Annotated in this window: 51 protein-coding genes and 1 tRNA gene (2 of these 52 cut by a window edge); 4 read left to right on the plus strand and 48 right to left on the minus strand. The window is 57.4% G+C overall.

The annotated features are described in order from the left end of the window. A protein-coding gene (locus tag F599_RS0102855) for a methyl-accepting chemotaxis protein (protein ID WP_019542023.1) crosses the window boundary here: on the plus strand, window positions 1-1,496 show its 3' portion. 562 nt of this gene lie to the left of the window's left edge; 1,496 of the gene's 2,058 nt are visible here — the last part of the coding sequence; its start codon lies off the left edge, out of view; it ends in the stop codon at window positions 1,494-1,496. A gap of 124 nt (window positions 1,497-1,620) precedes the next feature. Here F599_RS0102855 and F599_RS0102860 read toward each other — a convergent pair whose 3' ends face one another. The 13 genes from F599_RS0102860 to thrC all read right to left on the minus strand — a co-directional run bounded on the left by F599_RS0102860 (window position 1,621) and on the right by thrC (window position 19,843). Next, the gene (locus F599_RS0102860; protein WP_019542024.1) at window positions 1,621-2,400 is read right to left on the minus strand and encodes an ABC transporter ATP-binding protein; all 780 of its coding nucleotides are present in this window, start codon (window positions 2,398-2,400) and stop codon (window positions 1,621-1,623) included. Window position 2,401: 1 nt separating this feature from the next. Then, entirely contained in the window at window positions 2,402-3,385 is a 984-nt protein-coding gene (locus tag F599_RS0102865) for a FecCD family ABC transporter permease (RefSeq protein WP_019542025.1), read from the minus strand. Further along, window positions 3,382-4,332 (minus strand): ABC transporter substrate-binding protein, encoded by a 951-nt coding sequence (locus tag F599_RS0102870; protein WP_019542026.1) that lies wholly within the window; start codon window positions 4,330-4,332, stop codon window positions 3,382-3,384. Before F599_RS0102870 ends, F599_RS0102865 begins: the two co-directional genes overlap by 4 nt. Window positions 4,333-4,348: 16 nt before the next feature. Next, window positions 4,349-5,047: a precorrin-2 C(20)-methyltransferase gene (gene cobI, locus F599_RS0102875; RefSeq protein ID WP_019542027.1), complete on the minus strand. Its 699-nt coding sequence runs from the start codon at window positions 5,045-5,047 to the stop codon at window positions 4,349-4,351. 110 nt (window positions 5,048-5,157) lie between these two features. Beyond that, window positions 5,158-7,518 (minus strand): endonuclease MutS2, encoded by a 2,361-nt coding sequence (locus tag F599_RS0102880; protein ID WP_019542028.1) that lies wholly within the window; start codon window positions 7,516-7,518, stop codon window positions 5,158-5,160. 80 nt (window positions 7,519-7,598) lie between these two features. Continuing rightward, on the minus strand, window positions 7,599-10,094 hold the full coding sequence (locus F599_RS0102885) for a U32 family peptidase (protein ID WP_019542029.1): 2,496 nt from the start codon (window positions 10,092-10,094) through the stop codon (window positions 7,599-7,601). Window positions 10,095-10,631: 537 nt separating this feature from the next. Next, complete coding sequence (gene ldhH, locus F599_RS0102890) at window positions 10,632-12,800, minus strand: L-lactate dehydrogenase (quinone) large subunit LdhH (protein WP_019542030.1); 2,169 nt, start codon at window positions 12,798-12,800, stop codon at window positions 10,632-10,634. After that, on the minus strand, window positions 12,793-13,296 hold the full coding sequence (locus tag F599_RS0102895; RefSeq protein ID WP_244869325.1) for a LutC/YkgG family protein: 504 nt from the start codon (window positions 13,294-13,296) through the stop codon (window positions 12,793-12,795). Before F599_RS0102895 ends, ldhH begins: the two co-directional genes overlap by 8 nt. 507 nt (window positions 13,297-13,803) lie before the next feature. Continuing rightward, a complete protein-coding gene (locus F599_RS0102900) occupies window positions 13,804-14,760 on the minus strand; it encodes a serine O-acetyltransferase (RefSeq protein ID WP_020700468.1) in 957 nt (318 codons plus the stop codon). Window positions 14,761-14,802: 42 nt separating this feature from the next. Continuing rightward, window positions 14,803-15,495, minus strand: a complete 693-nt coding sequence (locus tag F599_RS0102905) for a winged helix-turn-helix domain-containing protein (protein ID WP_019542033.1) — start codon at window positions 15,493-15,495, stop codon at window positions 14,803-14,805. Beyond that, window positions 15,492-16,178 carry a hypothetical protein gene (locus tag F599_RS0102910; RefSeq protein WP_019542034.1) on the minus strand — a complete coding sequence of 229 codons (687 nt, stop codon included), beginning with the start codon at window positions 16,176-16,178 and terminating at the stop codon, window positions 15,492-15,494. The genes F599_RS0102905 and F599_RS0102910 overlap by 4 nt, the downstream gene beginning before the upstream one ends. Before the next feature lie 201 nt (window positions 16,179-16,379). Then, window positions 16,380-18,029 carry a phosphoenolpyruvate carboxykinase (ATP) gene (gene pckA, locus F599_RS0102915; protein WP_019542035.1) on the minus strand — a complete coding sequence of 550 codons (1,650 nt, stop codon included), beginning with the start codon at window positions 18,027-18,029 and terminating at the stop codon, window positions 16,380-16,382. A 275-nt stretch (window positions 18,030-18,304) separates the two neighbouring features. Continuing rightward, window positions 18,305-19,843: a threonine synthase gene (gene thrC / locus F599_RS0102920; RefSeq protein ID WP_019542036.1), complete on the minus strand. Its 1,539-nt coding sequence runs from the start codon at window positions 19,841-19,843 to the stop codon at window positions 18,305-18,307. 205 nt (window positions 19,844-20,048) lie between these two features. Here thrC and nadE point away from each other — a divergent pair, with 205 nt between their 5' ends. Together nadE and F599_RS13465 are read left to right on the plus strand one after the other, a co-directional pair. Continuing rightward, window positions 20,049-21,977 (plus strand): NAD(+) synthase, encoded by a 1,929-nt coding sequence (gene nadE / locus F599_RS13460; protein WP_019542037.1) that lies wholly within the window; start codon window positions 20,049-20,051, stop codon window positions 21,975-21,977. 97 nt (window positions 21,978-22,074) lie between these two features. Beyond that, window positions 22,075-23,385 (plus strand): tRNA(Met) cytidine acetate ligase, encoded by a 1,311-nt coding sequence (locus tag F599_RS13465; protein ID WP_019542038.1) that lies wholly within the window; start codon window positions 22,075-22,077, stop codon window positions 23,383-23,385. 8 nt (window positions 23,386-23,393) lie between these two features. Here F599_RS13465 and F599_RS0102935 read toward each other — a convergent pair whose 3' ends face one another. Next, a complete protein-coding gene (locus F599_RS0102935; RefSeq protein ID WP_019542039.1) occupies window positions 23,394-24,275 on the minus strand; it encodes a diacylglycerol/lipid kinase family protein in 882 nt (293 codons plus the stop codon). Further along, window positions 24,272-25,972, minus strand: coding sequence for a putative polysaccharide biosynthesis protein (locus tag F599_RS0102940; RefSeq protein WP_019542040.1), 1,701 nt, complete (start codon window positions 25,970-25,972; stop codon window positions 24,272-24,274). Before F599_RS0102940 ends, F599_RS0102935 begins: the two co-directional genes overlap by 4 nt. Window positions 25,973-26,322: 350 nt before the next feature. On the opposite strand from F599_RS0102940, the gene F599_RS0102945 reads away from it, so the two are divergent. Next, on the plus strand, window positions 26,323-26,820 hold the full coding sequence (locus F599_RS0102945) for an LptA/OstA family protein (RefSeq protein WP_019542041.1): 498 nt from the start codon (window positions 26,323-26,325) through the stop codon (window positions 26,818-26,820). A 253-nt stretch (window positions 26,821-27,073) separates the two neighbouring features. Here the strand turns inward: F599_RS0102945 and F599_RS0102950 are convergent, their stop codons facing one another. From F599_RS0102950 to F599_RS0103110, 33 genes are all read right to left on the minus strand, one after another. Beyond that, a complete protein-coding gene (locus F599_RS0102950; protein ID WP_019542042.1) occupies window positions 27,074-27,271 on the minus strand; it encodes a hypothetical protein in 198 nt (65 codons plus the stop codon). A 13-nt stretch (window positions 27,272-27,284) separates the two neighbouring features. Continuing rightward, window positions 27,285-29,345 carry a glycine--tRNA ligase subunit beta gene (glyS, locus tag F599_RS0102955; RefSeq protein ID WP_019542043.1) on the minus strand — a complete coding sequence of 687 codons (2,061 nt, stop codon included), beginning with the start codon at window positions 29,343-29,345 and terminating at the stop codon, window positions 27,285-27,287. Window position 29,346: 1 nt separating this feature from the next. Continuing rightward, window positions 29,347-30,225, minus strand: a complete 879-nt coding sequence (gene glyQ, locus F599_RS0102960; RefSeq protein WP_019542044.1) for a glycine--tRNA ligase subunit alpha — start codon at window positions 30,223-30,225, stop codon at window positions 29,347-29,349. Between the two features lie 297 nt (window positions 30,226-30,522). After that, window positions 30,523-30,993 carry a YbaK/EbsC family protein gene (locus F599_RS0102965; protein ID WP_019542045.1) on the minus strand — a complete coding sequence of 157 codons (471 nt, stop codon included), beginning with the start codon at window positions 30,991-30,993 and terminating at the stop codon, window positions 30,523-30,525. Window positions 30,994-31,032: 39 nt separating this feature from the next. Then, on the minus strand, window positions 31,033-32,589 hold the full coding sequence (locus F599_RS0102970; RefSeq protein ID WP_020700470.1) for an ABC-F family ATP-binding cassette domain-containing protein: 1,557 nt from the start codon (window positions 32,587-32,589) through the stop codon (window positions 31,033-31,035). Between the two features lie 68 nt (window positions 32,590-32,657). Beyond that, a tRNA-Pro gene (locus tag F599_RS0102975) sits at window positions 32,658-32,734 on the minus strand. A 156-nt stretch (window positions 32,735-32,890) separates the two neighbouring features. Next, window positions 32,891-33,499, minus strand: coding sequence for a histidine phosphatase family protein (locus F599_RS0102980; RefSeq protein ID WP_019542047.1), 609 nt, complete (start codon window positions 33,497-33,499; stop codon window positions 32,891-32,893). Continuing rightward, complete coding sequence (cobD, locus tag F599_RS0102985) at window positions 33,496-34,593, minus strand: threonine-phosphate decarboxylase CobD (protein ID WP_019542048.1); 1,098 nt, start codon at window positions 34,591-34,593, stop codon at window positions 33,496-33,498. Before cobD ends, F599_RS0102980 begins: the two co-directional genes overlap by 4 nt. A 42-nt stretch (window positions 34,594-34,635) precedes the next feature. Further along, a complete protein-coding gene (locus F599_RS0102990) occupies window positions 34,636-35,484 on the minus strand; it encodes a GHMP family kinase ATP-binding protein (RefSeq protein WP_019542049.1) in 849 nt (282 codons plus the stop codon). After that, the gene (gene cobS / locus F599_RS0102995) at window positions 35,475-36,269 is read right to left on the minus strand and encodes an adenosylcobinamide-GDP ribazoletransferase (protein ID WP_019542050.1); all 795 of its coding nucleotides are present in this window, start codon (window positions 36,267-36,269) and stop codon (window positions 35,475-35,477) included. The genes F599_RS0102990 and cobS overlap by 10 nt, the downstream gene beginning before the upstream one ends. A gap of 53 nt (window positions 36,270-36,322) precedes the next feature. Further along, a complete protein-coding gene (gene cbiB / locus F599_RS0103000) occupies window positions 36,323-37,273 on the minus strand; it encodes an adenosylcobinamide-phosphate synthase CbiB (RefSeq protein ID WP_019542051.1) in 951 nt (316 codons plus the stop codon). Further along, window positions 37,270-38,814: a cobyric acid synthase gene (locus F599_RS0103005; RefSeq protein ID WP_019542052.1), complete on the minus strand. Its 1,545-nt coding sequence runs from the start codon at window positions 38,812-38,814 to the stop codon at window positions 37,270-37,272. Before F599_RS0103005 ends, cbiB begins: the two co-directional genes overlap by 4 nt. Next, on the minus strand, window positions 38,811-39,389 hold the full coding sequence (gene cobU / locus F599_RS0103010; RefSeq protein ID WP_019542053.1) for a bifunctional adenosylcobinamide kinase/adenosylcobinamide-phosphate guanylyltransferase: 579 nt from the start codon (window positions 39,387-39,389) through the stop codon (window positions 38,811-38,813). The genes F599_RS0103005 and cobU overlap by 4 nt, the downstream gene beginning before the upstream one ends. After that, window positions 39,386-40,783: a cobyrinic acid a,c-diamide synthase CobB gene (locus F599_RS0103015; RefSeq protein WP_019542054.1), complete on the minus strand. Its 1,398-nt coding sequence runs from the start codon at window positions 40,781-40,783 to the stop codon at window positions 39,386-39,388. Before F599_RS0103015 ends, cobU begins: the two co-directional genes overlap by 4 nt. A gap of 21 nt (window positions 40,784-40,804) precedes the next feature. Next, complete coding sequence (locus tag F599_RS0103020; RefSeq protein ID WP_019542055.1) at window positions 40,805-41,440, minus strand: precorrin-8X methylmutase; 636 nt, start codon at window positions 41,438-41,440, stop codon at window positions 40,805-40,807. Continuing rightward, window positions 41,440-42,207 (minus strand): precorrin-6A reductase, encoded by a 768-nt coding sequence (gene cobK, locus F599_RS0103025; RefSeq protein WP_019542056.1) that lies wholly within the window; start codon window positions 42,205-42,207, stop codon window positions 41,440-41,442. The genes F599_RS0103020 and cobK overlap by 1 nt, the downstream gene beginning before the upstream one ends. Beyond that, window positions 42,204-42,959: a precorrin-3B C(17)-methyltransferase gene (gene cobJ, locus F599_RS0103030; RefSeq protein ID WP_019542057.1), complete on the minus strand. Its 756-nt coding sequence runs from the start codon at window positions 42,957-42,959 to the stop codon at window positions 42,204-42,206. The genes cobK and cobJ overlap by 4 nt, the downstream gene beginning before the upstream one ends. Beyond that, window positions 42,941-44,026, minus strand: a complete 1,086-nt coding sequence (locus F599_RS0103035) for a cobalt-precorrin 5A hydrolase (protein WP_019542058.1) — start codon at window positions 44,024-44,026, stop codon at window positions 42,941-42,943. The genes cobJ and F599_RS0103035 overlap by 19 nt, the downstream gene beginning before the upstream one ends. After that, the gene (gene cobM / locus F599_RS0103040) at window positions 44,023-44,781 is read right to left on the minus strand and encodes a precorrin-4 C(11)-methyltransferase (protein ID WP_019542059.1); all 759 of its coding nucleotides are present in this window, start codon (window positions 44,779-44,781) and stop codon (window positions 44,023-44,025) included. Before cobM ends, F599_RS0103035 begins: the two co-directional genes overlap by 4 nt. A 237-nt stretch (window positions 44,782-45,018) precedes the next feature. Continuing rightward, a complete protein-coding gene (gene cbiT / locus F599_RS0103045) occupies window positions 45,019-45,597 on the minus strand; it encodes a precorrin-6Y C5,15-methyltransferase (decarboxylating) subunit CbiT (RefSeq protein ID WP_019542060.1) in 579 nt (192 codons plus the stop codon). A gap of 44 nt (window positions 45,598-45,641) precedes the next feature. Next, complete coding sequence (gene cbiE / locus F599_RS0103050) at window positions 45,642-46,277, minus strand: precorrin-6y C5,15-methyltransferase (decarboxylating) subunit CbiE (protein WP_019542061.1); 636 nt, start codon at window positions 46,275-46,277, stop codon at window positions 45,642-45,644. Beyond that, a complete protein-coding gene (gene cbiD / locus F599_RS0103055) occupies window positions 46,247-47,368 on the minus strand; it encodes a cobalt-precorrin-5B (C(1))-methyltransferase CbiD (RefSeq protein ID WP_019542062.1) in 1,122 nt (373 codons plus the stop codon). Before cbiD ends, cbiE begins: the two co-directional genes overlap by 31 nt. A 24-nt stretch (window positions 47,369-47,392) precedes the next feature. Next, window positions 47,393-48,382 (minus strand): lysylphosphatidylglycerol synthase transmembrane domain-containing protein, encoded by a 990-nt coding sequence (locus tag F599_RS0103060; RefSeq protein WP_019542063.1) that lies wholly within the window; start codon window positions 48,380-48,382, stop codon window positions 47,393-47,395. Next, window positions 48,379-49,170 (minus strand): GTP cyclohydrolase FolE2, encoded by a 792-nt coding sequence (gene folE2, locus F599_RS0103065; protein ID WP_019542064.1) that lies wholly within the window; start codon window positions 49,168-49,170, stop codon window positions 48,379-48,381. The genes F599_RS0103060 and folE2 overlap by 4 nt, the downstream gene beginning before the upstream one ends. Next, window positions 49,170-49,853 carry a 7-cyano-7-deazaguanine synthase QueC gene (queC, locus tag F599_RS0103070; protein ID WP_019542065.1) on the minus strand — a complete coding sequence of 228 codons (684 nt, stop codon included), beginning with the start codon at window positions 49,851-49,853 and terminating at the stop codon, window positions 49,170-49,172. Before queC ends, folE2 begins: the two co-directional genes overlap by 1 nt. Before the next feature lie 12 nt (window positions 49,854-49,865). Continuing rightward, window positions 49,866-50,555, minus strand: coding sequence for a ribulose-phosphate 3-epimerase (gene rpe, locus F599_RS0103075; RefSeq protein WP_019542066.1), 690 nt, complete (start codon window positions 50,553-50,555; stop codon window positions 49,866-49,868). Then, entirely contained in the window at window positions 50,552-51,424 is an 873-nt protein-coding gene (gene rsgA / locus F599_RS0103080; protein WP_019542067.1) for a ribosome small subunit-dependent GTPase A, read from the minus strand. The genes rpe and rsgA overlap by 4 nt, the downstream gene beginning before the upstream one ends. Window positions 51,425-51,457: 33 nt before the next feature. Next, window positions 51,458-53,197 (minus strand): Stk1 family PASTA domain-containing Ser/Thr kinase, encoded by a 1,740-nt coding sequence (gene pknB / locus F599_RS0103085; RefSeq protein ID WP_019542068.1) that lies wholly within the window; start codon window positions 53,195-53,197, stop codon window positions 51,458-51,460. Between the two features lie 16 nt (window positions 53,198-53,213). After that, window positions 53,214-54,617: a peptidoglycan D,D-transpeptidase FtsI family protein gene (locus tag F599_RS0103090; RefSeq protein ID WP_019542069.1), complete on the minus strand. Its 1,404-nt coding sequence runs from the start codon at window positions 54,615-54,617 to the stop codon at window positions 53,214-53,216. Further along, window positions 54,614-55,906, minus strand: a complete 1,293-nt coding sequence (locus F599_RS0103095) for an FtsW/RodA/SpoVE family cell cycle protein (RefSeq protein ID WP_019542070.1) — start codon at window positions 55,904-55,906, stop codon at window positions 54,614-54,616. Before F599_RS0103095 ends, F599_RS0103090 begins: the two co-directional genes overlap by 4 nt. Further along, a complete protein-coding gene (locus tag F599_RS0103100) occupies window positions 55,903-56,607 on the minus strand; it encodes a Stp1/IreP family PP2C-type Ser/Thr phosphatase (protein ID WP_019542071.1) in 705 nt (234 codons plus the stop codon). Before F599_RS0103100 ends, F599_RS0103095 begins: the two co-directional genes overlap by 4 nt. A gap of 5 nt (window positions 56,608-56,612) precedes the next feature. Continuing rightward, window positions 56,613-57,068 carry an FHA domain-containing protein gene (locus tag F599_RS0103105; protein WP_019542072.1) on the minus strand — a complete coding sequence of 152 codons (456 nt, stop codon included), beginning with the start codon at window positions 57,066-57,068 and terminating at the stop codon, window positions 56,613-56,615. A 9-nt stretch (window positions 57,069-57,077) separates the two neighbouring features. After that, window positions 57,078-57,671, minus strand: the 3' portion of a protein-coding gene (locus F599_RS0103110) for an FhaA domain-containing protein (RefSeq protein ID WP_019542073.1). It continues 144 nt past the right edge of the window; 594 of the gene's 738 nt are visible here — the last part of the coding sequence; its start codon lies off the right edge, out of view; the stop codon is at window positions 57,078-57,080.

Here is a 57,671-nt window from a genome sequence, read left to right on the forward strand (position 1 = left end):
GCGAAACTTTCGTCCTGCAGGCACTTTACGACTCGGGACGCTTTCCCTGTCCGTTCATCGGCGGCAGTGCTGGTGGCAAGATGGATTTTGCCCATACCTACATTTATGACGGTGAGCAGACGGTCGAGAACACGGCCGTCATCACGCTCGTCCGCCTGGCACACGATTATCGCTACGGCATCCTCAAGACGCAGGCCGCGAAGCGGACAGGTGTCTCGTTCACTGTCAGCAGCGCCAACACGGCCTTGCGGTATATCAAGAACGTTGAAAATGCGCAGGGCCAGTCGGTTTCCTTCCTCAACGAGCTCAAACGCCATTTCAACGTCCGGACGAAAGACGAGCTGATGGAGCGTCTCAAGGAATACACCTTCGCCACGGATATCAACGGCGAAGACTTCATCCGCACCATCTCTGATATAGATGAAGCAAATGATCGCGTATCTTTCTTCTGCGATATCGTAACGGGCGAACGCCTGCACCTGCTCAAGCGCGAGCCTCTGGCCAGCACGCTTGCCCCAGCCATCCAGAAATTCCGCGAGGGAAAGCCAGCGCCAATCGGCGGTATTCTCAACGACTGCATCCTCCGGCGCCTCGGCTACCCGGAGGAGATTCCCTCGCTTCGAGCCTTTAACGATCTGCCTGTCGCCGGCTTTTCCAGTTTCGGAGAAATCGCCGGCCTGCATGTCAATGAAACGCTCACGGCCATCATGTTCTACCACGTTCCGGCGGGAACAGCCTTCCGCGACACCTATATCGACCAGTTTGCGAGGACATACGCCGACTGCCATGCCTTCTTCTACGAACGCATCATCAACAAGCAGTCGCATGTCGATGCGCTCAAGACCAGTCTCGTCGCTCTCTTCCAAGATTATCAGTCAAAGATGCCCTCCATCACGAAGACCATCCGTCAAATGAGCGACGATGTCGAGGTCATCAAGGACTCCATCCAACAGATTTCCAGTCGCGTAGATGAACAGAGCGACCTTTTCGCGCAGCTGATTGAGCGCAATCACGAAATTACCCCCAAGCTCGATATGCTGTCGCAAAGCACAAAGAAAATCGATGGCGTCATGAAGATGATCAATGAAATCGCTGCTCAGACGAACCTTCTCGCCTTGAACGCCGCCATCGAAGCCGCTCGTGCCGGCGAGGCGGGCCGCGGTTTTTCCGTTGTCGCCCAGGAAGTCCGCAAACTTTCGGAGAACACCCAGACCAGTCTCCATACCTCAGACGATGCGATTCAAGCGCTGCTGCTCGACGTCGAGCAAATCGATGCCATCCTCGCGGCAAATGCGACCTTCGAAGATAAAGTGCATCAATTCGGAGAGGCTTTCACCGATCAGATGAAAGATATGCACGAAAAGCTTGACAACGGCATCCGCAACATCCAGTCGTCGACAGCCGCCATCCGCGCGTTGGAAGATATCAACCAGACCACAGACGCGCAGCAAAAGAAACTCACAAATATCATCCAGAATATCGAGTTAGGAATCTAAGTTCGCCTCTCGTTCCCAGAAACTTCAGCAATATAAAACGGACATCGCAGAACGTGTAATCGCGATGTCCGTTTTATATTGGTTGAATCCATCGATGAAACTAACTGCGTAGAGACATAGATCCTCATACCAGCTCCACAGGCGACAACACGAAGGCTCCCTGCCGGTTCCGGAAGATGTCCGCCTTGACGCCGAAGACTTCGGCGAGCGTTTTCACTGTCATGAGCTCCTGCGGTCTGCCCTGTCCATAGAGGCGATGATTCTTCAGGATGACCAGCTCGTCTGCGTATTGCAGTGCATGATTGATATCATGCAGCACCATGATGACGGTCATCGACTGACGGGCATTGACCTCCGTGATGATTTTCATGACCTCGAGCTGATGCGCAATATCAAGATACGTCGTCGGCTCGTCAAGCAGGAGGATAGATGGCTGCTGGGCAAGCGCCATGGCGAGAAAAGCCCTCTGCCGTTCGCCGCCTGAGAGCGTCGCAACCTGCCGCTTCAGGTATCCGCCCAGATGCGTCGCCTCTACCGCCCAGGCCACGGCTTCGCGGTCTGCTTTCGCATCCCCGGCGCCCCAGATGCTTCGATAGGGAAACCGCCCGTACGCTACGAGCTGCTGCACTGTCGTATCAGGCGGTGCCGTCATACCCTGCGGCAAAATAGCCAGCCTTCTCGCGAGCTTCTTGCGGGAAAACTTCCTGATCTCCTCCCCATCGAGAAGCACGCGTCCGGCGGCGGGCCGCTGTATTCCGGCCAGCGTCCGCAGAAGCGTCGATTTCCCCACACCGTTAGGACCGATGATGACCGTGCGCTTCCCCTCCGCAAAGGAGATGGTCAGATCCTGCAGGATGTTCTTCCCTGCGATAGAGACGCAGAGATGCGCTACCTCGATCCCCATATCATAATTCCCTCCTGAGCAGAAAGAGAAAGAACGGCGCGCCGAGCACTGCCATGAGAATCCCCACGGGAAGCTCTACCGGCGCAAAGGCCAGGCGCGCAACGGTATCGCTTGCTGTCAGCACAGCAGCGCCAAGCAGTGCTGCCCCCGGCAGCAAGTAACGATAGTCATTGCCTAGGAGCAGGCGGGCCGCATGCGGTACGATGAGTCCCACGAAACCGAGCAGGCCGACGACAGAGACAGCGCTCGCAGCCAGCAGTGCGGCCACAGCCGTCATGAGGATACGAGTGCGCTCCACATGCAGGCCGAGGCCCTTCGCCACCTCATCTCCAAGCTGGAGGATGTTCAGCTGACGCGCGCCGAGGAACGCCAGAAAAGCGCCAGCGAGCGCGTACGGCCAAAGCATAAAGACGTGCGGCCAGCTCCGCGCGGAAAGGCCACCGACCATCCACATCAACGCGCTGTGCACGCGGTCACTGTAGAGAATCATCAGCGCTGAAATCCCCGCACCGAGGAAAGCGGATACGGCAACGCCCGCGAGAATGATCCGCACGGGACGAATCCCGTTCTTCCACGCCAGAAGGTAGATGAGCACTGCCGCTCCCATCGCGCCTACGAAGGCCGCCGGCGTAACCAGCGCACCGTACTCCGGCAGCAGGAGCAGCACGAGGATGCCTGTAAGCCCCGCCCCAGAGGAAATGCCGATGATATGCGGATCAGCCAAAGGGTTCTTCATGACAGCCTGCAGGACAGCGCCTGAAAGGGATAGATTCACCCCCACCAGCAGCGCCACGATCGTCCGCGGCAACCGGATGTTCATGAGGATCTGCGCGTGCGTCCCCCGCTCCCCCGACAAGGCCGCAAGGATTTCCGGCAAGGGAATCTCCACCGAGCCCTTCATGATACTGACAATGGCTGCCAGACACGCCAAAACGGCAAATATGCCTAATAAGCATATTTGCCGCCCATGTTGTCCCATGCTCATCGGAACACCTCAGGATAGACGAGCTTTGCCATATACGCGACAGCCTCAGGATAATGTATGCCAGGGCTCAGGAGGAAGAGATCCTGCGGCAGATAGTAAAGCTTTTTCTGCTGGACAGCAGGCAGCGCCTGCCAGGCAGGATTCCCCGCAATGGTTTCTTCCATGCTCGCCTTGATGTCTTCCATCTTCCCCATGCTCGTGACGAAGATGATTTCCGGATTTTTCTCGACGAGCGTCTCGAGGCTGTACGGTGCCGCATCGGGATTCTTCTCCAGCGGCGTCTCATCTGCGGCGACATTCTCCCAGCCGAGCATCTTCGCTGCCGATCCCGCGATACTGCCCTCCAGCTGCACTGTCAGCCCTTGGTTGGTGCTGTGCAGGATGGCGATGCGATGCTTCTCTTTCGGCAGTTTCTGCAACGTTCCCGCAATCTTGCTGTCCATCGTCTTGATGAGCGTGTCGCCCTTTTCCTGCTCCCCCGTGACTGCGGCAAACATCTGCACCATGTGCTTGACATTTTCATAACTCTTGCTGTCAACGACCAACGTCTTGATGCCGCTTGCCTCAAGCGTATCGACGAGTTTCTCATTCATCCCTTTGTTGATGATGACGAGATCCGGCTCGCAGGCCAGCACCTTCTCTGTATCGATCTGGTAGACCTTGCCGACAGAGGCTTTATCCTTCGCATAGTCCGGCATCTGCGTCTTGGAATCCGGACGCCCGACGACATCACCGCCGACTTTATGCAGAGGCTCTAGGAACGAAGCCGATGTCACGACGATGCGCTCCGGCTTTTTTTCCAGCACGACCTCACGTCCCAGATCATCCTCGATGGTAGCGAATGCAGATGCAGATGATGCCGCCTGTTCCTTCGCCCCCTGCGTACCGCAGCCCGCAAACGCCATGAGTGCGAGCCCCAGCAGCATACCGATAAGAATCCGTTTCATAGCGAAAGCCTCCCTCTCAATTGTGGCGCGTCAGAATCGTAGAAAGATAATTGAGGGGCTCGCCCTTGTGCGCCGAAATATCTCTGATGATGCGCTCCTCCGGCAAACCGGCGCGACTCACCAGTACGGCCTGCTGGGAAAGGTCATGCGCCTCGAGGAGGGAGATCACCTCGTCTGCATTTTTATAAACCTTCATGAGCACGACGTTATCCGCAGTGGAAAGCGCGCGCTCAATCTTCTCTTTTGGCGCCGTCGCGGGGATGACAGCGAGTACATCATCTCCCTCGACGATAGGATAGCCGACGCGGCTGCCGATGGCGGCGAAGGCGGGAACGCCAGGAATCGTCCGCACCTCGACATCTTCCTGCGCGAGCAAGCGATAGACATAGATGTACGTGCTATAAAACATGGGGTCACCCAGCGTGAGAAACGCGACATTCTTCCCCGCGCGCAGGAGAGAAAGAATCTCCGCCTTATTCGCCTCCCAGGCGGAATCATCCTTCTCAAAGCCCTTGACCATCGGGAATACCTGATAAACGATCTCGATACCCGGCTTCAGATAGGGCCGTGCGATATGGAGCGCAACGCTGCCGTCCTTCTTCTCCGTCTTCGGAGCGATGAGCACATCGGCCTCCTTGATGGCATGAATCGCCTTGACCGTCAAAAGCTCCGGATCGCCAGGGCCGACACCAATCCCATAAAATATACCGTCCATGCAGAACCTCCTGTGCCTTGCAGTTCAGTGATAACTTTCATGCATTATTGACATTCTTATCTTACAACGTAATATTTCCAGTGTCAATCGAGCATCCCCTGCGCACCACTTTACTTCAAGAAAACGACCGTAGCGCCCGAACCGCCCTCATCCAGGTCGGCAAAAGCAAAGTGATCCACACTCCTATGACGCTTGAGATATTCGTGAATCCCCTTGCGCAGCGCGCCTGTCCCCTTGCCATGAATCACCAGGATCTGCGTCAGGCCCGCCATCTGTGCATCGTCAATGAATTTTCCGACCACGACTTCCGCCTCATTGACCATAAGACCGCGAATATCGATTTCCCTGCTGACATGCGCGGTCTTTCTCAGGAAACCGCCCGTCGCATTGCTCTTGGCCGACTTTTCTTTCTCCGCGTGGCTCAGGAAACGGCAGCTTGCTGCTTTTTGCGTCGTGCGCAGGCTGCCGAGCTGGACGGTCACATCCCTGCCGGAGATTTCGACGACCGTCCCCTTCTGGTCAAGTTTTGGCAGATAGACGATATCGCCGACCATGAGCTTTTTCGCGTCAACCTTTTGGCCGAGATGCTTCTGCCCCATGATGCCGGGGCGCGCTGCGCTGGACGCTTCCTCCAAGCGCTTGCGCGCTTCCTGGATAGCCTGCTGACGCGCATGGATGCCCTGGTCGTCATATTGCTTTTTCAGAGAGTCAATGATATCCTCCGCCTCGCGCCGCGTGCGCCGCACGAGAGCTGCACTCTGCTCCCGCGCCTTGCGAATGAGCTCTCCCTTTCGTTTCGAAAGGTCTTCTTTAGCCGCCTCGACCTTTTGCTCGAGACGCGTCACGCGTTGCTGCCGTTCCGCAAGCTCCGCGTTATGCTGCTCGTAGACGAGTTTCTCCCGCTCCAGTTCGTTGACGACATGCTCGAACTGCGCATGATCCTCTTTCACAAGCTGCTGCGCGCGCAGGATAATCGCCTCCGACAGCCCCAGTCGCCGACTGATGGCAAAGGCGTTGCTTGCGCCGGGAATGCCGATGAGCAGACGATACGTAGGACGCAGGCTCTTGACGTCAAACTCCACGCAGGCATTCTCGATCCCCTCGCGCGTATAGGCGAACGTCTTGAGCTCGGAATAATGCGTGGTGGCCACCGTCGCTGCCTTGACGGCAAGCAGCCGCTCCAAGATTGCCATCGCGAGGGCAGCGCCCTCCTCCGGATCCGTACCCGCGCCAAGCTCATCGACCAGCACGAGATCGTCCGCTTCCACCTTGCTGAGAATGTCCACGATATGCGTCATGTGTGCGGAGAACGTAGAGAGACTCTGCTCGATGCTCTGCTCATCGCCGATATCCGCGTAGATATTCTGATAGACCGGCAGCGTGGAGTCCGGTGCTGTCGGCAGGAAACAGCCGCTCTGCGCCATGAGAACCAGGAGGCCGAACGTCTTCATGCTGACCGTCTTGCCGCCCGTGTTCGGCCCCGTGATGAGGAGCATCGTATACGCATCGCCGAGCTCGATGTCAATAGGAACGACGCGGTCCCGCGGGATGAGCGGATGACGTGCCTGTCGCAGGTGCGCACGGCCTTCTCGGTTCATTACAGGCTGCTGTGCATCCATGTCCTCGGCCAGCTTTGCCTTGGCAAACGTAAAGTCGAAATCGGCCAGCACGGAAAGATTCTCCTGCAGGATGTCCTGCTGTCCGCCGATCTGCTGCGACAAGTCGCGCAGGATGCGCTCCACCTCGTGCTGCTCAGAGAGGACGAGCTGTTTGACATCATTGTTGAGTTCCACGATGGCCATCGGCTCGACGAAGAGCGTCGCGCCTGTCGCCGACTGATCGTGAACGATGCCTGGAAAAAAGCGGCGATACTCCGCCTTGACGGGAATGACGTAGCGCTCATCACGCAGTGTCACGATGGCCTCTTGGAAATATTTCTGGTTCTCCGGCGCCCGCAGGGCCGCACCGACGCGCTCCTTGATGCGGTTCTGTGTCGTCTGGATCTCCGTGCGAAGACGCCGGAGCTCGACGCTGGCATCATCTCGCAGACTGCCATGCTCGTCGAGCGTATTTTCGAGACGCCGTTCGAGCTGGCCGAGAATCTCGATGCCATGCGCCCATTCCTTGAGCGTCGGCGCCTCGATCTCGAGCCCCTTGAAGAATTCTTTCACGCTGCGCATCGCGTAAAGCGTGCTCCTGATGTCGACGAGTTCCTCCAGCGTGAGGACAGCGCCCATGTGGATCTTCTTGAGCAGCGGGCGCAGATCATGGATACCGCCAAAAGGAGGCGATGTCACGGCATGGATACGGACAGCCTCCGCCGTTTGCTCGAGCTGCTCCTCTACCTCCGCGTAGTCCGTGCTCGGCTGCAGGGAGCGTGCACGTTCCTTGCCCAGCGACGAACCTGCGCGCGCGGCGAGCATCTCGCGTATTTTTTCGTATTCCAGTACCTTGTAGGATTCTTTTTCCATCTGTGATAACAAGTCCTTTTCGATTAGGAGAGGCCGCCTGCCGCGCCAAGCGGCGGGGACTTCCTTCCTGTGCTCATTTCTTATTCTACACCGCGGAAATAGTGGCCGCGTGTGATATTTTCTCCTTCGAGCCGGGCGATTCTCTCAGCCTGATCCTCGTGCTCCTGCTCCTTCATCGCGAGAACGCTGCGGTACGCGGCAACCGTTTGGGCGATTTCCTCCGCCGCCATGCTCTTGCCCTCGATGCGGATCCGCGCGATGCCGACGGGCCCGAAAGCCGCGGCATGCGGCAGCATGGAAAGCGGACGGCTGTTGAGGACATGCATGTGGCAGAACTGATCGGTAACGAGCGGGAAGAGAACATCCTTCCTATCCTTGAGGAAATATCTGCCCTTGACGCACGGCATCGAGCAGGCCTTTTCACCGCAATCACCGAGGAAGCTTCCCAGCGCGCAATACTCAGATACCATGAGTTCCAACGGCCCATGCACGATACACTCAAGCGGCAAAGGCGCAGTCGCCGCTAGGTGCTTGACCTGCTGCCATGTCAGCTCCGGGGAGAGCGTCGCACTCGCCACCCCGTGCGCGGCGAGGAATGCCAGCGTCTCGTGATTGTAGGCGATCAGTGAGGCATCCGTATGCAGCGGGATCTCAGTCCGCGTCTGCGCAATCTCCAGTGTGCCGATGTTCTGGACATAGAGCTCATCCGGCGGGATTTCCCGGAACACATCGAAGAGCTCCAGCATTTCCTTGAGATGGCATTCACGGACAATCCTCGGCGTATTGAAATAGAGATTCTTCCGCTGTGCCTCCGCCAGTTCCCAGACGGCTTCGTACTCACTGCCAGCAATCTGCCTGTGCTGATACGAATCGCCGCCGAAGAGCACGCCATCCGCACCGGCCTCATAAGCAGCCTTTGCCTTCTCCAATGTATCAACCGATACGACGAGCTCGCTGCACCGATAGGTTGCGTGTTTTGCTGCCTGTTGCGGCTGCTGCATCGAGGACGTGGCAAGCGGCGGGCGCGCGAATGTCTTGAGGCGCGCCTCCTCAAGGGATGCCACAGCCTGGCGGCGCGCCTCGTTGATCTCGCTCATCGGCACCATGACATCCCCCGCAATCTGCACGTGAAAATCGCGCAACGCGAATACACTGGTGCCGAGACGCTCCACCTGCTTGCGGATCACCGCCTCCGTCAGCGGTCGTTTCTGCGCGGCGACGCCGATGAACGAGGTCGCCGCTGAGGAATGATGCCCATCCTCATCCGTCATGGCGAGCCGCAGCGGCTCGCCAACGGCAGCCGTGACGCGGACGTCCACCGGGATGCGGCGCAGCGGCGCGCCGTGTGTGTAGAACGATTTCGCACGTTGCATGAGCGCCCCATCGTAGACCTTGAAGACACGATCGTGCTCATGGACAGGCGCGGACAGAGGGAAGGAGACTGTCATACCGGGCGTTGCTTCCGTCACGCTCCTGCCGGTTTCATCACGCAGCTCCTCAATCGTCGCTGTCACGCGTCCGCCGACCTTCACCCATACATCGATCTGATCGCCAACAGCGAGCCTGCCGGAAAGCCGCAGGTTGACCAATCGGCTCTCACGCGCGAAGCGCACGACCCGGCCGATCAGCAGGCCGCGATTATTGGGACGGCGATCGCTCATCATGGCGCGCCCGGGGCGTCGCTCGAGATAGGCCGTCGTGAAATCGCGATTGAAAATCTGGGCGAGCCGCTCCTTTTCCTCAGGGAGTGCCTGATAATTGCTCCCTTGCTGCTTCATGCAGCGATCGAGTGCCTGCCGATACGTTTGAACGACCGTGGCGACATACTCCGGACGTTTCATGCGGCCCTCGATTTTCAACGAAGCAATGCCAGTCGCGAGGAGCTCGGGCAGAATCTCAAGCGTGTTCATATCCTTGGGAGAGAGCAGATATTTGCCCGCCGAAGCGCCGAGGACATCCTCTCCCGCCGCGTCTACAAGCGTATACGGCAGCCGACAGGGCTGCGCGCAGCGCCCGCGATTACCGCTGCGCCCCCCGATCATGCTGCTCATGAGGCATTGTCCGGAATAGCAGACACAGAGCGCGCCATGCACGAACGCCTCGATCTCGAGCGGCGTATGTGCGGCGATATAGCGGATCTCGGCTAGAGAAAGCTCCCGCGAGAGGACGACGCGCGTGAAACCAAGACGTTCCATGGCCTGCACACCAGCCAGATTGTGGATGGTCATCTGCGTGCTCGCATGTAGAGGCAGCCGCGGCACAATCTCTCTTGCCAGTGCCGCCACGCCCAGATCCTGCACGAGCACCGCATCCACACCCGCATCGTACAGGAAACGAAGATACGCCGCCACTGCCGGCAGCTCCGCATCCGACACGATCGTATTCACCGTCACATGGACACGCACCCCGCGCAAGTGGGCAAACCGGACAGCCCACCGCATGGTCTCCTCATCAAAATTATCCGCATAGGCGCGCGCACCGAAATGGCTGCCCGCCAGATACACCGCATCCGCGCCAGCCTCCACGGCGGCGATGAATGCCTCTTTGCTCCCGGCGGGAGCAAGCAATTCTACCAAACTTCATTTCCTCCTCATATAAAAGCCGCCACATATCTCGATATGGCAACGACAGTCCCTAGGACGCATGCTGATGACCGCAGCGATCATTTTAGAGCGTCATCATGCTTTCGGAATCACTGATTCATTCAGCACTTCGTCTTCACACGTCTGCACTGTCTTCCATCGCCCTACAATCCTCAGCACAAAACGCAATGGAGCGTTTTGCCGCTACGCCTCTGGTTTATCTCCTAGGGAAATACAGCGCATCCGCGTAAATCCGGAGCACTTCATTGAATCAGCGATTCCTTTCAGCTATTTCTGCGCGAACACAACAGCCGCGCCTCTTTTCTTCAAGCCATTATACAGGAAATATAAAAAACTTTCCACAAAAAGCGTATGCGTTCAGGGATGCGCTGCGCCTGCGGCTTGCGCTCTTGGGGATTTACATAGTAAACAGCCCTCTCTCCGAATCCGGAAAGAAGGCTGCTTCGATGGTGTCACGATGGGCTCATTCGAGATATCGCAGCCTAGCTGCATACTTCACTGTCCTTGTCATCACGACTCAATATCTTCCGCAAGAATATCCGCGATATGGCGCACGCGAATCTCCGGTGCCTGCTGGTCGAGGCCGCCGCGCAGCTGCATCATGCAGGCCGGGCAAGCCACAGCTACGGTATCCGCGCCTGTCGCCTTGATGTTCTGGATCTTCTCCGTCAGCATCGGCAGGGAAATCTCGCTGTACTTGATGCCGAACGCGCCTGCCATGCCGCAGCACTTATCAGGATTCTTCATCTCCACGAATGAAGTGCTCTTCGCCGTGGCCAGCAGCGCGCGTGGCTGTTCGAAGATGCCCAGACCCCGCTTCATGTGGCAAGAATCATGGTAGGTGGTTTTATGCGAACCATTCACATTCTGCAGGCGGCCCTGCTGCTCATATTTCTCTGCGACGAAGCTCGTGAACTCGCGCACCTTGCTCGCAAAGGCCTCCGCGCGTTTCTCCCAGACGGGATCTCCCCTGAAGAGCTCGCGATACGTATGAGAGAGCGTCTCCGCGCACGTCGGGCAGGCACTGATGATGACATCGGCCCCGCACGACTCGAATGCCTCGATGTTCTTCTTTGCGATCTTGCGCCCTGTATCGCGGTCGCCCATCCCCAGTACCGGCTTACCGCAGCAGCTCTGTTCCATCGGGAACAAGACCTCTGCGCCGAGATCCTGCAATACCTTGACCACAGAAACGGACGTACCCGGGAACACGAAGTCGAGGTTGCAGCCAGAGAAGAACGCTACCTTCAAAGAACTCCGAGGATTCTTTTTCGCAAGCTCAGCATAGCGGTCACGGAACGGAACATCTGCGATGGCCGGCAGGCTGCGGCCTTTCGTCATACCCGCAAAGAAGAGCGGCAGATGACGGATGAAGCCTTTAGACGCCACTGGTTTCTGCGCGACAGAGCCCAAACGCAGAAGCGTATGGAAAATCTTGCGATTCGCGAGGATCTTCTGAAACGCAGCCCTCTCCGGCAGCGCCAATCCATGCTCTTTGACATACCGCGAACGCAGCTCATCAATGAGGTCCGGGATGGGAACCTTGCCTGGGCAGACAGTCGTGCAGCGGCGGCAACCGATGCAGAGATCGCTGAACTGGGAGAACGCGTCCATGTTATGCAGCAGACCGGTGAGGATCGCGCCGATACCGCCGGAGTAAATATGCCCATAGACGTGTCCGCCGACCAGTGTCCAGATCGGACAAACGTTTAGACAGGAGGCACAGCGTACGCACTGGTATACGGAATTCATTTTCTCATCATGCGCTGCGTCGAGGCGGCCGTTATCGAGCAGGATCACATATTGCTGGCGCTCTTCCTCGACCCATTTGCCATCTACCTTGTGGATGACGGGCGTCGGGCCGTCCACCATCGTCATATAGCTCGTCATGCGCTGGCAGGTGCCGTTGCGCGGCAGGAGACGCAGGATCTTCGCGGCATCCTCGACCTTCGGGATGAGCTTTTCATAGCCGATGAGCACGACATGGATCCTTGGCAGCGTCGTGACGAGGCGCGCATTGCCCTCATTCGTCACAAGGCCGATGGCACCATTCTCCGCAATGCCGAAATTCGCGCCCGTAATACCCATATCCGCCGAGAGAAACTCCTCACGCAGTACGCGACGCGCCGTCTGAATCATATAGGGAATATCCGGCGGCACCTCTTCCTTGAGCTCATGCGAGAAAAAGCCCGCGCACTGTTTCCTGTTCAGATGAATGGCCGGCATAACCATGTGCGACGGCTTCTGATCCGCCACCGCCAGCATCCACTCACCGAGGTCTGTCTCCCGGACATGCAGGCCGGCGTTTTCGAAGACCTCATTGAGATGAATCTCTTCAGACGCCATGGATTTCGACTTGACGATGCGCTTTACATTCTGCTCCTTGCAGATCTGCAGCAAATATTTCTTGACTTCATCTCCGTCCTTCGCACGGAAAAAATGACCGCCACGCGCCTTGATGGACGCCTCAAATTCATCTGCCACCTGTTCGATATGATGAACCGTCCACTGTTTCATATCCCGCAAATCATCGCGCAGCCCCTCAATGCTGTCGACATTCGCATAGGAACGAAGGCGCGCCTCCGGATATTGGTCAGCAAAACGGCTCAAGGCATCCTGCAAGACCTCATCATGCAATTTCGTATCAATTTCTTTTTTCAGGTTACGCTGCTCAGCCATGAATGCTGCCCCCTTCCGCTCCGATGACAACAATGAAGAACCTGCTCGGGCCATGAACACCGAGGCTCAGCACGCGTTCAATGTCAGCTGTGCGGCTCGGTCCCGTGATAAAGCCAAGATAGCCCTTCTGAAAGACACGGGACATCACTTGGAAGGCCGTCGTCACATTCTCTACCAAGGCATTGCGGTCGAGGAGAACGATATGTGCAGGCGGCAGCATGCCAACGACACGCGCCTCATAGGAGTACGTATCCACGCAGACGCTCCCCGTCTCCCCCACGCCGAACTCAGCTCTCGACAAGCCAAGGCCCGCCTGCGGGGCATGCTCTGCCACCTCGAACTTATCCCGAAAAACTTGCTTCCCCGCCTGTGCGAGTGTATCGCAGGCCAATGAGATCCCCCGATCTGTTTCTGTGCCCGCAGCGACAACCATATCTGCCTTGACCTCATCGGCAATCTCCAAAACTTTTTGCGCGGCCGCAGTCTCATCTGGCACACAGAAAATCTCCGCAGAGGCAGCCTTTGCATTCTCTTCAAAATCTGGCCAATAGCTCCCATTGACCAACGCAGGGGAAAACGCCTCCGTTTTCCAGTCAGCACATACCTTCCTCATACATTTCACTCTCCTCTTTCAAAAGGCGATTCTGAAATACAACATTATTATTTATCTCAGTATTATTCTTTTATTTCAGCTGTATTTCATTTATTTCTTATTATTCTGCTTAGTAATGGGAAATTCCTGCTGGAAATGTAAAAAAAAAAAATATTTTCGTACAAAGCTACATGCACAAACGTCCACTTCGTGGACATTGTGCATCGCCCTTACAGTAAATCCAACCAATCACGCTGCGCCTGCGGCTTGCGTTCTTGGGGATTTACATAAGAAAAATGCATGGCTCCTTCTCCATAAGAAACCATGCATCCCATTAGTAGTCAACCTGCAGAATGTATTTGAGTTGCAAAGCAGATGAGATCCGCGTTTCGTTGCAGCCACTCACCGCACTTATATGATATAAAACCAAGCAGCATCGGGATCGGCCTCAACTTCCTGGATTTCCTTGTGATCCTTATTGAAACGCAGTTCCTGGTTCTTGACGCTCACCTTCGTGCCAGCGGCAATCGATTTCGTCAAGAAGACATTGCCGCCGATGACAGCCCCCTTCCCGATGACGGTATCGCCACCAAGAATCGAGGCGCCAGAATAGATCGTGACGTAATCAGCAATGGTCGGATGGCGCTTCTTGTTGAACAGCTTGCGCCCGCCAGATGTCGATAACGCGCCGAGCGTCACGCCCTGATAAATCTTGACGTGCTCGCCGATCTCCGTCGTCTCGCCAATGACGATACCTGTGCCATGGTCGATCATGAAATATTTGCCGATGGTCGCTCCCGGATTAATATCGATACCCGTCTTGCTGTGTGCGAGCTCTGTCATGATGCGGGGAATCACCGGCACTTGCAGCTGATAGAGAACGTGAGCGAAACGATAAATCGTGATGGCATAAAGCCCAGGATAAGCAAATATGATCTCATCCGCACTCTCCGCCGCGGGATCGCCATCGAATACCGCGGCAACATCCGTCGCGAGATATTCTCGGATGGAGGGAATCTGCTGCAGAAACTTCAGCGTGATCCGCTGAGACTGTTCTCTCGTCTCTTCCAATTTCTTATCATCCGAGGCCTTCCCATAGCGCAGCGCGATGGAAATCTGCTTGTTCAACCGAAACGCTACATCCTCGATGACCATGGACAGATTGTTGCGGATGTCATAGATCCGGTAGTGCTTATCCTTAGAAAACCCTGGATAGGCGATGCGCACGAGTTCATTGATCAACTCATAGATTACTTTCGTATCAGGCTGGTTGAATACATCGAGTTTATCAATCGACCGGCCCTGATCGTAATCAGCAAGAATCGCTTGCGTCGTTTCGTGGATTGCGGGAGAAATCAAGTCTTTCATTTTCATGCACCTGCTTTTCAATCATTACAGCCAAACATCCGTTCACGACGGATCATCATATTGGAAGCGATAGCCAACGCCGCGCACCGTCTCAATCGCATCAGCAATATCGGGAGCGGCCGCGAGCTTGCTGCGCAAATGGCGCACATGCACATCGACCGTCCGTGTGTCGCCATAATACTCATACCCCCAGATGCGTGTCAGCAGCTCATCGCGCGAGTACGCCCGGCCAATATGTGTCAGGAAGAGCTTCAAAAGTTCATATTCCTTAGGCGTCAGAGACAGTTCCTTCCCCTTCAGCTTGACACTGTACGCAGCAAAATCCATCATCAGATCGCCGAGGCGAAGCGCGAGCTGTTGTTCCTGCTGCTTTGGCTGACTGCGTCTCTGCACCGCCTTGATGCGGGCCAAAAGCTCGCGCATCGAAAACGGCTTGGCAAGGTAATCATCCGCACCGAGCTCCAGTCCCAAGACCGTGTCGATCTCCTCAGCCTTCGCCGTCAGCATGATGATGGGGATATCCTTTGTCTTCTCAACCGATTTCAAACGCCGACAGACTTCAAAGCCGTCAAGCTTCGGCAGCATGAGATCCAGAAGAATGAAGTCTGCCTGCGGCGCTTTCGCCATCGCCTCTGCGCCGTCAGCCGCTGTCAATACCTCATACCCATGCCGGGTCAGCTGGAGCGTCAGAAGCTCACGAATGGAATCATCATCATCCACAGCAAGTATTTTCACTGCTCTCCCTCCTGTTTTTCCAGGTGATAAAACTCTACCATATCGTGTATTCTATGAATCTCTTCTCTCGAAAGGTGCTGCGAGCGCCCCAGGCCGCTCTCCTGCTGATAATAGCGTAGCGATACATGCTGTGAGGCACCAATCTCCTCCAGCAGCGACTCTTCCTCCCTCGTTGCCGTATGAACGTAGTTCTCGGCAAGGTCCTGGGCGTCCATCGCCATCTTATCCCTGCGATCCCGCGAGGAAAAAAACAGCGTATGCACACCGCTGTCCGTTGTGATCTCAAGGGCATCGCCGTGAATCCACGCCGTCTTCTGCGCATCATCAATATCATAAAAATAGTACACATCGAATTTCAGCTCATACGCCATGCCATCTGAAACAACGAACGGTCGCAAGTACACACCCGGCTCCGGCTTTTTGGGATAGTCGAACGTATAAAGCGTGATTCCCTTGCGGTCAACACACTTCATTTCACTGCGCAGTGCATCCGCCCGCTGCTGCCTGGCAGCACCTGCCGATTTTTTCTCCGCGGCTTTCCCCGACGCCGGCGCTGTATCACTCGCTTTCAGTGCTGGCGGCGGCGCCTTTTTCGTGGTATCTCCCAGATAAAGATAAACACCTGTACCTGCCGCGATCATCAGCAGATAAACACACAACGCAATGACGATGATTCTCCGCATATCCTCGCTCCTCACTTATGCGGGTTCCTCCCCTGCATACGGAGAATATTATATCAGAGAACCGCTGATATGAAAACAGCACCGACGCGATGATTTCCTAAAACCTATGCAACATCTGGCAAAGAACCAAACGCATGATCCACCGCACAAAAAAGAGCCCCCAAAGGGGGCTCTTTGCTATGATGAGCAAATGGCGCAGAATCAGAGCTGCGGGCCGGCTGCTACGAGAGCCTTGCCTGCTGCCGTATCCGTGTACTTCTTGGCGAAGTTGTCGATGAACATCTGAGCGAGGTGCTTTGCGCGCGCATCCCACTCGGACGCATCCTTGTAATCCCACTTGGACTTGGAAGGATCCTTGTACGTATCCTTCGGATCGAGGACCTCCGTCGCAACGCCTTCGAGCTTCGTCGGAATCTCGAGGTTGAAGTACGGGATCTTCTTCGTCGGAGCCTTCGTGATGGCACCGCTGTGGATGGCGTCGATGATGCCGCGCGTATCCTTGATGGAGATGCGCTTGCCATAGCCGTTCCAGCCCGTGTTGACGAGATATGCCTTCGTGCCGTTCGCCTTGACGCGCTTTACGAGCTCCTCAGCATACTTCGTCGGCGGCAGCTCGAGGAATGCCTGGCCGAAGCAAGCGGAGAACGTCGGCGTCGGCTCCGTGATGCCGCGCTCCGTACCAGCGAGCTTGGACGTGAAGCCAGAAAGGAAGTAGTACTGCATCTGCTCCGGCGTCAGGATGGAAACCGGCGGCAGCACACCGAACGCATCTGCTGCGAGGAAGATAACGCTCTTCGCGGCCGGTGCAGCGCTGCGGTCGTTGACGAAATCCTTGACCGTGCTCTTGATGTGATCGATCGGATAAGACACACGCGTGTTCTCCGTGATGGATTTATCCGCAAAGTCGATCTTGCCGTTCTCGTCGAGCACGACGTTCTCGAGGAGTGCGTTGCGCTTGATGGCGCCGTAGATATCCGGCTCGGACTCCATATCGAGATTGATGACCTTTGCGTAGCAGCCGCCCTCGAAGTTGAAGATGCCGTCATCATCCCAGCCGTGCTCGTCATCGCCGATGAGCAGGCGCTTCGGATCCGTGGAGAGCGTCGTCTTGCCCGTGCCGGAAAGGCCGAAGAAGATTGCCGTATTCTTGCCCTGCTTATCCGTGTTGGCGGAGCAATGCATCGCAGCGATGCCCTTGAGCGGGAGGAAGTAGTTCATCATGGAGAACATGCCCTTCTTCATCTCGCCGCCGTACCAAGTGTTGATGATGACCTGCTGGCGCTCCGTAAGGTTGAAAACGACAGCCGTATCGGAATGCAGACCGAGTTCCTTGTAGTTCTCGACCTTTGCCTTGGAGGCATTGAACACGACGAAGTCCGGCTTGAAGTTCTCGAGCTCTTCCTCAGTCGGCTTGATGAACATGTTCGTCACGAAATGAGCCTGCCAAGCAACCTCAACGATGAAACGAACTGCCATGCGCGTGTTCTTGTTCGCGCCGCAGAAACCATCAACGACGAAGAGGCGCTTATTGGAAAGCTCTTTCTTTGCGATATCCTTAACAGCAGCCCAAGCCTCTTTCGTGGCCTTGTGGTTATCGTTATGGTATGCTTCGCTATCCCACCAAACCGTGTCATGGGACGTCTCATCATCGACGATGAATTTGTCCTTCGGGGAACGGCCCGTGAAGATACCGGTCTTAACATCAACGGCACCCAGCTCAGAGACCTGACCCTTCTCGTAGCCCGTCAGGCCATCCTTCGTCTCTTCTTCGAAGAGAACCTTGTAAGAAGGATTGTGGAGGATTTCCGTTACGCCAGTGATTCCGTACTGGCTAAGATCGACATTTGCCATTTGCTTTCAACCTCTTTCATTGAAAATCAACTAGTGCCCTCGCGGGAGTCTGCCTTCTTGTGGTTTTCTCCCCACACCGGTATTATCTTAACTTATCGTGTCATAAATGTCAAGGATTTCACAAGCTCATTTGATTCGCTCATATAATGCAGATTTCATTCACATCCGTGCGCAAACGCATATTATATAACACCAAGTCAAGTTCCATTCTGCTCGATTATGTTGTTATAATTCGGAAGTGTTATAGTTGTTTCGACTGTGGTCTTATTTATTCCTTATTGTTTCGCAAACGCAGCGACAAAATTTTTCATCTCGTCGCGGGCGCATACATCGTGATGGCGCACCGCCTTGTCCCGCAGAGAAGCCAGACCACGGGGAATCGGATTGTCATTGAGCTCTTGCAGCTTGTCGAGCATGGAAAACTCATCCATGCCATCGGTCGAGACGCCGAGTGCTGTCAGGACGCTCCCGTTGAATTTATACGGGCTAGCTGTCGAGACAACGACCATCTCCCGCCGATCTGCGGTCTGCTTTTGATAATTCTCTGCGACACGCCACGCGACAGCTGTGTGGGTATCCGGGATATAGTGCTTCGTCTCATAGGCCTTCCTGATGGTCGCTTTCGTTGCTTCATCATCCGCCCAATCAGCCCAGAAGGTCTTCTGGATATTCGCCAGCAGCTCTTTGCTGATGGTGTAGCTCCCTTGCTCCGCCAGCTGCCGCATCCAGGCTGCGACCTGTTCCGCGTTCCCCGCTGCATGATAGAGCAAGCGCTCCAGATTACTCGAGATCAGGATATCCATGGAAGGCGTAATGGTCTTGAAGAACTCGCGCTTGCGATTATACGTCCCTGTGCGCAGGAACTCCGTCAGGACATTATTTCGGTTGGAGGCACAGATCAGGCGGCCGACCGGCAAACCCATGCGCTTCGCGTAATATCCCGCAAGGATATCGCCGAAGTTCCCTGTCGGCACGCAGAAATTCACCTCGTCGCCATACGCGATGCGTCCCGCCGCGAGCAAATCCGCATACGCACTGAAGTAATAGACGATCTGCGGCACGAGACGCCCCCAGTTGATGGAATTTGCAGAGGAAAGCTTCACGCCATGCGACGCGAGCTCTTCGCCAAACGCCGCATCACTGAAGATACGCTTCACGCCGCTCTGCGCGTCATCGAAGTTGCCGCGCACGGCCGTGACATTCACATTGCCGCCTTCCTGCGTCAGCATCTGCAGGCCCTGGATCCGGCTGACACCGCCCTGTGGGTAGAACACCATGATCTTCGTCTGCGCGACATCGCGGAAGCCTTCAAGCGCCGCTTTTCCTGTGTCGCCCGACGTCGCTACGAGAATCAGAACATCCGCCGTTTCTCCCGTCTTCGCGAGAGCCGTCTGCAGCAGCTGCGGCAGGAGCTGCAGCGCCATATCCTTGAAAGCGCTCGTCGGACCGTGCCAGAGTTCCAGCACGCTGCAGTCATCAAACATTTTCGTAGGCGCCTTGCGCTCCGTATCGAATTTTCCCATGCCATAGGCACGCGTCACACAGCCGCACAACTCTTCTTCGGTGTAGTCCGTGAGGAATTGCTGCAGGACAGCCACCGCACGCTCCTCATAAGAAAGGGAAACCAGTCCTTGGATGAATGCCGCGTCCACAGCAGGAAGTTCCTCTGGAACGAAGAGACCACCATTGGCCGACAGCCCCTGAATAATTGCCTCGGCAGAGGAAAGCCTCTCCCCGCCGCCGCGCGTACTGATATACTTCAAAAAAATCGCCTCTCTTTTATAATGATAGGAAATATGGTAGAATGATTCCATCATCCTGCGTCCCAGCCCACAGTTTCTGGCACAGGTGCAGCCGACGCTGTCCGTACAAAATGGCATCGCATCTTAGCGACGCACAATGTCAAACGCAGTGCGTACGATCCTTCACGCTGATGATCCCGCACAAATGGCGTCTCCCAGGGGATAGACAGCTACTATTATAACATCTGTAAAAATGTAACTCAAGAGGTGTATTTCTATGTTGAACATCGCGATGGCACAGATGAAGGTTTCGCCCGGTCACCCAGATAAAAACGCGGAACGTATGCTGCAGATGATCGCTGAAGCCAAGCAAAAGAAGGCTGATGTCATCATCTTTCCGGAGATGTGCATCCCGGGATACCTGCTCGGCGATACATGGGAGCAGCCCGCTTTTCTGCGCGACTGCGAGAGCTACGGCGCCGACATCATCCGCGCTGCCGAGGGCATTGTCATCCTGTTCGGCAACGTTGCCATCGACTGGGAAAAGAAGAACAATGACGGCCGCGTGCGCAAATACAATGCGCTCTTCTGCGCCCAGAATGGTCGTCTCATCGCACCGGACAACATGCCGTACCCCTTTATCATCAAGACGCTGCTGCCAAACTATCGTGAGTTCGATGATACCCGTCATTTTTTCAGCCTCCAGAAGCTCGCGCGGGAGATCGGCACGACGGCAGAGCGTCTCCTCTCCCCGCTGACGCTCGACATCCACGGAGAGCGGTATCGCATCGGCGGTCTGCTCTGCGAGGACGGCTGGAGCGACGACTACAGCCTGACGCCGCTCACTGAGCTCAATCGCCACCACGATATCGACTTCTTCGTCAACATCTCCGCCTCCCCCTATACGCTGGGCAAGAACGAGAAACGCAACCGCGTCTTCGGCGCGGAAGCGAAGGCTGCGCATACGCCGCTTTTCTACGTCAACAACATCGGCCTGCAGAACAACGGCAAGACCATCTACACCTTCGATGGTTCCAGTACTGTCTATAACGCGAACGGGCGCGTCATCAGCGTCTGCCCTGCTTACGAGGAAACACTATGCTGCACAGAGCTTGCGCATATTGACGCACTGCCGGAGGTCACGCAGGAACACGCGCCTGCCATCGCGCATATCTACCGGGCACTCACCTATGGCATCCGCGAATTCCTCACTGGCATCCACATGAAGAAAGTCGTGATTGGTATCTCGGGCGGCATCGATTCCGCGGTGGCCGCTGCGCTCTATGCCAAGATCATCGCCCCGGAGAATCTATTGCTCGTCAATATGCCGAGCGTCTTCAACTCAAAGACAACGCGCAGCCTCTCCGAACAACTGGCGGAGAATCTCGGCTGTCAGTATATGATCGTCCCTATTCAGGAATCTGTCGACCTTACAAAAGAACAGCTGGAAACGCTCCCCGTCACCAATCTCGCAGACAAGTCAGCACATCACCTGCATGTTTCATCCTTTGTCATGGAGAACATCCAGGCGCGCGACCGCAGCGCGCGCGTGCTTGCAGGTGCCGCGGCCGCCTTCGGGGGCGGCTTTACCTGCAATGCCAACAAAGCGGAGACGACGGTAGGCTACTCCACACTCTATGGCGATCAGTCGGGATTCCTCGCGGCGCTTGCTGATCTTTGGAAGCACCAGGTCTACGAGCTCGCACACTACCTGAACGATACTATCTACGCCCGGGAAGTCATCCCGCAAGGCATCATCGATATCGTCCCGAGCGCAGAGCTCTCCAGCGCGCAAAACGTAGATGAGGGAAAGGGCGATCCTATCCGTTATCCGTATCACGATTATCTCTTCCGTTCCTTCATCGAGCGCTGGCAGAAGGCTACGCCGGAGGACCTGCTGACTTGGTACACGCAGGGAACGGTCGAGGAAAATCTCGGCTGCTCCCCTGGCCTCGTGCAGAAATATTTCCCCACTGCCCAAGCATTTATCGAGGACCTCGAGCGCTGGTGGAACCTCTTTTCTGGCATGGCTATCGCCAAACGCATTCAGGCTCCCCCCATCCTCGCTGTGAGCCGCCGCGCCTATGGCTTCGATCACAGGGAAGCGCAGGACGGCCCGTACTACACGCGAAAATACCGTGAACTCAAAGCGAAACTGCTGTATCACAGCGACACCCTGCCAACAAGTGCATCCCCATCCTTCTAGACAAAGAAAGCTGTGCAAAAGCAATGCTTTTGCACAGCTTTCTTACGTTATGAGGCGTTTCTACCTCTCTCATCATGCATCCCCTTCGGAGGTATTTATGTTTACATCCCCTGTCATCGGCATCATTGCCGAGTACAATCCCTTCCATAACGGCCACGCCTATCAGATCAGACGCGTCAGAGCACAATTTCCTAGGGCACAGATCGTCACCATCATGAGCGGCAGCTTCACGCAACGCGGGGAGGCTGCCATCCTCGACAAATGGCAGCGTGCCGAACTCGCCGTCGAGAACGGCAGCGACCTCGTACTAGAACTCCCCTACGCCTTCGCTTGCCGGAGTGCGCAGCACTTCGCCGCAGGTGGCGTCAGAATGCTCTCTGCTCTCGGCTGTGCGACACATCTCGCCTTCGGTGCAGAGACAGACCATCTCGCCACACTCTCAGCCATTGCGCACACCATCGATTCGCCTGAGATCCAGGCGGCGCTCCATATGGGAATTACGGGCGGCCTCCCGTATGCCGCGGCACTCACTTCAGCACTCACCGCATCTTTCCCAGACTGTGGCGACCTCGTGCACCAGCCAAACAACATTCTCGCCATCGAATACCTGCGCGCAATCCGCCAGTTCGCTCCCGGCCTGCAGCCCCTCCTCATTCCGCGCTGTGGCGCTGGCTATCATGAACAGGCACTTTCCTGTTGCTATGCCAGCGCCTCAGGAATCCGTTCAGAGCTCACACATGCGAATCTGCCAGCACCTTTTGCCACAACTCCCCCCGATTGGAAGGTGCTTGCTGAAGTCATGCCACAAAACACGCTCGTTATGCTGAAAAGTATTTTCCCATCGCGCTACCCACAGCAAGAGTTTCTGTATCGCGCATTGCTCGCCAGATTGCACGTGATGGCGGAGTGCGACTTACAAAATACCGCTGACATGCGCGAAGGGCTGGAGCATCGCTTGCTCCGCGCTGTCCACATCGCTACCAGTTGGCAGGAATGTCTTTATCACCTGGGTACGCGGCGCTATCCTTTCAGTAGCCTCTCGCGCATACTACTCCATATCCTCATGGGCTTCACGCAGAGAGAAGCCAAATATTGCGCCACCTGCGGTCCAGCCTATCTACGGGTGCTTGCCGCAAAAGCAGGCTCCGGCACCTCCTTGCTGCATGCTGCCAAGCGCACTGCGCGCCTGCCCATCCTCACGAAAATCGGTAACTACCTGAACGACAAGGAGCGGCGAAAGCCCCTGAAAGACTTATCGCCGCTTCAACGCATGTTATGTTTAGATCTGCGCGCCACCGAACTGCGGGAACTCACATTGCCACAGCCTGATCTCGCCAGCCGTGATTATCTCGAATCTCCCCGCATCAGCACACATCACATAGAAAAAACTTCTGATAAAAACTCCTGAACTGCCGATTAGGTAAAGCAGAAAACCTGCACAGCCCGCGGCACTGTCTCTACTTTGAGCGGCAGTGCCGGCCCTGCCTCACCGTCGAGATCGCTTACCAGCGGCGCATCCGATGTTACCTCGAAGCTACTCGCCTGGATATGCAATATATGCGGATTCTCCAGTACAGAATGACCAGCTAGCAGCTCGGTACCCACGCGCATGAGCTGCGGTACATTTCCCTTGCGGATGGCTAGAAAATCCAGCATTCCATCATCGATGGCAGCGCAGGGGGCGACGTCATGCAGACTCGCTACTGTCGCACTGTTGACGATGACGAAAAGATAGCCGTCGAAGTCATATTCCCTGCCATCCGCTTTCACATGGAACTGCATGGCACGCATCTTAGGCAGCTCGCCGATGCCGCGCAAATAATACGCGAATTTTCCCAACGCATTCTTGAGACGTGAGGGCACCTCATGCGCAATGCCTGTCATCATCCCCGCGCTCGCCACATTGATGAAATATTCCTCCCCCACGCGCCCGAGGTCTACCGCGCGCGTGCTACCCATAGCAATGGCATCAAAATAAGCATCAAAATCATCATTGATGTGCAGATACGTCGCGAAATCATTCGACGTGCCGCTGCCAATGATGCCGATAGGCAGGGAAATCCCGTGCCGCATCACGAGATTCACAATCTCATGCACCGTGCCATCACCACCGGCCGCGATAATGCCATCCGGTGCGGCCTCACGAACAAATTCATGAAAATGGTGGTTATGCCGAAGCGTACGATATGGAATCACCATGCAGTTGCGCTTCTGAAATTCCTTGATGATCCAGTCTAGCTTCCGCTTGAACGCCGCGTGCCCAGACACAGGATTATAAGCGAGAACAAGACGTTTCATTTTTCCACATCCTCCTGCGCCGCATTTTCTGCGGTTTCTTTTTTCGCCTTGAACACGCCGATGGCGCGTAAAAAGCGGATGCTGTAACGGCCGATCATAGGAATCCGCTGCATATCCTCTTCCAGAATGCCGCCGATGAGTATCATTACGAAAATGTAGACAAAACAGCCGAAGAATACAGCCCCGAACGTCGAAACAGCACCGATGCCCCACCAACTCAAGGTGAAATCATAGAACCCCTTAACCGCCACAGCCATCACCGCAGACGAGGCGACCGTCTTGATCAGCTGCGGCATCTCCATACGATACCCGATAAACCTGTAAATGAAAAAGAGGTTGATAATCGCCGCAACGCCCATATCAGCCGCCGTAGCCCAGGCAGACCCCATGATGCCCAGCCAGGGAATCGCCGTAAGATTCCAGTTCAGGAAGACCTTCGCTGCCGCAGCCAAGATCATGTTCACCATCGGAATCGTCGGATGGCCAAGTCCCTGGAGGATGGCCGTCGATACCTGATGCAAACCGAGCAGGACAATCGAAAACGCTGAAATCATCACCGCAGGTCCCGCTCCGGGCGCATTATATATCAAAGAAGCAATCGGTGTCGCGAGGACAAAGACAACGATGAAGGCCGGGAAGCAGACGAAATTGGAAATGCGGACAGACGCCGCCGTCTGTAAGTACACGCGCCCCATCTGCTTGAGCGCGCGCGCTTCAGAGATGATTGGCACGATGCTCATGGCCATGGAGGCCGTGAGGATGGTCGAGAGATTGACCAGCGGCACCGCCATGCCCGTGAGATAGCCGAACAACTCCGTCGCCTCATTGATACTGTATCCAGCAACCTCCAAGCGCTGCGGAACAATCATGAGATCGAGGTTTGAGACGACTGGCAGCATGAGACTCGAGGCGGAAACCGGCAGAGAGAGCATGAAGATGCGTTTCATGATTTTCGCAGCAGACTCCTGCCCCCCTCCCGGCGGTGGCGCAAGTTCCTTGCCGTAATCGCGCTCGATATCGCGGTCGAGTTTCCAATGGAAATAAACGAGGACGATGAGTCCCGTGACCGCTCCCGCCAGTGCGCCAAGCGATGCGCCAGCGGCCGCGTAATCAAGTCCCCACGGCAGCAGGAGATCTGCGAGCAGGATCATCGTAACCACGCGGAAAATCTGCTCGACAATCTGGGAAACAGCCGTCGGCGTCATCCGCTGCCACCCCTGCAGGTAGCCGCGGGAGCTCGCCAGCAGCGTCACAAAGAAGACCGTCGGTGCCAGCACCTGTACTGCCATCTTAGCGCGCGCATCGCGGATAAAATGGAAATCAATCAGCCAATCTGCCGCAAAAAAGGTCAGCACGGAAAAAATGATACCAGTGAGCAACATGAAGGTCATCGAAATGCGGAAGACACGCTTAGCCCCCCAGATATCTTTGAGGGCCACACGTTCCGCCGTAATGATGGAAATCGCTACCGGCACGCCGGCCTGGGAAACCGTCATCGCGAGAAAATAAATGGGAAACGCCATCTGGTAAAGGCCGATACCCTCACCGCCCAAAATCCGCGAAACAAAAATCCAATTCAAGGAACCGATAACCTTGACGACAAAACCGGCAATCGTAAGGATGAACGTTCCCTTCAGAAACGATTCGCCCTTGCTCGATTTCTGTTCAAGTGACTCTTGTGTATTGATGGAAAACACCGCCCTGTATCGCGCAGGCTTCTAGCCTGAAATTTGCAAAATAGCGAGAACCCTATAAAGGGGCGCAAAATCATATAGCTTATGACCGCGAGAACCCCTATCATCCTAGTCCCCGACCTTTGAATTATATCATGCACGCAATAAGGTTTCCAGTAAAAATTGCAATACGAAGCCAACGGACAATACCGTCAAATGAGGCACGATACTTTCCAAAACAAATGTGATATAATATTTATATATATCTTGCAAATACCATACACCTTTTGACATGCCAGTTTCTCAAAGGCTAAGAAGCTGCTGATTGACGGAGCTTCTTATTATCAACGCTTCCTTGAGGAGGATGACCGATTATGCGACGCTTATGCCATTTCTTATTGATTTTCCTGTCCGTATTCTTTTTCCTCATTCCTCCTGTTGCAGCCGTATCTGCACCGCAAAAGCCAACGGTGAGCGCCGATAACACCACATTTGACGAAACCACTGGCAGATATCACCTCATAGGGCATGTCACAGTCATCTTCGGCAACCGCATCACACAGATGGATGACGCGCAGGTCAGTGCGACGGAACTCGAAATCTGGGGCCAGGGAAATGTGCAGATGCATGTCGGCGATGATTTACACTTCTCCGCAGATGCCGTCTGTCTTGAGGGCTTCACACCAGCTGCTGTGCTCTTCGGCCGTGTCACACTGCAGCGCCCTGGTCTCATTATCCGTGCGGAAAGCGCGAGCTGCAACTGGAACGAGCAAACCGTGACGTTCTACGGACACGTCGTCAGCATCGAAAAGGGAAAAGAAACCGTGGCAGAAACACTGACCTACGACATAGAAGAAAACCGGATCAAGTGAAACAAGCTCATCGCATAACACTCAGTGGATCTTCATGTGTCCCGTGGTACAAAAACAGCCGTTCTATGCAAAGAACGACTGTTGAGAATGGTACGATATCTGCTTTTTATTATAATACTTTTCTACCTTAATTTTTTCAAGCAAATACAGCTTTAGTAAATAAGATCAGCGCAAAACCCTCTTACGCTTCTGCTTCCGCGTTGTATGCATCACAACGAGACACTGCGAGTTCTTCGCAGGATAGGTATCCCACCTAGGACGCGGAATATCCACGGAAGCCAAGATCTTGGTAGATCATCACCACAGCCGCAGAACTCGCAGAGGCGCATTTCGCAAGATGATGTGCCGAACCCTCGGCGCTTTCTTCCAGATGCACGAACACATCGTCCGCCACCTGCCGCTCTGAGGAGAAAAACATTTCGTTTCCCAAGGGCATTTTCAAAAGCTGCATGGATAGCCCTCTCTCACGCCGTGACGAGCTTCGTGAAGTCTGCGACCTCGCGGATGATGCCATCAACACCGCGCAGAAGCGCGAGACGGTTATCTTTTATTGCTTCATCCTTATCCATGACCATGACGTTGTCAAAGAAAGCGTCGATTGGCGCAGCAAGTTCGGTGAGGGCATCGATTGCGCCCTCAAAATCTTCCCCGCTGACAAGACTTTCCACTGCGCTTTTTGTCGATGTGTACGCCTGATAGAGCGCCATTTCCTCTGCAATATGAAAGCGCTCGGGATAAATCGTCTCTGCGGCGCTCTTGCGCGCGATATTCGCGACACGGACGAAAGCCTGCATCGACTGTGCAGCATCTTTCTGACCAGTAAAAGCGGTCACGGCGCGCGCACGCAGAAGCACGTTATAGATGTCATCGACATCGCCGAGGACAGCATCCGCGGCATCGTAACGAATTTGCTCGGCCTCAAGCACATTTCGGAGGCGCAGACGCAGGAATTCCGCCACATCCGCCTGCATCTTCGCGCGCTCCTCCGCCTCCGTGATACCATAGAGATCCATGGCCTTCGCGACGAGGCGCGAGATGCTCAGATGATACTTCGCCTCAATCACCATGTGAACGAGGCCGAGTGCCTGGCGGCGCAGCGCGAACGGATCTTGCGAGCCCGTCGGAATCTTGCCGAGATGGAACGTACCGACGATCGTATCAATCTTGTCCGCCGTGCTCACAATGCGGCCCGCCGTCGTCTGCGGCTGCGCATCCCCTGCAAAGCGTGGCATGTAGTGCTCATCAATGGCAATGGCGACCTTCTCACACTCACCGTCAAGCTTTGCGTACTCGCGGCCCATGATGCCTTGGAGCTCTGTGAACTCCGTGACCATCCCCGTCACGAGATCTGCTTTTGAGAGGAGTGCCGCGCGTCTCGCGTGCTTGTGCGCCTTCTCATCGGCACCGATTTCATCCGCGATGAAGTCCGCGAGCTGCGCGAGGCGCTCCGTCTTCTCGTACATCGTACCGAGCCCCTGCTGGAATACAACAGTCTTGAGCTTGTCGCGGTGTTCCTCGAGGCTCTTCTTGCGATCCTCATCAAAGAAGAACTGCGCGTCGGCCAGGCGGGCGCGCAGCACGCGCTCATTGCCGTGCTGGACCGTCTCGAGATATTCCTTGCCGCCGTTGCGCACGGTGATGAAGAGCGGCAGGAGCTTGCCCGCATCATCCTTGACCGGGAAATACCGCTGATGATCGCGCATCGGCGTGATGACCGCCTCCGGCGGGAGCTGCAGGTACTTCTCCTCGAACCGGCCGCAGAGCGCCGTCGGGTACTCGACGAGATAGAGCACTTCTTCGAGCAGGTCATCTGTAATCTCCGCACGTCCACCGTTCTCCTTGGCGACAGCCTCGATTTGCGCACGGATCATCGCTTTGCGCTTCTCCGGATCGACGATGATGTACTGCGCTTCGCAGTCTTTCTCATAGTCGTCAGCCTTTGCAATCGAGAAGTCTCCCTGGGAAAGGAAGCGATGACCGCGCGAAACGCGCCCGGAGATGACATTGGCCACCTCGAACGGGATCACTTCGCTATCAAAGAGCGCAACGAGCCAGCGGATCGGACGGATGAACTTGAACTCCAGACTGCCCCAGCGCATGTTGTTCGGGAACGAGAGCGCACAGATGAGCTCCGGCAGGAGCGTCTTCAGAAGCTCTGCCGTCTCCTTGCCCGTCTCATGTACGACCGCGTAGACATAGCCGTCCTTCTCCACGAGATCCTCCGGCGCAACATGCTGGCCGCGTGCGAAGCCCTGCGCCGCTTTTGTCGGTTTGCCATCGGCGTCAAAAGCGATCTTGACCGACGGGCCGCGGTTCTCGCTCGTGACATCCGCCTGCTTTTCCGCGAGATCCTTTACGAGCAGCGCCATGCGGCGCGGCGTGCCGAGCGTGCGCACTGACGCGAATGCGATGCGATTTTCCTGAAACGCTTTTTCCGCGCGCTCCTTGAGCTGAGCAAGGACGCCTGGCATCACATGCGCCGGGACTTCTTCCGTGCCGATTTCGAGTAATAAATCCTTCGCCATATTACTTCTCCCCCCTGTGAAGCATCGGATAGCCGAGCTCCTCACGCTGTTTCAGATAGCACTCCGCGCAGAGACGCGCGAGCTTGCGCACGCGGCCGATGAAGGCCGCGCGCTGCGTCGCGCTGATGGCACCGCGCGCGTCGAGGAGATTGAACGTATGCGAGCACTTGAGAACATAGTCATAGGCCGGATGCACATACCCCTTGCCGATGACGCGCACCGCTTCCCTTTCGTACTTATCGAAGAGGTCGAAGAGCAGTGCCTCATCCGAGAGATCGAACGCATAGACGGACTGCTCATACTCATTCTGGTGGAACACATCACCATACGTATAATCGTCCGTCCACTGGATATCATAGACGTTCTCGACGCCTTGGATATACATGGCGAGCCGCTCGAGGCCGTACGTAATTTCCGATGCCACAGGCCGCACATCCTGGCTGCCGACCTGCTGGAAATACGTGAACTGCGTGATCTCCATGCCGTCGAGCCAGACTTCCCAGCCAAGTCCCCAAGCGCCGAGCGTCGGTGACTCCCAGTTGTCTTCCACGAAGCGGATGTCATGCTGCTTCGGGTCGATGCCGAGGCGCTCGAGGCTCGCAAGATAGAGCTCCTGGATATTGTCCGGAGACGGCTTCATGATGACCTGGAACTGGTGGTGCTGGTAAAGGCGGTTCGGGTTGTCTCCATAGCGGCCATCCGCCGGGCGGCGGGACGGCTCGACGTAGGCGACGTGCCACGGCTCCGGGCCGAGCACACGCAGGAACGTGGAGGGATTCATCGTGCCGGCGCCCTTCTCCACATCGTAAGGCTCGCCGAGAATGCAGCCCTGCTCATTCCAGAACTGCTTGAGCGTCAGGATGATTTCCTGAAATTTCATAGGGACATCTCCTCTGCTGAATGCTTGCAAGGCAAAACAAAAAGAGCCCCGCCCTGCAACAAAATCGTTACAGGGACGAGACTCGTCGCTGCGAGTTCCGCGGTTCCACCCTGATTGACTCCTCAAAAGGGAGCCCACCTCAAATTCTACGGTTGTAAGCTAAGCTCCAAGGTGCCCTTCACGCCTCTGACCGTCTCACACCCTCACGGCCTCGCTTCGGCAGCGCTACTTCTCCTCTTCATCGCTTTTTTCAGTCTAGCAAATCATATATCATCTGTCAATAGTGGGCGCGGTACATCATTGTGCGGTCTTGGCAATGTCGACCCAGCCCGCCGCCCCCGCGAACGCATAGAGTTCCTCCGGTGTCAGTCGGATGGCGCTGTGGTCGTTGCCAGCCGCCGGGTAAACTGTCTCGAAGCGGCGGAGCGAGGCATCGAGGTACACGGGAACGCCTTCCTTGAGGCAGAACGGACAGACGCCGCCCGGCGCGTGTCCGATATAACCCTCCACTGCGTCAAAGGGAATCATGCGCCCTTTCCTATGAAACGCCGCCTTGAACTTGTGGTTGTCCACGCGCACATCGCCGGCCAGCACCACGAGAAGTGGCGCATCGTCCACGAGGAACGTCAGGGATTTGGCAATCATGCCCGGCGTACAGCCCACCGCTTCCGCGGCCAGCTCGACCGTTGCCGTAGACTGTGCAAACTCCAGGATTCGCTCCGCTTCTCCCAGCGATGAAAAATATGCTTTCACTTTCTCGATGGACATGCTTATCTGACCTCCTGTCACCTTCTACACCTTCCAGGCTCAGACCACCTTCGTCGTCCAGCGCTCGATATTCCAGACAGTATCGACCCAGCCCTCGTAGAACTCCGGCTCGTGGGAGACGAGCAGCAGCGTTCCTTTGTACTCGCGCAGGGCGCGCTGCAATTCCTTTTTCGCCTCGACATCGAGATGATTCGTGGGCTCATCGAGCACGAGCAGGTTGACCGGCTGCTCAATGATCTTCGCGAGCCGCACGCGTGCCGCCTCGCCGCCGGAGAGCGCGAGCATCTTTGTCGTGATGTGCTCATTGGTCAGCCCGCAGGCAGCGAGCGCCGCGCGAACCTCGAAGTTCGAGCGGCCGGGATATGCCTGCCAAAACTCCTCCAGCGCGGTATTCTGATTCCCCGCAGGACTCTCCTGCTCGAAATAACCGACGGAGACAAAGTCCCCGCGCTCCACCGTGCCGGAGACCGGCGGCTGCATGCCGAGCAGTGTCTTGAGCAGCGTCGATTTTCCCAGTCCGTTCGTGCCGCGGATGGCGATCTTCCTGCCGCGCTCTACGCGGATGTCTACGGGCGTCGTCAGCGGCGTATCGTAGCCGAGCACCAGTCGTTTCGCCTCGAGCACAAACCGCGATGGCGTCCTGTCCACATCGAAATGGAAGTGCGCCTTCGGCCGCTGCGCGCGCTTCGTGAGGACCTCCATCTTGTCAAGACGCTTCTGGCGACTGTTCGCCATGCCGCGCGTCGCAACGCGCGCCTTGTTGCGCTGGATGAAATCCTTCTCGCGCGCAATCTCCGCCTGCTGGCGCTCGTAAGCCGCTGCCTCCTGCCTGCGCTTGAGCGCTGCCATTTCCTCGAAATGCTCATAGCTTCCCGTATAGCGCGTGAGCTTCAGATTCTCGACATGCCAGATGACATTCGTGACTGCATTGAGGAACGGGACGTCATGCGAGACGAGGATGAACGCGTTCTCATAGTTCTGCAGATACGTCGTGAGCCAGGCAATATGCTCGGCGTCAAGATAATTCGTCGGCTCATCGAGGATCAGGATGTCCGGATTCTCCAGGAGGAGTTTCGTCAGCAGTACCTTCGTTCGCTGTCCGCCCGAAAGCTCATCAACGCGCCGCTCCAGGCCCACGTCGCGCAGTCCGAGCCCTCCTGCGACCTCCTCGATGCGCGCGTCGATCGTGTAATAGCCGCCCGCCTCCAGGAGGTTCTGGATATCGCCGACATCCTGCAACAGACGCTCCATCTCCTCGGGCGTCGCCTCACTCATCTTATCGTAGGCCGCGAGCATCTCTTTCTCCTGCTGCATCATCGTGTCAAATGCCGTGCGCAGCGTCTCACGAATCGTCATGCCCGGCACGAGCGAGGCATGCTGGTCGAGATAGCCGACGGAGGTGCGCCGCGCCCATTCCACGGTACCGGCATCCGGCGTCAGCTTCCCCGTCAGAATGGAGAGGAACGTCGTCTTTCCCTCGCCGTTCGCGCCGACCAGGGCGACATGCTCGCCCTTGAGCAGTCGGAAGGAAACATCTTCAAAAATCTCACGTCCGCCATAGCTGTGCGATACATGCTGTACATTCAAAATACTCATGGTTTCTCCTTATCAAAAAAACCGCCGCTGAAGGCATCAGCCCCCAGCAGCGGTCTTATCATCATCAATGGTCGGAACGACGGGATTTGAACCCACGACCTCTTCCACCCCAAGGAAGCGCGCTACCAAACTGCGCTACGTCCCGAACGAATGCTATTATAACACGGTCTTGAGAGAAACGCAAGATAAAATATTTGAGCGTCACAAAATTTCTGCGTGTGTGGATGGATGCCGCTCTCCCACACACCGTCCATCCAGACACGCCCGCACGCTGCTCCCTCTGGCTCTGGCGTCCGTCACCTCAAAGAGACAGATGCGCCGTGCTGTTGATGAGCTCGACGGTGGTGCCTTCTTTTTCATAGCAAACGATATTCACCGCCGTGTTGAACTGGCGAATGGTCCATACATAGCGAAGATCCATGTGGAGCGCCGCCGTGAGGATGGATCTGAGAATAGCGCCATGGGCGACAACAACGATCGTCTCACCGTCATGCTGAGCGACGAGTTCGTCGATGCAGGCAAGCGCACGTTTCTGCAGGATCTGAAAGCTCTCGCCGTGCGGAATATCCAGCAGATCGGGGCGAGCGAAGAAATCATGCAGCGCCTCCGGCCATCTCTCGGTGATCTGCTCATAGGTCAGCCCTTCCCAATCGCCAAAGGAAAGCTCCCGGAGCGCCGCGCGCGGCTGGACCTCGAGTCCCTTCACCTCCGCAATGCAGGCAGCCGTTTCCAGCGCGCGCTTGAGATTGCTAGAGTAGACAGCATGCACCTTTTCTACGGGGAAATGCGCAGCCAGCTTTGCTGCCTGCTCCCTGCCAGCAGCCGTGAGTTCCACGTCCGACTGCCCTTGATAGCGTCCCGCTGTGTTCCACTCCGTCTGTCCGTGCCGCACATAGATGATTTTTGTCATGATATCTGAGTCCTTTCCTGCAAGACTGCTCGCCACGCCGCAAGCAGCCGTTCATTTTCTTCCCGCTTCCGCACCGCAACGCGCAGGAATCCCCTGCCCATGCCCGGATAATTGCTGCAATCGCGCACGAGGATGCCACGCCTGCGCAGCCCCTCCACGCTTGCCGCCGCGTCCTCTGCATCGGCGAACGACACAAGCAGGAAATTCACGCCGGATGGGTAAACACGCACATCTGGCAGTGCAGCAATCTCACGTGTGAGAAAGGCGCTCTCCTCCGCTACCAGCGCACGCGTTTTCTCCTGATAGGCCGTCTCGCAAAGGGCAGCACAGCCAGCGGCCTGCGCAAGCACGTTGACGTTCCATACATCCTTGTGACGCTCCAACCTGCGGACGAGCGACGGCTGCGCGACGGCAAAGCCGAGCCGCAGTCCCGGCAGTGCGAAAAATTTCGTGAGGGAGCGGATGAGGAGCAGATGCGGCAGACGTGCTGCCTCATGCCTCAGGGTATAACGTTCCTCATCGCGGCGAAAATCAAGGAATGACTCATCGACCACGAGGCCGCAGCCGATGGATGTCAGATGCTCTGAGAGCCACACGAGATCCTCCCGCAGGAACTTGGTACCTGTCGGATTGTTGGGATTGCCGAGTATGAGCACATCCGCCCCCGTGCGCTGCGCCCCATCAAAGAGCTCGGCCGCAGAGAGAGAAAAACCGCGTCCCACAGGCAGCGGCAAATACTCGATCCCGCTCCCGGCCGCCAGCGCCGCCCGCTCATACTCACTGAAAGACGGCACCGGCAGGAGAACGCGTCTCGGCTGCAGCGCATGGAAGTACAGATAAAAAAGCTCTGCCGCGCCGTTGCCGAGAACGAGAGCATCCTGCGACACCTCGTAATGAGCAGAGAGCGCCGCACGCAGTTTCCGCGCCTGCGGATCAGGGTAATGAACGACAGCCTCCACCTGGGAAAGGATAGCCGTGCGAACGTGCTCCGCCAGTCCGAGCGGATTGATATTGGCAGAAAAATCAAGCCACGACCTCCCCTCGCCGCATGGTTCATAAACATTCCCACCGTGGACAAAGCGTTCCACGCGCATCGCCTCTTTCCTTCCTGGACATACTATCAACTTCACGCAATTTCATCCGATACTTCCTGTCAGAGAAATGCCGCCGGAGATGAGCCGACTCCGGCCGAGGTACGCGAGATCCGGCAGCATCACGCGCAGCCTCTCTGCCGCTGCCGCTTCATCCTGCTGCGGCAAAATCACGCCGATGACTGTGCCGCTATGTGCGGCTACCATGCCGAGTGCACAGCTTCTGCGTACAACCGACCGGATGGCCGCGAAATGCCGCTTGGGCAGAATCTCCTCATTCCAGCAGGAACTCAGCGTCGTCGCCGCCGCCAGCGCCTGCACGTTTTCCGTCAGGTGCCCGAGCAGACGTCCCCAATCATGTCGCGCCCTTTCACCTGAGCGGCGCATCTCCTCCGCATGGAAGGAGACCGTATCGACACAGCCTCCCGTATCAAAAAGCGCCAACGGCAGGGACGGCAGATCGCCATACCTTCGGAAAACCCGCCCCGTGACCTGGTTGAGCGCTACCACGCCCGGAAAAAACGTCGCATCCGTCGGCTCGATCTGCACAGCGATGTGCAGAATCTCCTCTGGAGAGAACGATCTGCCAAGTGCCGCGCTCGCAGCAGCAACGACCGCGGCGATATCAGCACTCGATGATCCCATGCCCTTCCCCCTCGGCAGCTCGCTTGTCAGTTCCATCCCCCAAGGGAAGGTCCCCTGCCCCAAGGTATTCAGCGTGAGTTCCAACGCGCGCCGCGCCTTTTCACCGAGCCCCCGTAGCCCCTGCAACTCTCCTGATACGCGCACGCTGGTATAGCGGTCGATCGGACACGTCACGAGGAACGGCTCGCCGCGCAGCCAGCCCTGAACGAGCTCGCCGCAGGAGCCGGGAACGCGTGCGGTCAGTTCCATAGAAGCAGCCATCCTTTCAGGAATGGTGCGCTCCCCCAGAACACAGCCGCGCCCCAGAAGAGCAGCAACAGCAGCGTCTCCGTGAGCTTTTCCGTCGCGCCGTAGACATCTCCCGTCAAACCACCGAGCTTTGATGCCGCGTAGCGGTCAAAGAGCGTCGCCACGAAAAGCGCCGCCAAGCTGAGCAGGAGTGGCAGCGGCCCCCACGGCAGGATGCAGAACGCCGCCGTAACCGCCGCGATGCCCCGCGTCCGCCCGTCCGCCGCTGCGGCAAATGCCTTTCCCATACCCTCGGGCCGCGCATACGGGAAACAAGCAATGGCGTGCACCATCGCCATGCGACCGACAACAGGCATGAGAAAAAGGGCCGGCAGGAGCACCGCCGACGCCGCCAGCAGATCCAACATGAGTGACCAATCGAGGAGCAGACAGACACCGAAGGCAACGACGCCGAAGGATCCCGTGCGGCTGTCCTTCATGATCTCGAGCATACGCGTACGGCTGCGACCGGAAAAAAGCCCGTCCACCGTATCCATAAAGCCATCGCAGTGCAGACCGCCCGTCAAAAGGATCGGCAACAGGACGAGCACAGCGGCTCCCGTATGGGATATCCCGCCGTGCCAGGCACCAAGGAGCCATGCCGCCAGCAGATAGAGCGCGCCGAGTACAGCGCCGACGAGCGGGAAACAGCGCGTCGACCTGCCGAAGTCAGCCGCCGTCAGATCACGCTGCTCCACCAGATGGATGCGCGTGAGGAATTGCAACGCGGTGAAAAATGAACGCAAACGTCTCCCTCCCATAGGTTCCTGAGCGATACGCAAAAGCCACAGCATCAAGTTCAATATTTCATAATCTCGAACACGAGGTACGCAGTGATGAGGAACAGCACTGTCGCCGTATACATCATGCGGATGCTCTCCATGATGTGATGTGGCGCCAGTTGTTCGATGGCATCCCCCATATAAGCGCGAAACGTCTTTTTGCCGAAATACGTATTGAAGCCGCCGAGGCGGATGTGCAGCGCCCCGGCCATCGACGCCTCCGCATAGCCGCCGTTCGGACTCGGGTGCTTCGCCGCGTCCCTTCGCATGACGGCGAGCGCGTGACGCACATCAAAGCCGAGGAATCCGGCGCTCACGACGAAAAGGAGTCCCGTGATGCGCGCGGGGATATAGCTCAGCACATCGTCGAGACGGGCAGCCGCCCTGCCAAAATAAAGATATTTCTCGTTCTTGTAGCCGAGCATCGAATCCATCGTATTCGCGGCGCGGTACAAAACCGCAAGCGGCATGCCGCCGATGGCGAAAAAGAACAGCGGCGCGATGATGCCGTCTGTCGTATTCTCAGCGATGGTCTCGACGGTCGCGCGAGAAATCTCCCCCGCATCGAGCTGCTCCGTCTCACGCCCGACAATCCAGCCGACGCGCTTGCGCGCGCCAGCGAGATCGTCACGCGCCAGTAGCACATAGATCTCCCTGCCCGCTTTCGCGAGGCTTTTCGGAGAGATTGTAAACGACAACAAGAACGCAGAGACCAGGCTGCTGCCCCAGGCAAACGGCAGCTGATAGGAAAGATACAGAATGCACGCCGCCGCCTCATAGGAAAGCAACAGCACGAGCAGCACGAGCAGCGCCCCGCAGGCGAATTTCCGCGCGTCCGAATCCTCTTTGCGGTACAGCAGGCGCTCGAAACCGCTGATGAGTTTCCCGATGAGGACGACCGGATGGAACCGCGACTGCGGATCGCCGACGATGGCGTCGATAAGGAAAGCGAGGATGGCAATCTTCATGCCCTTCCCTCCATGATGGCGGCCAGCTTCTCCATATCGAGGCTCTTGCGCACGGTCTCCGCCAGACGATCATAGGCGCGCTCCTTTTCCAAATGACGGTTGCGCTGGACGGGCAGCGGCCGCAATCCCTTGTGCAGCCGCAGCACATTGAGAAACTGGCGGCGGAAGCTGTCGTGATCAAAAACGCCGTGCAGATAAGTGCCAAAGACCCGCCCATCCTCGCTGAGCGCTCCATCCCAGATATTCACAGCATTCTCTCCCTGGCGCGTCAGATGGAACGGATGACGCACCGGAGCGGTAAACTCCGTGCGCCCCATATGGATTTCATAGCCGCTGAGGCCTTTCCCCATCAGCACGCCATCATAGAACTCCATGCCGGGGCAGTCCGCTGCCACCTGTACCGTGCGCTTTTCTTCCGCGAAAACCGTCTTCATCGGCAGATACCCGAGTCCCTTGACCACATCGTGCGACGACTCCGTATGATGCGGGTCGGCAATCTCCTCGCCAAGCATCTGATAGCCGCCGCAGATGCCGACGAGCGGCGTGCCGCCGTCTACGAGCTGGCGGATAGCCTGCGCGAGACCGCTCTCGCGCACGTGGAGGAGATCCTCCGTCGTATTCTTCGAGCCTGGCAGCAGTATGACATCCGGCGCGGCCGCGAGCAGTTCCTCCGCGTCGCGCACGTAAAGCACCTCGGCATCCGGCTCATCCGCGAGTGCGTCGAAATCCGTAAAATTCGATATCTTCGGCGTTTCGACAACCGCGAGACGAAGTTCCTTCGTCTGCTTCTGCCGCTCTGCCTCATGCTCTTTCTCCTCCAGGGAGACCGAGTCCTCATCGTCAATGCCGAGATGCTCGAGATAAGGCACGATGCCGAGCACCGGCTTGCCCGTCTTTTGCTCAAGAAAATCGACGGCGGGCGTCATGAGCGTGACATCGCCGCGAAACTTATTGATGACGAGTCCTTTGACGAGCGCACGCTCCTCTTCATCGAGCAGCTCGAGCGTCCCGACAAGCGCGGCGAGCGAGCCCCCGCGGTCGATATCGGCAATGAGGAGCACGGGCGCCTGCAGGTATTTGGCGACGCGCATGTTGACGATGTCATCCTCCTTGAGGTTGATCTCCGCCGGGCTGCCCGCCCCCTCGATGACGATGGTATCGAACTGTTGCTGGAGCCGGGTGAGTGCTGCTGTCACATGGCCGAAAAGCTGCACGGACTTCCCTTTGTGATACTCTCTCGCGCTCATGTTTCCGATGGGCTTCCCATCGACAATGACCTGCGAGCAGGAATTCCCCGTCGGTTTCAAGAGGACGGGATTCATATCCACCATAGGCGCGAGTCCTGCCGCCTCCGCCTGTGCGACTTGGGCGCGTCCCATCTCGCCGCCGTCCTTCGTCACATAGGAGTTGAGCGCCATGTTCTGCGCTTTGAACGGCACGACGCGACGGCCCGCCTGATAAAAGATGCGGCAGAGCGCTGTCGCGAGAATACTTTTGCCGACATGGGAGCTTGTGCCCATGAGCATGATGGTTTCCGTCATTGCTGTTCCTCCGCCAATTTTCGAAGATTCACGGGAATTCCCGCTACCGTGAGATATACGGCCTCTGCCTCCTGGGCAAGTCTCTGGTTTGCCCGCCCTGCCGCGTCGCGGTAGAGACGTGAGAGCCTGTGCTCCGGCACGATACCGGCGCCAACCTCGTTCGTCACGAAGACGCAGCGGACGCCGCCTGTGCGGACAGCGGCGATGAGGCGGTCGATCGCCGCATCCGCCTGCGCGTGAACCAAGGCCTCATCTGCGATCTGTTCCTCAGAAAACGAACAGAGCAGATTGCTCAGGTAGATCGTCACACAGTCGAAAAGAATCGTATCACGGTCCGACGCAGCCTTCGCGATGGCCTGTTCCGCGGCAAAAGGCGCCTCGTAGGTCCGCCATGTCTCAGGGCGCCGTCTCTTGTGCAACTCCACGCGATAGCGCATTTCGTCATCGAGCACCTGCGCCGTCGCGATGTAGGCGATTCGCCTCCCATGCGTGGCCACATAGCGCTCAGCGAATGCCGACTTGCCGCTGCGCGCACCGCCGGTCACAAGTATGATTTCTCCCCGCTCCTGCTTCATCTGCCTGCCTCCTCCGCATACGCATGGCACTGCATAAGAAAATGCCGCGCCGCCTCCGGGCAGCCGGCGAAATGGATGTGCAAGTAGCTGCCGAGCGCCCTATATCGCTGCTGCCCCGCCTCATACTGTTCGCCGTTGCGCAGCTTCGTAAACATAAAGGGACGCGCTATCGCCGCCTGGCCGCTCTCTTTTGAGAAATGGAACTCATGGCCATGCAGAACCGTGCCCGCAGGGCCGAGGACGCTCTCCTGGCGCAGGCAGGCCTCCACATAGCCGACCATCTGCAGCCGCTGCTGCATTGCTGCGCGGCCTGGAAAGACGCCGCACATCGCATGCGCCGTGCCGGCAAAGTCGACAAGCTCATCCATGAGATACATATAGCCGCCACATTCGGCGTAGATGGGCATGCCAGCAGCCGCTGCCTGCCGGATGCTTTGCCGCATGACAGTGTTCGCCGCGAGCTGCGCGGCAAACATCTCGGGGAACCCGCCGCCGATCAGCACACCGTCTACCGCTGGCAGCGCCTCGTCATGCAGCGGACGGAAGGGAACGAGCGTCGCCCCCATCTCTTCGAGCACACGCAGACTCGTCGGATAGTAAAAGCTGAACGCCTCATCACGCGCTATGCCGATGCGCAACCCACGCCCCGGCTGCAGAGCGCGAGTCGCAGCGGAAAGCACCTTCTCCGTCCCGCTGATGTCAAGGGGGGCCGCGGCCTCTGCCAAATGCTGGATGGCAGGCAGATCCAGAGAAGACGCGACCACCTCTCCCATCCGTCGCACCTTGGCCGCAGCCTCGAGCTCCGTCGTCGGCGTGAGGCCGAGATGACGTTCTGGCAGCACCAGGCCCGCATCGCGATGCACCGCGCCGTAGACAGGCAGATGGACGCCCGACATCGCCGTGCGGATCATCGCCTCATGCGTTGCAGAACCAAGGCGGTTGAGCAGTACGCCCGCGAGCGTCACCTCCGCATCATACACACGGAAACCGAGCGCAGTCGCCGCTGCCGAAGCTCCCATAGACTTCGCGTCGATGACGAGGAGCACCGGTGCATCGAGTTCCTTGGCAATCTCTGCCGTAGAACTCACGCCCTGCCGCCCGCCGTCGTAGAGTCCCATGACGCCTTCAATGACAGCGATATCCGCATCTTCTGCTGTTGCTGCAAAGAGCGCGCGCAGGCGGGTTCTTGGAACGAGCCATGTATCGAGATTATGCGCCGGCCTGCCGCTCGCGAGCGCATGGAATCCCGTATCGATGTAGTCCGGTCCCACCTTGTAAGACTGCACCTTGAGCCCCTGCGCCCGCAGCGCTGCCAAAAGACCTGTGACCAGCGTCGTCTTGCCCGCGCCGCTCTGCGTCGCCGCGATGACGAGACGCGGAATCTTCCGCTTCATTTCCTCACTCCTCCGCCGCCGTCAAAAGCGCGTGTCATCGATATCGTACATGAGCGCATTGATTGCCGCCGCCGCGATGGGGCTGCCGCCCTTCGTGCCTTCCACCGTGATGTAGGGCACCAGCGTATTTTTACGCAATGCCTCCTTGGAATCTGCTGCGCCGACAAAGCCGACAGGGATGCCGACGATGCAGGCTGGCCGCACATCCTCCTCCGCCACGAGGCGCAGCACCTCGAAAAGCGCTGTCGGCGCGTTGCCAATGGCGACGATGTTGCCATCGAGCGCCCGACCGAACTGACGCATCGCCGCCATCGAGCGCGTGATGCCCTGCTGCTTGGCAGCGGCTGCAATATCCGCATCTGCAATCAGGCAATGCACTTCTCCACCGAAAGATGCGAGTTTCCGCTTGTTGATGCCCGTGCGGACCATTTCCACATCTGTGAAAATTGACGCGCCGCCGCGCAGTGCCCCCTGAGCGGCGGCAATGGCCTGCGGGTGGATATGGATGAGCGGCGCGTACTCCACATCGCCCGCAGCATGGATGATGCGCGAATAGATTTTCGTCTCGACAGGCCCGAGATGATAGGGCGCTAGGTGCGGCGCAATGATCTCCATACTGCGCTGCTCGATTGCCATAGGCTTCTTGATATATTCCATCAGATTGCCTCCTGTTGCTTGAGGAAAGACAAGACCTCTCCATACGTATGTGCCAGATGCGGATAGGCGAGCTGCGGGCGGTCGATGAGCACGACGGGCAGACCGAGTTCCTTCGCCGCGGCGAGCTTCGTGTCCGTGCCGCCGACCTGACCGCTGTTCTTCGTCACGATGACCTCCGCCTGATAGCGCCGGAAAAGCTCCCGGTTGAGCGCCGTGCTGAACGGCCCTTGCAATGCGACGATCTGCGCCGGCGTGAGACCGAGCGCCTCACATAGAGCGAGCACCTCCGCTGTCGGCAGGACGCGCGCGATGAGCACCGCATCCGCAAGGGCCGGTGCTGTCGTGAACGCCTTCAGATTATGACTGCCCGTCGTGAGAAAGATGCGTCTGCCGAGCGCAGATGACTGCGAGGCAGCCTCCTCGTAGCTATGGACGATATGGATCTCGCCAGATAGCTCCGTGAGACTGCGCTCATAACGCAGATAAGGGATGCCCAATTTCTTCGCTGCCATCATTGCGTTTTTCGATACATTGACCGCATAGGGATGGCTGGCATCCACGATGACCTGCACGTCATGTGACGCGGCATAGCGGATGAGCGCCGCCTCGTCGAGCGGCTCTTCATTGATGACAAGCTTTCCGTCGCATGCGGCGAGGAGTTCCGCTCCGTAGCGGCTCGTAACAGAGGCCGCCACCTGATACCCCGCCGCCAGGAGCTCCTGCGCGAGTGCGCGGCCGTCCGCCGTACCCGCCGCAAGGAAAATCATAGTCCGGCCTCCTTGGCGCCGTAACCGCGCGGCGTGATCATCCAGCCTTCGCGCACATACGTCTGCGAGTTGCCGATGATGACGAGCGAGAACATATTGATTTCCTCGTCGACGAAATCGCGCAGGGTGGAAAGCTGCTTCGCCTCTTCCTGCCGCGTTGCCGCCGTCACGATACCAACCGGCGTCGCGGGATCGCGATAGCGGAGCAGGATGTCGCGCACGATCTCGATATTCTTCACACGCTTGCGGCTTTTCGGGTTGTAGAGCGCGATGACGAAATCGCCCTCTCCCGCCATCCGCACGCGCTTCTCGATCAGCTCCCACGGTGTCAGGAGATCCGACAGGCTGATGACGGCGAAATCGTGCATGAGCGGCGCGCCGAGCAACGACGCCGCCGCATTGACCGCCGATACGCCCGCAATCGTGCCGCCATATTCTGGACGCCGTTCCCTCGGAAGCTGCAGGATCAGCTCGAGCACGAGACCGGCCATACCGTAGACACCGGCATCACCGCTTGAGATGACCACGGTCTCCCGCCCGTCCGTCGCCGAGCCGACAGCCATGCGGCAGCGGTCGATCTCCTGCATCATGCCCGTGCCGATGACATCCTTGCCGCCGAGCAGCGGCTGGATCAGCTTGATATATGTATGATACCCCGCGACAACCTGCGCGTGCTCGATAGCCGCGCGCGCGCGCGGTGTCATATCGAGAAGACTGCCCGGCCCGATGCCGATTACTGTGATTTTTGCCATACCAATGCCACCGTCACTTTCTCAAATTTCGTTTTTCCGAGCGCCATGCTGCCGCCGGACGCTCCCGCCGCCGCCAGGGCGGCCGCCTCCGCGACATTGCCGACGCCGATGGTCTTCCTCACAAAGGGCGACTCCCTGAGCTGGTAGCGATCCACCATCGACTGCAAGAAACCCCGCTCGTAAAATCGCAGGGGAATCCGACGCTTCTCCGCGACCTCCCGCAACCCAGCCTCATCTTTCTTCACCGTCGTCGTCGCGATGAGTTCCGGTGCCTCCGGCGGCAGTTCGATGCGCGCGAGCGCAGCGCACAGCGCCTGCTCGATTTCTCCCGCCTTCGTGCCTCTGCGGCAGCCGATACCTGCAATCAGGCGGCGCGGACACAGGCAAAGATGTCGTCCATCCTGCACCGGCACAGAGGTGACCAGAACCGGTACCTGCCCGCCGGCCTCCGCACGCGCTGCGACCTGCGCGATATCCCCAGCACACATCTGGACGAAAAGACCGAGCCGCCTCAGAGCGGAACGATAAAATGGCGCGAGACGAAGATGCGACTCCACACAATAAATGATCTCCCGTCCGGCAAGCAACGCGCGATTGACCGCGACAATGGCATCATGCGGCGTCGGCGAGAGTCCCAGGCACCCTGCCACGGCATCCGGCGCGAGCATGCCCTCGACATCCGTCGCCGTCGTGATGACAGCATCGCTGCCGAGCGCCAAGGCCAGATGCCGCGTGAGCATATTCGCACCGCCGACATGACCGGAAAGCAAGCTGATGACATGGCGCGCGCGCTCATCGAGCACGAGCACCGCAGGATCGACGAGCTTCCCCCGCAGGAGCGGGGCCACCGTGCGCACGACGATTCCCGTCGCCATGAGAAAGATCAACGCATCATAGCGAGAGAAATTCTCCCGCACGGCCTCTGCAAGCCGCAAAAAGCCCCGCGCCTCAGGATAAGATACGCGGCAACGACTGCTCACAAAGACATCTGCCTCCGGCAGAACCGCTTGCACGCGCCGCGCCGTCAGCGCTCCCTGTGCTGTCAGTGCGAAGACTGCTGCCCTCATTGCTGCTGCGCCTTGCGGAACATGTGCGAGAACTCCGGTGCGTATAGACGGGAAAGCTCATAGTCTGCGTCAAGGCAGCGACTCACGACGATCATCGCCTGACGGTCGATGCCCGCATCCTTCACCTGTTGTGCGATGGTCGTGAGCGTACCACGCACCGTTTTCTCATCAGGCCATGAGGCGCGCTGGACGACAGCGATCGGCGTCTCCGGCGCATAGCCGCCAGCGATGAGCTCCGCCGCGACCTTATCAAGCATAGACACCGAGAGGTAGATGCACATCGTCGCCTGATGCGCCGCAAGTCGTCGCAGGCTCTCCGCCTCCGGCACAGGCGTACGCCCCGCACCGCGCGTGATAATAAGCGTCTGGCTGATGCCTGGCAGCGTGTACTCCTGCCGGAGCGCCGCCGCTGCCGCGAAACACGAGCTCACGCCCGGCGTCACATCGAACGCGACACCGCGCTTCGCAAGCGCGTCCATCTGTTCCTGGATCGCGCCGTAGACAGACGGATCTCCCGTATGCAGACGGACCGTCGTCTTCCCCGCGTGCTCCGCTGCCTCGATGACAGCGAGCACCTCATCAAGCGTCATACTCGCCGAATCATGGACCTCCGCGTCCTTCCTGCAGAGCTTCAGCATCCCCGCGCTCACGAGCGATCCCGCATAGATGACGACATCCGCCTCCCCTAACAGACGTGCGCCGCGCACCGTAATCAGATCTGTCGCACCGGGACCGGCACCAACGATATGAACCATAGTGCAATGACCTCCTTATCATTCCTTTTGGCTATCCCTATTATACTAATCTAGCAGGAAGAAGTCTATAAAAAGCGCAGCGTTTTCCATTCCGCCGACTGGCGAAACAAAAATGCCGATACGAGAAGGCATAATCGCACCTATATCTACGCTTCCTGCACAGCGAAAGAGGATGTCTGCCCGTTGTCAGCGGCATCCATCCTCTCTGGCCAATAAACTTTTCTCCATGCGTTGTCTTCATCGCTTCTCAGCACGAACGATAAAGATGGGATTCTGTGCCTGTGCCATATCATATGGCCCGACCTGACGCAGGCGGTTGACCTGCACCTGGATGGCATCGTAAGTGTACGCTGTCCGCTGCGCGCGGAAATAGTCGATGGCGCCAAGAAGCGTCTGCACTGTGATGCAGTTGAGCACGATGCGCCCGCCGCTGCGGAGTTTCCTATCTACAGATTTGAGAATGGCCGCGAGCTGGCTGCCGCTGCCGCCGATGAGCACACAATCGCAGGGAGGGAGCTCTGCAATCCCGTCAGGTGCTTCCTTTTCCAGTACCGTGAGATTTGCAGTCTGGAATTTTTCCGCATTGGCGCGGATGAGCGCCACGGCCTCCGCTTTGCGTTCCAGCGCGTAAACATGCCCCTTGAGAGCCTGGCGCGCTGCCTCGATGGAGAGAGAGCCCGTCCCCGCGCCGATGTCATAAATGATATCCTTTGGATGGAGGCGCGCCTTCGCGATGGTGAGGATGCGCACCTCCTGCTTTGTCATCGGCACATCGCCGCGCAAAAAATCTTCATCTGGAATCCCGATATCAGGCATGTTGCCACTCCTTTCTTCTTTCCGTGAGAGCCATCGGTCCCTCCTCAGCCTCGAACAACGATGACGCAGCTGCTTACAGGCGCGCACGTTACCGCCTCCTGTAACGTGAGCACGCGCACACTTTCGTCATCATAAGAAAGACGGGAACAGATCGCGAAAAACGTATCTGGCGGCCAACCGCGTGTGAGCAGATCCGCCGCGATGGTCTGCGACGTATGAACGTGATCTGTCAGCAAACCAAGTAGCCGCCCCTTGCCATAAGTAAGCGCCTGGTCATCAGGCACGCGCCCATGAAAACTCAGGAGGCTGGCCCCATGCCAGGGCAGCGCCAGGCGCGCAAAAGCGAGCTGAAAGGAACTGATGCCTGGAATCACCTGCAGGCTTGATACGGAGAATCTGCGAAGCAATGCGTCAAGCAGGGAGTAATAGCCAGGATCTCCCGAGACCATGACGACGACATCGCTGTCCGCTAGACTGTTCTCAATAAAAGTAAGCACGCCTTCTATATCGCGCGTAATTGCACAGCAACGCTGCGATGCCCCGTCCTTGCGAGCATACTGCGCAAGGGCGCGCCGACCGCCGACCAGGCAGCGTGCCTGGTCGATGGCATGGCGCGCCTCCGGAATCATATAGGCAGGATTGCCCGGCCCTATGCCCGCGACAATGATGCGATGTTCCAATGGTATCCGCCTCCAATCTCTCTTGCCGTCTCATCCATCCCCAGCACGCGTCCTGCAAGTGTCAGGAGCACCGTGCCGACGTGCAGCTTGCCGAATACATGACGCTCGCTGCGACAGCTTGCCTGTGCCGCCAGACGGCTGTACACACGCTGCAATCCCGCTGCGTCGATGACGGCGAGAGCATCCTCAGTCGTATTTGCCGCGAGAACCTGCCGTACTCCATCAGCGGTCAGACCAGCTGCCGCTGCATAAGCGGCCATCGTCTCGAGCCGCGCATCGGAGATACGGTTGTGCGTATAAAAATTCCCCGCTGCAACTTTAACGAGCTTGCCGATATGTCCGAAGAGCAGCACGCGCTCGACCTGACGCTCCGCCGCGCGGTCGAGCATGAAGCCGATGAAGTTGCTTGTCTGGACGAGTGCTCCCCGAGGCAAGCCGCAGGCACAGGCGAGATCCTCGCCAATCTTTCCTGGCACGAAGACGAGCGAAGAAACCCCCGCCGCGATAGCGACATCTATCTGTGGTACCAGGGAATTCTTGAAGCCCTCTTCTGACATGGGGCGAAGTACTCCTGTCGTGCCGATGACGGAAATTCCTCCTTCGACGCCGAGCACGGGATTGAGTGTCTGACGGGCAAGCTTCAGACCTGCGGGAATGGAAATCGTGACCTCGAGATCCGGCTCTGCCGTTATGCCTAGTGCTGATTGTGCTGCCTGTCGTATGAGCTTTTGCGGGCCCGGATTGATGGCCGGTGCGCCGACGGGCACGGAGAGCCCTGGCTTCGTCACGGTACCGATGCCCTCTCCTGCGCGGAAATGAAGCCCGCTCCCTGCCGGCAGTTCTCTCACGCGAGTAAAGACAGAAACACCATTCGTGATGTCAGGATCATCGCCCGAAAATTTTACGATTTCTGCCTCCGCACCGTCCTCTGTTGCCTGCACGCGCCGTACAGGAATGACGAGCGTCGTTCCATCCAAAGCGCTGAGCTTCACCTGTGCAGGCGTTCCTCCGCGCAAAAAAAGCAGGGCAGCCATGACACCAGCGGCTGCACAAGCCCCTGTCGTATAGCCTCCCTGCAATTTCTTCGTCATGCCATTCACCCCTTCCCTTGCAGCTCAGTCCGTCAGCTGCCTGTTCAAGAAATCACGCCCAAAAACCGTCAAGGTATAATAAAGGCCGATGAGGAACGGAATATACTCCGCAATGAGTCGCCAGCAGACAGCAATGATGCCGACCGTCCCCGCGGGAACCGTATCCGAGAACAGGAGAACAAAGCCGCCCTCCGCGACGCCGGAACCACCCGGTGTCGGCGTGAAGTAAAGGAGCATGTTGAGAAAGATCATGCGCCCCATCACGGTATACCAATCCGCGTCCCAGACACCGAGCCCTAACAGCAGACAAGGAACGACGGCGTAAATGCAGAGAAGATTCAGCCCTGATTCCGCGAAAACGAGCAACATGCTTCTCGGCGACTTGAGCAACAGGGAAATCGCGCTTTTCGTATCGCGGTAGAACGCGATGATCTTGCGGCGCTTCTGGAAAGAGAACTTCCGCGTAAGCCAGATAACCAAATAGTCGAGGAAGCCACGCCGCGCGCCCCAGACGATGAAGATGATGCCGAAAAACGCCAGCAACGTGATAAGCATGAGTGTCTCATTGGAAATTCCCGGCACAATGCCCCGGTCATGCAGCAAAATGAGCGGCATACAGCAAGCGAGAAAGAAAATCGACAGCAGTGTACGGACAATGACGAGCACCGCAGCCTTCCCTGTCGGCACGCCTGCATGGCGCAGGAACATGAGCTGTGCCACAGCCCCCCCTGTCGCCCCCGGCGTCAGGAGCGCGAGAAAGTAGTTGCCGAAAATAACCTGCACTGCCTCGTAGAGCGTGATGCGTTCATTGGATATTTTCACGAGATGCATGAGCCTGCTGCCATCAAAAAAGAGACCGACGCCCACAGCGAACATCGCCAATGCCACAGACCATGGCTTGAACTCCGTGAGATTGCGGAAGGTATTGATATCCACGGTCGTATAGATGACAACACCGGAAATCAACAACACAAGCAATATGAGAAAAAAGAAGCGTCGGTAAAACTTGTTCATGGACTGACAGTCTCCTCATGGCTCGCATAAGCATTATGATTGTGGATGGACTCGAAGTTCTCGCATGCCACGGAAAAATGGGCAATGCCCGGCAGATCCCGCAGCGCAAGCACCACATCTCTCAGTATGTCTTCTACGAATTTCGGATGATCGTAGGCTTCCTCTGTCACGTATTTCTCGTCAGCTCGCTTGAGCAACGGATAGATGGGCGCTGAGCCCTTCTGCTCGACGAGCGCGGCGAGATCCTCGATGTAGATGCACTCCTCACCCGCGTGGAAACGCACGTGCACGCGGCAGAGTGAACGCTGATTGTGTGCGCCATAGTCAGAAATCTCACGGCTACAGGGACAGAGAGACGTAAACGGGACTTCGACGCCGAGCGTGAAGCAGAGCGGCTCGCCGCGGCGCATGCGTCCCGTAAAGCAGCAATCGTAATCGAGCAAGGATTCCCTGCCGCTGACCGGCGCTCGTTTCCCAATGAAGTACTTGAAGGCGATTTCGACCTCTGCTGCCTGCGCGTCAAGCCGTTTCAGTGCTTCCCACAGCATCGCCTCGAGTTCCGGCTCAGCGAGAGGTTTCTGGCTCCAAGGCATGAGGATTTCGAGGAAGCGCGACATGTGCGTGCCCTTGTATTCTTCGGGAAGTTCCACCGTGAAGCGGATGCGCGCGAGTACCGATTGGAAGCCGCCCTCTTTTGTCTTGATAAGGAAGGGCAGGTGCACGTTCTTCACGCCGACATGCTGGATGGCAATGCCTCGTTTATCCGTGCGGCTCTGTACATCCTGCATTAGATATCCCTCGTCTCGTAGGCGATGGGATCCTCCACGCCAGCTTCGCGGAATCCCTCGAGACGGAGCTTGCAACTGTCGCAGACGCCGCAGGCTCTCTCGCCGCCCTTGTAGCAACTATGTGTAAATTTATAGGGCGCACCGAGTTTCACGCCGAGCTTCACGATTTCCGCTTTCGAGAGGTTCTGAAGCGGTGTCTCGATCGTGATGTGCTTTCCTTTCACAGCAGTCGCCGTTGTCGCATAGTCTGAAAGTTCCTGAAAGCGCTGGATGAATTCCGGCCGACAATCAGGATAGCCGGAGTAATCGACGGAATTCACGCCAATATAGACATGACTTGCGCCGAGCACCTCTGCATAGCCGACAGCATAGGAAAGAAAGATCAAATTGCGTGCCGGCACATACGTATCTGGTACATCTGTGCGGTGCGTATCCCCCTCCGGCACTTCGATTTTCTTATCCGTGAGCGCAGAACCGCCGATGGCATCCATATTCGTCTCAATGATGAGATGGCGCTTGACCCCATAGAATGCAGCAATCTTTTTCGCACCTTCAAGTTCGATGCTATGACGCTGATGATAATTGAAGCTGATAGGATAGACGTCATATCCCTTGCTTTTGGCGACTGCCATGCAGGTGCAGGAATCAAGTCCGCCGGATAAAAGAACAACTGCTTTTTCCATGCCAAATCCTCCTCATTCTTCTTCCTGTGCATGATCATGGCAGACATGCGGCTGCTCCGCCGCACGAATGGCGGCGATGGCCTTCTGCACATCAGGCGTGCCATAGACTGCGCTGCCCGCCACGAGCACGTTAGCACCTGCAGATGTCACGAGCGCTGCCGTCTCTTCATTGATACCGCCATCCACCTCGATGTCACAATCATAGCCCATATCATGGATGGTATGGCTCAGCATATGGATCTTGTCGAGCGTCGAAGCGATGAACTTCTGCCCGCCAAACCCCGGATTCACCGTCATGATGAGTACCATGTCAAGATCCTGCAGCAGTTCCTCGATCATCGCGAGCGACGTGCCGGGATTGAGTGCAATGGCCGCGCGGCAGCCAGCGTCGTGAATTTCCTGTACGATGCGGTGCGGATGCTTTGCCGTCTCGATATGGAAACAGATGATATCTGCTCCTGCCTCCGCAAAGGCCTTGATCTGCGTCTCCGGATGCTCGACCATGAGATGCACGTCGAATACGGCATCGGTCACTTTGCGCAGGGATTTTACAACGGGCGCGCCGATTGTAATGTTTGGAACAAAGGTGCCATCCATCACGTCGATATGGATATATTCCGCACCAGCAGCCACGACACGTTGAACTTCCGCACCGAGCTTGCTGAAATCCGCCGAGAGGATGGAGGGAGCGATCTTGATCATTGATAATCCTTCTTTCTTGCTTGAATCTCCTGCAGAATGGCGAGATAGGCTTCATACCGTTCTGGCAGGATTTTTTTCTCTTGTACCGCCGCCTTGACGGCACAGTCCGGTTCATGACTGTGCGAGCAAGGGGCGAAGCGGCATTGGCCGAGATAAGGCCGCATCTCAGGGAAATATGTCGGCAATGCCTGCGCTTCGATTCCCTCAAGTGTCATCGAACTGAACCCAGGGGTATCAACAATATACCCTTCCTTATATGGCAGAAGCTCTGCCACGCGCGTCGTATGACGTCCGCGTTTGATTTTCTCGCTGACATGGCCAGTCGCGAGCGTGAGCGCTGGATCTATCGCATTGAGCAACGAGGATTTGCCGACACCAGACGGTCCGGCGAAGACGGTCACATGATGCGGCAACAGACGCGCGAGCGCTGAAACGCCATTTCCCTCGTGCGCTGATACCCGTAGGATGGGATAGCCAAGTGACTCATACGCTTCGAGGAAACCATCTGCCGCCGTGCCGAGCAGATCGCATTTATTGATACAGATGACAATGGAGGAAATGCCTGACCATTCAGCGAGCACGAGGAATCGACTGAGCAGCAATGGATGCAGGTCCGGTTGCGCAGCAGCAAAGGTCAGCACCGCCTGGTCGATATTCGCGACCGCAGGACGGCGCATGAGACTTGCGCGCGGGAGCAGGCGCTCGATCACGCCCGTTCCGTCAGGCAGGAGATCATACGCAACCAAATCGCCGGGGCAGATGACCTGGCGTTTCTTGAACTTGCCACGCAGCTTGCAGGTCACGAGGCCAGACGGCGCAAGGACATAGAAAAAACTATTATAAGCCTTCAGTACACGGCCCTGCTTCATGAAAAACTCCCTTCTGTGCGACCTTTGGCAGCCTCAGCGCGTCTTGCTGCTCTCATTCTTCTTCGGCGGTTCTTTGGCCTCAGTTGCTTTCTGCTGCCTCTGTCCCTGTGCCTGCGGCTGCGCAGCGATGACGAGATCGACACTCGTGCCAGTTGTTACTTCGCTGCCACCAGCGATCGACTGGCTCAATACCGTACCGGCTGTCTGATTGCTCTCTTTCTTCGTGACATTACCGACATGTAGTCCTTTCGCTGCGAGTGCATTCTGTGCACCCTCGAGCGATGCGCCTGTCACATTCGGAACGGAGACCTTTTTCTCTTTCGGCCCCTTGCTCACGATAATGTCGACCTCCTGACCCTTGCTGACCTTGCTGCCCGCATGCGGGTCTTGCTGGATAACCGTTCCAACTTCCTCATCTGAGGCTTTTTCATACACATTGCCAAGCTTCAGCCCCATCTTCTTGAGCTTGGCTTCGGCATCGCTCTTAGAGAGGCCCTTGAGATCAGGCATTGTGAGCTCTTCCCCGCCCTTGCTCACGTAGATGGTCACGAGCCGCTCCTCCTTGACTTTGGAGCCGGCTTCCGGTGTCTGCGAGACAACCTGGCCAGGCGGCACATCGGCATCATACGTCTCCGCCACGTTGACGCGCAGCTTCTTATCTTCAAGAATCTGGCGCGCCAACGTCATCTGCTTGCCCACGACATCTGGCACGACGACCTCCTCCGTGCTCCAGAACTTGCCGAAAGAAAGGAAAGCACCCAGACCGAAGCCCAGCACGAGTACACAGAGAAGTCCGAAGATGAATTTCTTGGAACGGAAGAATGAACGTTGCCCCTCTTCTGGTTCAGCAGGCAGCGGTCGGCCTTGATTCATATCGGAACGGCGTGAGGGAATGTCCCCCACCCGAGGCAGGACCTGCGTGGCATAAGGATCCGCCGCTGCGCCCTGCCCCCCCCCGAGAAGCTGTTCCGCCTGACGAATCGAACGCACGAGCTCGCCACTCGTTGGCCGCATGGCAGGATCCTTCGCCATCATGCGGGAGACGAGCGCCTCTACTACAGGAGGAACAGACGGGATGAGCTGCCGCACAGAGACAGGCTCCTCCTGCAGGTGCTTCATTGCAATGCTCACAGGCGTCTCACCAGTGAATGGTAATTGTCCCGTGAGCATCTCATAGAGGACGACGCCAAGGGAATAGACATCCGATTTCGGCGTGATCAAGGAACCCTTCGCCTGTTCCGGCGAAAAATAATGCACGGAACCGATGACGTTGCCGCTGTACGTCATCGTCGATTCTGTCACGGCGCGCGCAATGCCAAAATCCGCCACCTTTGTATGACCATCCGGCATCACGAGGATATTGTGCGGCTTGATATCGCAATGCACGAGATTATGCGCGTGCGCATTCGCGAGCGCATCCGCAATTTCCCGCGTAATCCGCAGTGCCTCTGGGACCGGAAGATGCCCCTCCTGCTTAATGAGCTCCTTGAGGGTACGTCCCGGCACATATTCCATGACAATATAATGATCGTTGCCCGACACACCAACATCATAGATGTTGACGATATTCGGATGAGAGAGGCGCGCGGCCGCCTGCGCTTCCCGATGAAACTTCTTGATGAATTCCTCATCGCTTTTGAATTGCGCATGCAGAATCTTCACGGCGACCGGGCGATCGAGCAGCTTGTCATGCGCTTTATAGACATCCGCCATCCCGCCGCCGCCGACCATCTCTTGAAGTTCATAGCGCTGATCAAGAACACGGTTCGTCATTTTACGTCTCCCCCATTCATTCCATGCTGAGTATGATCTTACGGGCAATCGGCGCGGCTGCTATACCGCCGCCGCCGCTGTTCTCCACAATGATTGCAAAGGCGATTCTCCTGCCATCGACATCCGCAGAGCCGATGAACCATGCGTGATCCCTGCCCTGCGAATTCTCAGCAGTTCCCGTCTTGCCGGCAACGCGTATGCCGCTGACGCGGGCAGCTGTCCCCGTGCCCTTTTGGACCACTTGTTCCATGTACCTCTCGATGAGTGCCGCGCGCTCCGGTGTCGTCGCGTCAAACCATTTTTTCGGCTGGCCTTCGCGCACTGTGACACCTCCCGGTGTAATGACGGAGTCGATGAGATATGGCTGCATGACCGTGCCATGATTGGCAAAGGCAGAGGCGAGAAGTGCCATCTCCATCGGCGAGACGAGCAGCGAGCTCTGACCGATGCCGACCTGCGCGAGATCGCCCTGTCCGAGCTTCGTAAACTCCGGCAGATGTGCCGCAGTTCCCGTAAAATCTCCAGTGATTTCCCGCGAAAAACCAAACCGCTCAAAACCGTCGCTCAGCTTCTTGCCGCCGAGGCGCAATGCCAGCGTACCGAAGGTCACATTGCATGATTCCTCGATGGCCTCTGCCAGCCGAACGCGGCCGTGCACCTCACCGTGGCTTTCGCGAATGGTCTGTCCGCCGCCCACATCGAGCGCACCGGTGCAGTCAAAGACCTCCGTCTCATCTGTTGCTCCCTGCGCCAATGCGATATCAGCAATGAGCGGTTTGATGGTCGAGCCGGGAGGATACATCCCGTAGACCGCCCGGTTCAGCAGCGGTCCCGCCTCCTGCTGACGTAGACGATCCCAGTCCATTTCTACAGCCGCCGGATCATAGGACGGGCAGCTGACCATAGCCAGCACGGCACCGGTCTCCGCGTCGAGCACCACGGCGGCACCGCGGCGCCCCGCGAAGGCATCATAGGCGGCCTGCTGGACATCCGCATTGACGGTGAGCTTCACATCATTGCCGCGGTCTGCCTGGAAGAGCTGTGCAATCGGCCCCAGGCGCGTAAGCGCCTCTGTCCTACCAAGCAAATCCTGGTTGGCATGAGCCTCCATGCCTGCGCTGCCAATCCGCTCACCGATGTATCCTGTCACCGGCGCCATCGCAGCCCCCATGGGATAACTTCGCTGCGCGGGCGCTGTGCTCTGCGCGAGCGCCCGCCCTTTCGCATCGAGCAGGGAACCGCGCTGAATCTCTGCCTCTGCCTGCGCGTTACGCTGGTTCAGCGGATGATGTGCCAGACGATCTGCGCCGAAGCCCTGGAGGTAAATGATATAGAGTGCCAGGAGGAGCAATAGGCCGAGCAAGAAAGCAGCGCTGTACAAGACATGCTGCTTCACCATGCGTTCTCGTTCTTTTTTCATGCCGCATGCCCTCCTTTCCTCTGTGAGAGCACCGCCAGCAAGCCGAGAAGGAGGTAACTTGAGACCATCGAGCTGCCGCCATAGCTTACAAACGGCAGAGTAATGCCCGTGAGCGGCAGGAACTTCGTCACGCCCGCCATGATGATGAATGCCTGCAGCAGGAAAACGACGCTCACGCCAGCGGACAGGAGGATGCGCTCCATCGTCTCACCAGACAGGGCTGTGCGGATGCCAATAAGGAAAAACACGGCATATCCAAGCAGCAGCGTCAGGGAACCGATCAGCCCGAGTTCCTCCGCAATCGCGGCGAAAATGAAATCCGTATGTACCTCGGGAATGAGTCCCGGATGACCATGGGCAAATCCAGTCCCCCAAACTCCGCCAGATCCGAAAGCAAAGAGCGACTGTACGACCTGATAGGCCATGCCGTTAGGATCCGCCCAAGGGTTGAGCCAGATATCGAAACGAACGCGCACGTGGCCGAACAGCGCATAGCTGACTGCCGCAGCGGCGACGAATACAAGCAGGGCGATGAAAACATACGACCGACTACCTGTCGCCATATATGTCATGAAAACCGCAATGCCGAAAAAAAGCAAAGCCGAGCCGAGATCTCTCGCCACAACAAACATGAGGATTGCCATGCCCCAAATGCAAAGAAGCGGCGCGATGAAGCGCAGGGGCGGCAGGCGAAACAGCAGAAAACGATGCTTTGCCGACGTCAGAACTTCCTCGTGGTCTGCAAGATATGCGGAGAGGAATAGCACGAGCAAAATCTTGCTGAACTCCGAAGGCTGCACCTGCACCGGTCCCAGCACCAGCCAGTTGCGGCTGCCGCCGATCTCTGTGCCGAAGAGCAAAGGCAATGCGAGCAGGACGAGGCAGGAAAGGCCGAGCATATATTGATATGAGGTCAATTCGACAATGCGCCGCCCGCAACGAAGGACGACTAGGAACGCCGCCATACCGATGAGCAGCCAACGCAGCTGCGGAATGAACAAAATGGGCTTGAGACGCGCAATCTCCACGAGTCCGACACTCGCGAAGAAAAAACTGAACGGCAACAGCCAGGGGGAAACGCGGCAGTGCAGCAGCATCGCCTGTAGGAACATAGCCGCTGCAGCAACAGCTGCAACCCAGGGAAGATACGCCAACGGTTGCAATACGGACTGCGTCACCCCTGTCTGCGACGAGCGCAACGCGAGAACGCCTAGACCGAACGCGAGCAGCAAGAAGGAAAGCGCCAGCAACCCCCAGCTCATGCGCTGCGCTGAAATACGCTGACTCATGGAAACTTCACCACCACTGCCGTGATATTATCCTTGCCGCCCGCAGCATTCGCCGCATCGACGAGCGCACGCGCGGGATCCTCTGCGGAACCGCTGAGCAAGGACGCCACTTCCTCATCCGTGACCATATTGGTCAAGCCGTCCGTCGAGAGCAGGACGGTATCGCCAGCCTTGATCTCAAAGCTCCCCGTGTCGATCTCGACCTCCTCCTCCACGCCGACAGCCCGCGTGAGGACATTCTTCCGCGGATGGATACGGGCTTCCGCCTGCGTGATGGAGCCATTCTCCACAAGTCCTTCCACATACGAATGATCCCGCGTCATCTGCAGGAGTGTGCCGCGTCGGAAAAGGTAGAGCCTGCTGTCGCCGACGTGCGCCCAGACGCCCTTGTCGTCTGCATACGAGAAAACAGTCGCCGTCGTTCCCATACCCTCACAGGCGGGGAATTGCGACGCCTCCGCAAGGATTGCGGTGTTGGCAGCGCGTACGGCGCGGCGCAGGGATTCCTCTCCCCACGGCCGTGCCTCCGCCTCGAGGTACGACTGCACCGTCTGCACGAGCAGAGCACTTGCAACCTCGCCAGCTGCGTGACCGCCCATGCCATCCGCCACCAGGCAGACACCCGGCGCAAAACAGAGCGCACTGTCTTCATTCGTCGGCCGCACGCGCCCGACATCTGTGCACGCATAGCAAGAAGCCAACGTCCTCACCTCTCAAACTTCAACGAAACGAACCCGATGCGGATGATATCCCCCGGCGTAAGATACGTACGGCCATCTATCTCCGCACCATTTACATACGTATGATTACGGCTGCCGAGATCCTCGAGAACATACTGATTGCCGCGCGCGGTGATCTGCGCATGATGGTGGGAGACATAGGCGTCAGGAATCACGATGTCGCAGTCCTCCCCGCGCCCGATGAGCAGCAAGTCGCTGAACGCATACCGGCGGCCAAGAAGCCCCGAGGACTCCCGCGCCTCCACGACAGACAGCACCGCCTCGTGCGGTGCCGCCTGCACCTGCTGCAGGGACGCGCGTTCACGCCGAAACTCCCCCGCCGTGATGCGGAGGAAGCGTGCGAGATAAGCGAGCAGGACCAACAGCATCCCATATTGGAAAAGAACGCTGACGGCCTTCAAGAAAAAAGCTGTCGATGGCATCGAATCACCTCATAGTACCTCGTAGAGCAGTATCGTGCTGCCAATCTGGATCTCATCGCCTGCCTGCAGACAGACAGACGTAACCGGGTGCCCATTGACGAAGGTGCCGTTCGTGCTCTCCGCATCGTGCAGTACATGGCGATGGCGCTCGTAGTTCACATATGCATGCAAGCGAGAAGCATTGGCATCTGTCAGGATGAAATCGTTCTTTTCCAGACGGCCGATATAAATCTGTTTCTCGCCTATGGCGAGGTACGAATCTTTATCCACGCCGCGCACTGCGGTGAGAGAAGCGATCTCATGCACGCGCGGCAGATTGAGTGGCCGCGCAAAATCCGCCCGATCAAGCACGATCGTATGCGGCTCGACAGCATCAGGAGGCGTTTCCACCTGCGAGGAAAACCGCGAGCGCACCCGCAGGACACCTTTTTTCTCTTTGCTTTTCTCCATCCGGATGGAGAGTGTCCCATCCATGAAACAATCTTCAAGTATCACCGTGCGCTCCACATCTGCATGAAGTTCATCGATAATGCGCTGCGCGCAGAGGCGCTCATAATCCGCCGCACCGACTTCAAGCGCATATTCATTGGGTACGACATGCCC

It is taken from the genome of Selenomonas bovis DSM 23594, from assembly GCF_000381005.1.
Classification (GTDB): Bacteria; Bacillota; Negativicutes; order Selenomonadales; family Selenomonadaceae; genus Selenomonas_C; species Selenomonas_C bovis.

Excerpts from the sequence above, each read along its gene's own strand:
- F599_RS0102860 (WP_019542024.1), bottom strand. The coding sequence starts at position 2,400 with ATGGGGATCGAGGTAGCGCATCTCTGCGTCTCTATCGCAGGGAAGAAC.
- F599_RS0102865 (WP_019542025.1), bottom strand. The coding sequence starts at position 3,385 with ATGAGCATGGGACAACATGGGCGGCAAATATGCTTATTAGGCATATTT.
- F599_RS0102870 (WP_019542026.1), bottom strand. The coding sequence starts at position 4,332 with ATGAAACGGATTCTTATCGGTATGCTGCTGGGGCTCGCACTCATGGCG.
- cobI (WP_019542027.1), bottom strand. The coding sequence starts at position 5,047 with ATGGACGGTATATTTTATGGGATTGGTGTCGGCCCTGGCGATCCGGAG.
- F599_RS0102880 (WP_019542028.1), bottom strand. The coding sequence starts at position 7,518 with ATGGAAAAAGAATCCTACAAGGTACTGGAATACGAAAAAATACGCGAG.
- ldhH (WP_019542030.1), bottom strand. The coding sequence starts at position 12,800 with ATGGCTGAGCAGCGTAACCTGAAAAAAGAAATTGATACGAAATTGCAT.
- F599_RS0102900 (WP_020700468.1), bottom strand. The coding sequence starts at position 14,760 with ATGAAAGACTTGATTTCTCCCGCAATCCACGAAACGACGCAAGCGATT.
- F599_RS0102910 (WP_019542034.1), bottom strand. The coding sequence starts at position 16,178 with ATGCGGAGAATCATCGTCATTGCGTTGTGTGTTTATCTGCTGATGATC.
- pckA (WP_019542035.1), bottom strand. The coding sequence starts at position 18,029 with ATGGCAAATGTCGATCTTAGCCAGTACGGAATCACTGGCGTAACGGAA.
- thrC (WP_019542036.1), bottom strand. The coding sequence starts at position 19,843 with ATGGAATCATTCTACCATATTTCCTATCATTATAAAAGAGAGGCGATT.
- nadE (WP_019542037.1), top strand. The coding sequence starts at position 20,049 with ATGTTGAACATCGCGATGGCACAGATGAAGGTTTCGCCCGGTCACCCA.
- F599_RS13465 (WP_019542038.1), top strand. The coding sequence starts at position 22,075 with ATGTTTACATCCCCTGTCATCGGCATCATTGCCGAGTACAATCCCTTC.
- F599_RS0102935 (WP_019542039.1), bottom strand. The coding sequence starts at position 24,275 with ATGAAACGTCTTGTTCTCGCTTATAATCCTGTGTCTGGGCACGCGGCG.
- F599_RS0102945 (WP_019542041.1), top strand. The coding sequence starts at position 26,323 with ATGCGACGCTTATGCCATTTCTTATTGATTTTCCTGTCCGTATTCTTT.
- F599_RS0102950 (WP_019542042.1), bottom strand. The coding sequence starts at position 27,271 with ATGCAGCTTTTGAAAATGCCCTTGGGAAACGAAATGTTTTTCTCCTCA.
- glyS (WP_019542043.1), bottom strand. The coding sequence starts at position 29,345 with ATGGCGAAGGATTTATTACTCGAAATCGGCACGGAAGAAGTCCCGGCG.
- glyQ (WP_019542044.1), bottom strand. The coding sequence starts at position 30,225 with ATGAAATTTCAGGAAATCATCCTGACGCTCAAGCAGTTCTGGAATGAG.
- F599_RS0102965 (WP_019542045.1), bottom strand. The coding sequence starts at position 30,993 with ATGTCCATCGAGAAAGTGAAAGCATATTTTTCATCGCTGGGAGAAGCG.
- F599_RS0102970 (WP_020700470.1), bottom strand. The coding sequence starts at position 32,589 with ATGAGTATTTTGAATGTACAGCATGTATCGCACAGCTATGGCGGACGT.
- F599_RS0102980 (WP_019542047.1), bottom strand. The coding sequence starts at position 33,499 with ATGACAAAAATCATCTATGTGCGGCACGGACAGACGGAGTGGAACACA.
- cobD (WP_019542048.1), bottom strand. The coding sequence starts at position 34,593 with ATGCGCGTGGAACGCTTTGTCCACGGTGGGAATGTTTATGAACCATGC.
- F599_RS0102990 (WP_019542049.1), bottom strand. The coding sequence starts at position 35,484 with ATGGAACTGACCGCACGCGTTCCCGGCTCCTGCGGCGAGCTCGTTCAG.
- cbiB (WP_019542051.1), bottom strand. The coding sequence starts at position 37,273 with ATGAAGATTGCCATCCTCGCTTTCCTTATCGACGCCATCGTCGGCGAT.
- F599_RS0103005 (WP_019542052.1), bottom strand. The coding sequence starts at position 38,814 with ATGACGGAAACCATCATGCTCATGGGCACAAGCTCCCATGTCGGCAAA.
- cobU (WP_019542053.1), bottom strand. The coding sequence starts at position 39,389 with ATGAAGCAGGAGCGGGGAGAAATCATACTTGTGACCGGCGGTGCGCGC.
- F599_RS0103015 (WP_019542054.1), bottom strand. The coding sequence starts at position 40,783 with ATGAAGCGGAAGATTCCGCGTCTCGTCATCGCGGCGACGCAGAGCGGC.
- F599_RS0103020 (WP_019542055.1), bottom strand. The coding sequence starts at position 41,440 with ATGGAATATATCAAGAAGCCTATGGCAATCGAGCAGCGCAGTATGGAG.
- cobK (WP_019542056.1), bottom strand. The coding sequence starts at position 42,207 with ATGATTTTCCTTGCGGCGGGTACGGCGGACGGCCGCGCACTCGCGCAG.
- cobJ (WP_019542057.1), bottom strand. The coding sequence starts at position 42,959 with ATGGCAAAAATCACAGTAATCGGCATCGGGCCGGGCAGTCTTCTCGAT.
- F599_RS0103035 (WP_019542058.1), bottom strand. The coding sequence starts at position 44,026 with ATGAGGGCAGCAGTCTTCGCACTGACAGCACAGGGAGCGCTGACGGCG.
- cobM (WP_019542059.1), bottom strand. The coding sequence starts at position 44,781 with ATGGTTCATATCGTTGGTGCCGGTCCCGGTGCGACAGATCTGATTACG.
- cbiT (WP_019542060.1), bottom strand. The coding sequence starts at position 45,597 with ATGCCTGATATCGGGATTCCAGATGAAGATTTTTTGCGCGGCGATGTG.
- cbiD (WP_019542062.1), bottom strand. The coding sequence starts at position 47,368 with ATGACGAAGAAATTGCAGGGAGGCTATACGACAGGGGCTTGTGCAGCC.
- F599_RS0103060 (WP_019542063.1), bottom strand. The coding sequence starts at position 48,382 with ATGAACAAGTTTTACCGACGCTTCTTTTTTCTCATATTGCTTGTGTTG.
- folE2 (WP_019542064.1), bottom strand. The coding sequence starts at position 49,170 with ATGCAGGATGTACAGAGCCGCACGGATAAACGAGGCATTGCCATCCAG.
- queC (WP_019542065.1), bottom strand. The coding sequence starts at position 49,853 with ATGGAAAAAGCAGTTGTTCTTTTATCCGGCGGACTTGATTCCTGCACC.
- rpe (WP_019542066.1), bottom strand. The coding sequence starts at position 50,555 with ATGATCAAGATCGCTCCCTCCATCCTCTCGGCGGATTTCAGCAAGCTC.
- rsgA (WP_019542067.1), bottom strand. The coding sequence starts at position 51,424 with ATGAAGCAGGGCCGTGTACTGAAGGCTTATAATAGTTTTTTCTATGTC.
- pknB (WP_019542068.1), bottom strand. The coding sequence starts at position 53,197 with ATGACGAACCGTGTTCTTGATCAGCGCTATGAACTTCAAGAGATGGTC.
- F599_RS0103090 (WP_019542069.1), bottom strand. The coding sequence starts at position 54,617 with ATGAAAAAAGAACGAGAACGCATGGTGAAGCAGCATGTCTTGTACAGC.
- F599_RS0103095 (WP_019542070.1), bottom strand. The coding sequence starts at position 55,906 with ATGAGTCAGCGTATTTCAGCGCAGCGCATGAGCTGGGGGTTGCTGGCG.
- F599_RS0103105 (WP_019542072.1), bottom strand. The coding sequence starts at position 57,068 with ATGCCATCGACAGCTTTTTTCTTGAAGGCCGTCAGCGTTCTTTTCCAA.